Annotated in this window: 50 protein-coding genes and 5 tRNA genes (1 of these 55 running past the window's edge); 24 read left to right on the top strand and 31 right to left on the bottom strand. The window is 60.4% G+C overall.

The genetic code is table 11. The features are described 5' to 3' along the window. The 11 genes from folC to leuC form a co-directional block, all read right to left on the bottom strand. Positions 1 to 820, bottom strand: the 5' portion of a protein-coding gene (gene folC, locus AC1Q8Q_RS22845; protein ID WP_492615521.1) for a bifunctional tetrahydrofolate synthase/dihydrofolate synthase. Its footprint begins 488 nt before the window's first position; only the first 820 of its 1,308 coding nucleotides appear in the window; the start codon lies at positions 818 to 820; the stop codon falls past the left edge of the window. Continuing rightward, positions 817 to 1,737: an acetyl-CoA carboxylase, carboxyltransferase subunit beta gene (gene accD, locus AC1Q8Q_RS22840; RefSeq protein ID WP_020795483.1), complete on the bottom strand. Its 921-nt coding sequence runs from the start codon at positions 1,735 to 1,737 to the stop codon at positions 817 to 819. Before accD ends, folC begins: the two co-directional genes overlap by 4 nt. Before the next feature lie 185 nt (positions 1,738 to 1,922). After that, positions 1,923 to 2,549: a phosphoribosylanthranilate isomerase gene (locus tag AC1Q8Q_RS22835; protein WP_020795484.1), complete on the bottom strand. Its 627-nt coding sequence runs from the start codon at positions 2,547 to 2,549 to the stop codon at positions 1,923 to 1,925. A gap of 63 nt (positions 2,550 to 2,612) precedes the next feature. Next, positions 2,613 to 3,437 carry a tRNA pseudouridine(38-40) synthase TruA gene (truA, locus tag AC1Q8Q_RS22830; protein ID WP_033039317.1) on the bottom strand — a complete coding sequence of 275 codons (825 nt, stop codon included), beginning with the start codon at positions 3,435 to 3,437 and terminating at the stop codon, positions 2,613 to 2,615. A 285-nt stretch (positions 3,438 to 3,722) separates the two neighbouring features. Beyond that, entirely contained in the window at positions 3,723 to 6,410 is a 2,688-nt protein-coding gene (locus AC1Q8Q_RS22825) for a motility hub landmark protein FimV (protein ID WP_020795486.1), read from the bottom strand. Positions 6,411 to 6,587: 177 nt separating this feature from the next. Further along, entirely contained in the window at positions 6,588 to 7,598 is a 1,011-nt protein-coding gene (locus AC1Q8Q_RS22820) for an aspartate-semialdehyde dehydrogenase (RefSeq protein ID WP_020795487.1), read from the bottom strand. A 254-nt stretch (positions 7,599 to 7,852) separates the two neighbouring features. Beyond that, entirely contained in the window at positions 7,853 to 8,965 is a 1,113-nt protein-coding gene (asd, locus tag AC1Q8Q_RS22815) for an aspartate-semialdehyde dehydrogenase (protein ID WP_007975660.1), read from the bottom strand. A gap of 69 nt (positions 8,966 to 9,034) precedes the next feature. Beyond that, the gene (gene leuB, locus AC1Q8Q_RS22810) at positions 9,035 to 10,117 is read right to left on the bottom strand and encodes a 3-isopropylmalate dehydrogenase (RefSeq protein WP_020795488.1); all 1,083 of its coding nucleotides are present in this window, start codon (positions 10,115 to 10,117) and stop codon (positions 9,035 to 9,037) included. A 62-nt stretch (positions 10,118 to 10,179) separates the two neighbouring features. Beyond that, a complete protein-coding gene (locus tag AC1Q8Q_RS22805) occupies positions 10,180 to 10,947 on the bottom strand; it encodes a class I SAM-dependent methyltransferase (protein ID WP_020795489.1) in 768 nt (255 codons plus the stop codon). Positions 10,948 to 11,085: 138 nt separating this feature from the next. Next, on the bottom strand, positions 11,086 to 11,730 hold the full coding sequence (gene leuD, locus AC1Q8Q_RS22800) for a 3-isopropylmalate dehydratase small subunit (RefSeq protein WP_008056361.1): 645 nt from the start codon (positions 11,728 to 11,730) through the stop codon (positions 11,086 to 11,088). 11 nt (positions 11,731 to 11,741) lie between these two features. Beyond that, positions 11,742 to 13,160: a 3-isopropylmalate dehydratase large subunit gene (gene leuC / locus AC1Q8Q_RS22795; protein WP_020795490.1), complete on the bottom strand. Its 1,419-nt coding sequence runs from the start codon at positions 13,158 to 13,160 to the stop codon at positions 11,742 to 11,744. A 148-nt stretch (positions 13,161 to 13,308) separates the two neighbouring features. Here leuC and AC1Q8Q_RS22790 point away from each other — a divergent pair, with 148 nt between their 5' ends. The 10 genes from AC1Q8Q_RS22790 (at position 13,309) to AC1Q8Q_RS22745 (ending at position 25,765) form a co-directional block, all read left to right on the top strand. Continuing rightward, positions 13,309 to 14,199 (top strand): LysR family transcriptional regulator, encoded by an 891-nt coding sequence (locus AC1Q8Q_RS22790; RefSeq protein ID WP_020795491.1) that lies wholly within the window; start codon positions 13,309 to 13,311, stop codon positions 14,197 to 14,199. A 65-nt stretch (positions 14,200 to 14,264) separates the two neighbouring features. After that, positions 14,265 to 17,543, top strand: coding sequence for a PAS domain S-box protein (locus tag AC1Q8Q_RS22785; protein WP_492615520.1), 3,279 nt, complete (start codon positions 14,265 to 14,267; stop codon positions 17,541 to 17,543). 273 nt (positions 17,544 to 17,816) lie between these two features. After that, positions 17,817 to 19,295 carry a PAAR domain-containing protein gene (locus AC1Q8Q_RS22780; protein WP_492615519.1) on the top strand — a complete coding sequence of 493 codons (1,479 nt, stop codon included), beginning with the start codon at positions 17,817 to 17,819 and terminating at the stop codon, positions 19,293 to 19,295. Further along, positions 19,292 to 19,909 (top strand): hypothetical protein, encoded by a 618-nt coding sequence (locus AC1Q8Q_RS22775; protein ID WP_020795495.1) that lies wholly within the window; start codon positions 19,292 to 19,294, stop codon positions 19,907 to 19,909. Before AC1Q8Q_RS22780 ends, AC1Q8Q_RS22775 begins: the two co-directional genes overlap by 4 nt. Positions 19,910 to 20,024: 115 nt before the next feature. Then, positions 20,025 to 20,648, top strand: a complete 624-nt coding sequence (locus AC1Q8Q_RS22770; protein ID WP_492615518.1) for a CDP-alcohol phosphatidyltransferase family protein — start codon at positions 20,025 to 20,027, stop codon at positions 20,646 to 20,648. 10 nt (positions 20,649 to 20,658) lie between these two features. Continuing rightward, entirely contained in the window at positions 20,659 to 22,413 is a 1,755-nt protein-coding gene (locus AC1Q8Q_RS22765) for a bifunctional alpha/beta hydrolase/class I SAM-dependent methyltransferase (RefSeq protein WP_492615517.1), read from the top strand. Continuing rightward, positions 22,413 to 23,756 (top strand): phosphatase PAP2/dual specificity phosphatase family protein, encoded by a 1,344-nt coding sequence (locus AC1Q8Q_RS22760; RefSeq protein ID WP_020795498.1) that lies wholly within the window; start codon positions 22,413 to 22,415, stop codon positions 23,754 to 23,756. Before AC1Q8Q_RS22765 ends, AC1Q8Q_RS22760 begins: the two co-directional genes overlap by 1 nt. Continuing rightward, positions 23,746 to 24,201, top strand: a complete 456-nt coding sequence (locus tag AC1Q8Q_RS22755) for a hypothetical protein (RefSeq protein ID WP_033042383.1) — start codon at positions 23,746 to 23,748, stop codon at positions 24,199 to 24,201. The genes AC1Q8Q_RS22760 and AC1Q8Q_RS22755 overlap by 11 nt, the downstream gene beginning before the upstream one ends. Before the next feature lie 9 nt (positions 24,202 to 24,210). Next, positions 24,211 to 24,831 (top strand): lysophospholipid acyltransferase family protein, encoded by a 621-nt coding sequence (locus AC1Q8Q_RS22750; protein WP_020795500.1) that lies wholly within the window; start codon positions 24,211 to 24,213, stop codon positions 24,829 to 24,831. Between the two features lies 1 nt (position 24,832). Beyond that, a complete protein-coding gene (locus AC1Q8Q_RS22745) occupies positions 24,833 to 25,765 on the top strand; it encodes a phosphatidate cytidylyltransferase (protein ID WP_020795501.1) in 933 nt (310 codons plus the stop codon). A 97-nt stretch (positions 25,766 to 25,862) separates the two neighbouring features. Here the strand turns inward: AC1Q8Q_RS22745 and AC1Q8Q_RS22740 are convergent, their stop codons facing one another. From AC1Q8Q_RS22740 to gltX, 10 genes are all read right to left on the bottom strand, one after another. Beyond that, on the bottom strand, positions 25,863 to 26,312 hold the full coding sequence (locus tag AC1Q8Q_RS22740) for an Hsp20 family protein (protein ID WP_020795502.1): 450 nt from the start codon (positions 26,310 to 26,312) through the stop codon (positions 25,863 to 25,865). Between the two features lie 131 nt (positions 26,313 to 26,443). Continuing rightward, positions 26,444 to 27,403 (bottom strand): tRNA dihydrouridine synthase, encoded by a 960-nt coding sequence (locus AC1Q8Q_RS22735; RefSeq protein WP_033041345.1) that lies wholly within the window; start codon positions 27,401 to 27,403, stop codon positions 26,444 to 26,446. A 172-nt stretch (positions 27,404 to 27,575) separates the two neighbouring features. Beyond that, positions 27,576 to 28,013, bottom strand: a complete 438-nt coding sequence (locus tag AC1Q8Q_RS22730) for an acyl-CoA thioesterase (protein ID WP_168758626.1) — start codon at positions 28,011 to 28,013, stop codon at positions 27,576 to 27,578. 49 nt (positions 28,014 to 28,062) lie between these two features. Continuing rightward, positions 28,063 to 28,896: an alpha/beta fold hydrolase gene (locus tag AC1Q8Q_RS22725; RefSeq protein WP_020795505.1), complete on the bottom strand. Its 834-nt coding sequence runs from the start codon at positions 28,894 to 28,896 to the stop codon at positions 28,063 to 28,065. 29 nt (positions 28,897 to 28,925) lie between these two features. After that, positions 28,926 to 29,465 (bottom strand): TetR/AcrR family transcriptional regulator, encoded by a 540-nt coding sequence (locus AC1Q8Q_RS22720; protein ID WP_020795506.1) that lies wholly within the window; start codon positions 29,463 to 29,465, stop codon positions 28,926 to 28,928. 184 nt (positions 29,466 to 29,649) lie between these two features. Then, positions 29,650 to 29,730: transfer RNA gene (locus tag AC1Q8Q_RS22715), tRNA-Glu, on the bottom strand. A 79-nt stretch (positions 29,731 to 29,809) separates the two neighbouring features. Then, positions 29,810 to 29,885: transfer RNA gene (locus AC1Q8Q_RS22710), tRNA-Ala, on the bottom strand. A 53-nt stretch (positions 29,886 to 29,938) separates the two neighbouring features. Next, positions 29,939 to 30,014, bottom strand: a tRNA-Glu gene (locus tag AC1Q8Q_RS22705). Positions 30,015 to 30,093: 79 nt separating this feature from the next. Continuing rightward, positions 30,094 to 30,169, bottom strand: a tRNA-Ala gene (locus tag AC1Q8Q_RS22700). Positions 30,170 to 30,431: 262 nt separating this feature from the next. Next, the gene (gene gltX, locus AC1Q8Q_RS22695; protein ID WP_020795507.1) at positions 30,432 to 31,913 is read right to left on the bottom strand and encodes a glutamate--tRNA ligase; all 1,482 of its coding nucleotides are present in this window, start codon (positions 31,911 to 31,913) and stop codon (positions 30,432 to 30,434) included. A 220-nt stretch (positions 31,914 to 32,133) separates the two neighbouring features. On the opposite strand from gltX, the gene AC1Q8Q_RS22690 reads away from it, so the two are divergent. Continuing rightward, the gene (locus AC1Q8Q_RS22690; protein WP_020795508.1) at positions 32,134 to 33,222 is read left to right on the top strand and encodes an HlyD family secretion protein; all 1,089 of its coding nucleotides are present in this window, start codon (positions 32,134 to 32,136) and stop codon (positions 33,220 to 33,222) included. Then, positions 33,212 to 34,762 (top strand): MDR family MFS transporter, encoded by a 1,551-nt coding sequence (locus AC1Q8Q_RS22685; RefSeq protein WP_492615516.1) that lies wholly within the window; start codon positions 33,212 to 33,214, stop codon positions 34,760 to 34,762. The genes AC1Q8Q_RS22690 and AC1Q8Q_RS22685 overlap by 11 nt, the downstream gene beginning before the upstream one ends. Positions 34,763 to 34,867: 105 nt before the next feature. On the opposite strand, the gene uvrB is transcribed toward AC1Q8Q_RS22685, so the two are convergent. After that, positions 34,868 to 36,883, bottom strand: coding sequence for an excinuclease ABC subunit UvrB (gene uvrB / locus AC1Q8Q_RS22680; RefSeq protein ID WP_033042129.1), 2,016 nt, complete (start codon positions 36,881 to 36,883; stop codon positions 34,868 to 34,870). Between the two features lie 336 nt (positions 36,884 to 37,219). On the opposite strand from uvrB, the gene AC1Q8Q_RS22675 reads away from it, so the two are divergent. Next, a complete protein-coding gene (locus AC1Q8Q_RS22675; RefSeq protein ID WP_033042130.1) occupies positions 37,220 to 38,416 on the top strand; it encodes an amino acid aminotransferase in 1,197 nt (398 codons plus the stop codon). A 249-nt stretch (positions 38,417 to 38,665) separates the two neighbouring features. Beyond that, positions 38,666 to 38,869 (top strand): hypothetical protein, encoded by a 204-nt coding sequence (locus AC1Q8Q_RS22670; protein WP_020795512.1) that lies wholly within the window; start codon positions 38,666 to 38,668, stop codon positions 38,867 to 38,869. Here the strand turns inward: AC1Q8Q_RS22670 and AC1Q8Q_RS22665 are convergent. Then, positions 38,866 to 39,096, bottom strand: coding sequence for a hypothetical protein (locus tag AC1Q8Q_RS22665; protein ID WP_020795513.1), 231 nt, complete (start codon positions 39,094 to 39,096; stop codon positions 38,866 to 38,868). The two genes, AC1Q8Q_RS22670 and AC1Q8Q_RS22665, sit on opposite strands and share 4 nt — an antisense overlap. A 230-nt stretch (positions 39,097 to 39,326) precedes the next feature. Here AC1Q8Q_RS22665 and AC1Q8Q_RS22660 point away from each other — a divergent pair. After that, positions 39,327 to 39,402: transfer RNA gene (locus AC1Q8Q_RS22660), tRNA-Asn, on the top strand. A gap of 129 nt (positions 39,403 to 39,531) precedes the next feature. Here AC1Q8Q_RS22660 and AC1Q8Q_RS22655 read toward each other — a convergent pair. Further along, positions 39,532 to 41,049: a nucleobase:cation symporter-2 family protein gene (locus tag AC1Q8Q_RS22655; RefSeq protein WP_020795514.1), complete on the bottom strand. Its 1,518-nt coding sequence runs from the start codon at positions 41,047 to 41,049 to the stop codon at positions 39,532 to 39,534. Positions 41,050 to 41,304: 255 nt separating this feature from the next. Between AC1Q8Q_RS22655 and AC1Q8Q_RS22650 the strand changes: the two genes are divergently transcribed. Both AC1Q8Q_RS22650 and AC1Q8Q_RS22645 read left to right on the top strand, forming a co-directional pair. Beyond that, positions 41,305 to 41,586, top strand: coding sequence for a BrnT family toxin (locus tag AC1Q8Q_RS22650; protein WP_492615515.1), 282 nt, complete (start codon positions 41,305 to 41,307; stop codon positions 41,584 to 41,586). A 3-nt stretch (positions 41,587 to 41,589) separates the two neighbouring features. Continuing rightward, positions 41,590 to 41,913, top strand: coding sequence for a BrnA antitoxin family protein (locus AC1Q8Q_RS22645; protein WP_020795516.1), 324 nt, complete (start codon positions 41,590 to 41,592; stop codon positions 41,911 to 41,913). A 63-nt stretch (positions 41,914 to 41,976) separates the two neighbouring features. Here the strand turns inward: AC1Q8Q_RS22645 and AC1Q8Q_RS22640 are convergent, their stop codons facing one another. Continuing rightward, the gene (locus AC1Q8Q_RS22640) at positions 41,977 to 42,804 is read right to left on the bottom strand and encodes an arylamine N-acetyltransferase family protein (protein WP_083349504.1); all 828 of its coding nucleotides are present in this window, start codon (positions 42,802 to 42,804) and stop codon (positions 41,977 to 41,979) included. 96 nt (positions 42,805 to 42,900) lie between these two features. Continuing rightward, on the bottom strand, positions 42,901 to 43,695 hold the full coding sequence (locus tag AC1Q8Q_RS22635) for an exodeoxyribonuclease III (RefSeq protein WP_020795518.1): 795 nt from the start codon (positions 43,693 to 43,695) through the stop codon (positions 42,901 to 42,903). A 155-nt stretch (positions 43,696 to 43,850) separates the two neighbouring features. Between AC1Q8Q_RS22635 and AC1Q8Q_RS22630 the strand changes: the two genes are divergently transcribed. Further along, a complete protein-coding gene (locus tag AC1Q8Q_RS22630) occupies positions 43,851 to 44,159 on the top strand; it encodes a hypothetical protein (protein WP_492615514.1) in 309 nt (102 codons plus the stop codon). Between the two features lie 53 nt (positions 44,160 to 44,212). Here the strand turns inward: AC1Q8Q_RS22630 and AC1Q8Q_RS22625 are convergent, their stop codons facing one another. Both AC1Q8Q_RS22625 and AC1Q8Q_RS22620 read right to left on the bottom strand, forming a co-directional pair. Further along, on the bottom strand, positions 44,213 to 45,619 hold the full coding sequence (locus AC1Q8Q_RS22625; protein WP_492615513.1) for a DUF1254 domain-containing protein: 1,407 nt from the start codon (positions 45,617 to 45,619) through the stop codon (positions 44,213 to 44,215). A 123-nt stretch (positions 45,620 to 45,742) separates the two neighbouring features. Next, the gene (locus tag AC1Q8Q_RS22620) at positions 45,743 to 47,314 is read right to left on the bottom strand and encodes a sensor domain-containing diguanylate cyclase (protein ID WP_168758635.1); all 1,572 of its coding nucleotides are present in this window, start codon (positions 47,312 to 47,314) and stop codon (positions 45,743 to 45,745) included. Positions 47,315 to 47,522: 208 nt separating this feature from the next. Here AC1Q8Q_RS22620 and AC1Q8Q_RS22615 point away from each other — a divergent pair, with 208 nt between their 5' ends. Next, entirely contained in the window at positions 47,523 to 47,993 is a 471-nt protein-coding gene (locus tag AC1Q8Q_RS22615; RefSeq protein ID WP_168758636.1) for a hypothetical protein, read from the top strand. Between the two features lie 7 nt (positions 47,994 to 48,000). On the opposite strand, the gene AC1Q8Q_RS22610 is transcribed toward AC1Q8Q_RS22615, so the two are convergent. The 3 genes from AC1Q8Q_RS22610 to AC1Q8Q_RS22600 all read right to left on the bottom strand — a co-directional run bounded on the left by AC1Q8Q_RS22610 (position 48,001) and on the right by AC1Q8Q_RS22600 (position 51,458). Beyond that, a complete protein-coding gene (locus AC1Q8Q_RS22610) occupies positions 48,001 to 48,660 on the bottom strand; it encodes a ribonuclease T2 family protein (protein ID WP_020795523.1) in 660 nt (219 codons plus the stop codon). A 145-nt stretch (positions 48,661 to 48,805) separates the two neighbouring features. Continuing rightward, the gene (locus AC1Q8Q_RS22605; RefSeq protein WP_020795524.1) at positions 48,806 to 49,594 is read right to left on the bottom strand and encodes a WaaZ-like lipopolysaccharide core biosynthesis protein; all 789 of its coding nucleotides are present in this window, start codon (positions 49,592 to 49,594) and stop codon (positions 48,806 to 48,808) included. Between the two features lie 109 nt (positions 49,595 to 49,703). Next, complete coding sequence (locus AC1Q8Q_RS22600; RefSeq protein WP_020795525.1) at positions 49,704 to 51,458, bottom strand: L,D-transpeptidase family protein; 1,755 nt, start codon at positions 51,456 to 51,458, stop codon at positions 49,704 to 49,706. A gap of 82 nt (positions 51,459 to 51,540) precedes the next feature. Between AC1Q8Q_RS22600 and AC1Q8Q_RS22595 the strand changes: the two genes are divergently transcribed. The 5 genes from AC1Q8Q_RS22595 to codA all read left to right on the top strand — a co-directional run bounded on the left by AC1Q8Q_RS22595 (position 51,541) and on the right by codA (position 56,122). Next, positions 51,541 to 52,242: a murein L,D-transpeptidase catalytic domain family protein gene (locus tag AC1Q8Q_RS22595; protein WP_020795526.1), complete on the top strand. Its 702-nt coding sequence runs from the start codon at positions 51,541 to 51,543 to the stop codon at positions 52,240 to 52,242. A gap of 104 nt (positions 52,243 to 52,346) precedes the next feature. Beyond that, complete coding sequence (locus tag AC1Q8Q_RS22590) at positions 52,347 to 53,426, top strand: hypothetical protein (protein WP_020795527.1); 1,080 nt, start codon at positions 52,347 to 52,349, stop codon at positions 53,424 to 53,426. A gap of 75 nt (positions 53,427 to 53,501) precedes the next feature. Then, positions 53,502 to 53,858, top strand: a complete 357-nt coding sequence (queD, locus tag AC1Q8Q_RS22585) for a 6-carboxytetrahydropterin synthase QueD (protein ID WP_008056290.1) — start codon at positions 53,502 to 53,504, stop codon at positions 53,856 to 53,858. 83 nt (positions 53,859 to 53,941) lie between these two features. Beyond that, positions 53,942 to 54,772, top strand: coding sequence for an alpha/beta fold hydrolase (locus tag AC1Q8Q_RS22580; protein ID WP_033044160.1), 831 nt, complete (start codon positions 53,942 to 53,944; stop codon positions 54,770 to 54,772). Positions 54,773 to 54,874: 102 nt separating this feature from the next. After that, positions 54,875 to 56,122, top strand: a complete 1,248-nt coding sequence (gene codA, locus AC1Q8Q_RS22575) for a cytosine deaminase (RefSeq protein WP_020795529.1) — start codon at positions 54,875 to 54,877, stop codon at positions 56,120 to 56,122. Positions 56,123 to 56,270: the final 148 nt, after the last annotated feature.

Genomic DNA, 56,270 nt, shown 5'->3' with positions numbered 1-56,270 from the left:
GCGCGTTTACCCAAGGCAACCCGAGCAACAGATAGGCTTGCAGCGCCAGGGCGGCGTTTTCCATCGGCAGGTCGAGCAGCGGCAGGTCGTGCAATTCGACCACTTGCCCCCTGGCATCGACGCCGCGCCATTGCCAATGCTGATCGGTAACACCCAGGTCGAAATCGCGCCCACGCAGGAAAAACGGGCAATTGAGCTCGCGCGCCTTGTCCAGCAGGGGTTGCGGAGGATTCAAGTCGCCGCAGAGCGCAGGCGCGCCCTGACGGAAGATGCCAGCCTTCTCGAAGGCCACGGACTCGCGGGTATCACCCAGGTAATCCGCATGATCCACGCCAATGCTGGTGACCAACGCCATGTCGGCGTCTACCACATTGACGGTGTCCAGGCGCCCGCCCAGACCCACTTCCAGGACCACGGCGTCAAGCCCGGACTGTTGAAACAGCCAGAACGCCGCCAGGGTCCCCATCTCGAAATAGGTCAGGGAGGTATCGCCGCGACCGGCTTCGACCGCAGCAAAAGCCTGGCAAAGCTCGGCGTCAGTGGCTTCGACGCCATTGACCTGCACCCGCTCGTTGTAACGCAGCAGGTGCGGAGAGCTGTAGACACCGACGCGCAGGCCCTGCGCCCGCAGCAATGAAGCCACGAACGCACAGGTAGAGCCCTTGCCATTGGTGCCGGTGACCGTGATCACCCGAGGCGCCGGCTTGCCCAGTCCCATACGGGACGCTACCTGCTGCGAGCGCTCAAGCCCCATGTCGATGGCCGAAGGGTGCAACTGCTCAAGGTAGGCGAGCCACTCGCCAAGGGTACGTTCGGTCATAGGTTGGCAGGTACCGGTGGAACCACGACTGGCTCGATTGGCGCAGCGACGAACTTCGGCGTCGGCAGGCCCATCATTTGCGCCAGCAGGTTACCCAGGCGCGGACGCAGCTCCTGACGGTGAATGATCATGTCGATCGCGCCGTGCTCCAGCAGGAACTCGCTGCGCTGGAAGCCTTCGGGCAGTTTTTCGCGAACGGTTTGTTCGATCACGCGCGGACCGGCAAAGCCGATCAGGGCCTTGGGCTCGCCGACGATCACGTCGCCCAGCATCGCCAGGCTGGCGGAAACACCGCCGTAGACCGGATCGGTCAGCACGGAAATGAACGGAATGCCTTCTTCACGCAGACGCGCCAGCACCGCGGAGGTCTTGGCCATTTGCATCAGCGAGATCAGGGCTTCCTGCATCCGCGCGCCACCGGAGGCGGAGAAGCAGATCATCGGGCAGCGTTTTTCCAGCGCGTAGTTGGCCGCGCGCACGAAGCGCTCACCGACGATGGCGCCCATCGAGCCGCCCATGAACGAGAATTCGAACGCCGATACCACGACAGGCATGCCCAGCAGGGTGCCGCTCATCGAGATCAGCGCGTCTTTTTCGCCAGTCTGCTTCTGCGCCGCGGTCAGGCGATCCTTGTACTTCTTGCCGTCGCGGAACTTCAGGCGGTCAACCGGCTCCAGGTCAGCGCCCAGCTCGGTACGACCTTCGGCGTCGAGGAAAATGTCGATGCGCGCGCGCGCGCCGATGCGCATGTGATGATTGCACTTGGGGCAAACGTCCAGGGTTTTTTCCAGCTCCGGACGATACAGCACAGCCTCGCAAGACGGGCATTTGTGCCAAAGACCTTCAGGCACCGAGCTCTTCTTGACCTCGGAACGCATGATCGAAGGGATCAGTTTGTCTACTAACCAGTTGCTCATGCTTTCTTTCTCCAGTACCGGCGGCCCGAACGCTCTGGTTCGCAGCCCCGCGTATGCCCTTGAGCTAAATTCATGTGTGCGGCGATGTTCGATGGGTGCCGGGTCAGTGCAGCGTGACCTGCGTACAACCCATCAATCCTCAGCCGTTTTGTACAGTGCAGTGGACGGCGGCAGTCTGCCAGCCGTCACATCAAGCTGCCACGGACTGCCTTGATAAACGCCTGAATCTTTGCGTGATCCTTGATGCCCTTGCTCGACTCTACCCCGCCACTCACATCCACGGCATAAGGTCGAACCCGCGCCACCGCCTCGGCGACGTTTTCCGGAGTCAGGCCGCCCGCCAGGATAATCGGCTTGTTCAAGCCTTGCGGTATCAATGACCAGTCGAACGCCTGGCCGGTTCCACCGGGAACACCTTCGACATAGGCGTCGAGCAAAATACCGCTGGCACTCGGATAAGCAGCGCAAGCGGCCGCGATATCATCCCCCGCCTTGACCCGCAGCGCCTTGATGTAAGGACGATGCCAGCCCTCGCAATCCGCTGCACTTTCATCGCCATGGAACTGCAGCAGGTCCAGTGGCACGGCGTCGAGGATTTCTCCCAGCTCGCAGCGGCTGGCGTTGACGAACAAGCCCACGGTGGTGACGAACGGCGGCAACGCCTTGATGATCGCGCGCGCCTGCTGGAACGTCACGCCCCGCGGGCTCTTGGCGTAGAACACAAAGCCGATGGCATCGGCCCCGGCCTCGACCGCCGCCAACGCATCTTCTATGCGGGTAATCCCGCAAATCTTGCTGCGAACGGCTGGCATGTCGATAAATCCTCACGGTAAATCCGGGAAAGTCCCGGATGGTAACAAAAGCGTTCGAAGGCGTCAGCCGTCAAGTTCGCTGAAACCGGTAAGGAAATGTGGGCCGATGTAACGCTCGGGCAACTGGAACTCGTCGCGGTACTCGACCTGCACCAGATACAGGCCGAACGGATGCGCCGTCACCCCGCCGGAACGGCGAATCCGGCTCTCCAGCACTTCCTTCATCCACTCCACCGGACGCTCGCCAGCACCGATGGTCATCAGCACGCCGGCGATGTTGCGCACCATGTGGTGCAGGAAGGCGCTGGCGCGAATATCCAGCACGATCATCTTGCCGTGGCGCGTGACTCGCAGGTGATGCAGCTCTTTGATCGGCGACTTGGCCTGGCACTGGCCGGCTCGGAAAGCGCTGAAATCGTGCGTGCCCACCAGGTACCGGGCCGCTTCGGCCATGCGCTCGACGTCCAGTGGACGGTGGTTCCAGGTGATTTCCTCGTTCAGGTGCGCCGGACGGATCTGGTCGTTGTAGATCACATACCGATATCGCCGGGCAATGGCCTTGAACCGGGCATGAAAATGCGCCGGCATGACCTTGGCCCAACTGACGCTGACATCGTGCGGCAAATTGATATTGGCGCCCATGACCCAGGCTTTCATCGAACGCTCGACTTGCGTATCGAAGTGCACCACTTGGCCACACGCATGCACGCCGGCATCGGTACGCCCGGCGCACAGCAGCGAAACGGGAGAGTCGGCCACCTTCGACAAGGCGTTTTCGAGGGTTTCCTGCACCGTGAGCACGCCGGAGGCCTGGCGCTGCCAGCCACGATAACGCGAGCCCTTGTATTCAACGCCCAACGCGATCCGGAAAAAGCCGTCGGCCGCCATTTCGGCGGCCGGGTTATCTATGTTTGCCAAGGAGTGACAGCCTGCTGATGTACGCAAAGGGGGGCATTATAAGGCTGCCGAGCGGGGACGCCAGTACAACAGCAGGTACTGTGGCGAATCGGCTGTCGCCTTCGCGAGCAGGCTCGCTCCCACAGGGGGATTGGTGTCTGTGGGAGCGAGCCTGCTCGCGAAAGCGGCCTCGCAGACGCCATCGCATCACCGCGGCAAACAAAAACGGCAGCCTCAATGGGCTGCCGCTTTGCTTACAACCAACCGCTCAATCACTCAAGCCAGGCGCGCAAGCATCTCCTTCGCTTCGCTCTTCTGCCCGTCGTCGCCTTCGGTCACCACCTCGTTGAGGATGTCACGCGCGCCATCGTTATCGCCCATGTCGATGTAGGCCTGGGCCAGATCGAGCTTGGTGGCGACCTCGTCGGTACCGGACAGGAAATCGAATTCCGGCTCATCATCCACGGTTGCCAGGGCGTCATCCACCGTGAAGCTTGGCTCACTGATGCTCTGGGACAGGCTTTCCAATTCGGCGCTGACGTCATCCAGCTCAGTACCAAATGCCTGCTCAGGCGCCGGAACGTCCATCTCATCGGCCAGCGACAAATCGAAATCCGCCGGCAGGTCCAGATCGTCCAGGGTCACTTGTGGCACGTCCGGCGCTGGCGCCGCCGGCAGGTCCTTGACATCTTCATCCAGGCTCAGCAGGAAGTCGTCCTCGGCCAGGATCGCGGGCGTTGGCTCGCCACCGAGGTCCATATCCAGATCGAACTCCGACAGGTCATCGAGGTTTTCCTTGATTTCAGTCTGCTGCTGCAAGACCGACTCGAAGCTCAGGTCATCGTCCAGCGGGAAATCTTCCAGATCGGCCAGGGTTGTTTCCGGCTCAGGCTCAGGCTCAGGCGCTGGTACGGGTGCCGGCTCAACCGCGACCGGCGTTACCGGCGTGACATTTTCCAGGTCATCCAGACTCAAGTCGAACGCGCTGTCAAAATCGTCATCGAATGCAGCCGGCGCCTGAGGCTCGTCGAGCAACAGGTCCTTGACGTACTGTGCGTCCAGCTCGGCAGCAGCGGCGGCAGCGGCGATACCGCCCGCAGCGACCAGCGCCATGGCCGGGAAGCGGCTCTTGAGTTTTTCCACCTGGGCATAATTGTCGCCATTGGCGACCAACTGCCGCTCCTGGACCACGAACGCGTCGCGATCACCCTGCAAACCGTAGACTTCCATCAGCTTGAGGCGCAAATCGCTGCGTTGAGGCTCCTGCTTGACGCCCTCTTCAAGCAGCGCGGCAGCCTGGTTCAACCGACCGCCGTCGATGTGCGACTGCGCGCGACCCAACACATCGTCGGAATGCTCGGCGGCGGGCGATACCAGTGGCGCGGCAATCGGCGGCGTGACCACGACCGGAGCAATCACCGGAGCGGGGGCGGGGGCGGGAGCTGGCGCTGGAGTCGGTGCAGTGGCCAGTTTCGGGCTCGGTGGCGCATCCTCCAGGTCATCGAAGATGCCTTTTGACAGGTCAAGCTCGGAGGAAAACGCCTGCTCTTCGGCCAGGGCGCGGGCCATGCGCAGATGTTTCTCGGCTTCCTGCTGGGCTTTGCGGCGACGGGCCAGCAACAGCAGCAACAGCAACACCACCACTGCCCCGCCACCCGCCAGACCCAGCAGCCACGGATTGGTCAGCAACTCATTGAATTTCTGCTCATCGGAGGCTGCAGGTTTCGATTCGATCGGTGTTTCTGCCGGAGCCGCAGCAGGCGTCGCTTCAGCCGGAACAGGCGCGGGGGCCGTTGCTTCGGCCGGAACCGGAGCCGGCGCTTCGGCAGGCGTTGCCGCAGGATCAGCGGGCAGCTCAGCCGGGATCGCCGCAGCGGTCGCAGTTGTCGCAGGCGCTCCTGCCGCACCTTCGGCCTGCAATTTGGCCAGTTGGTTGTTCTTCAGCTCAATGAGGCGTTGCAGCTTGTCCATCTGGCTTTGCAGATCGGTCATGCGGCTTTTCAGCTCAGCACTGTCGCGGCGCTTGGTATCGAGACTTTCCTGGGTTACCGCCAACTGGTTGTTCAAGGCCTTGGCATCGCCTGCGACGCCCTTGCCCTTGGCTTTTCCGGATTCGGCGGAAACCAGGCTCAGCTTATCCTGGCCAGCTTGCGATGAAGTGGCTTCACCGCGACCCCGATTGGTGGCGTCAAGCTGCTGCTGGCCTGCTCCAGGCTTGGCGACATAACGACGCCCCTGACGCCAGGCGGTATTTTGTGCAGCCACTTCGGCGATGGCCTTCGATTGCGGCAAGCTCGTGCTTTGCGCCTGATCGGGCAGACGCAATACCTGGCCGGTTTTGAGCCGGTTGATGTTGCCATCGATGAAGGCATCCGGGTTCAGCGCCTGGATGGCCAGCATGGTTTGTTGAATCGAACCGCCATTACGCGCCTTCGCGGCGATTTCCCACAGGGTGTCGCGCCGCGTGGTGGTGTATTCGGACGGTTTGGTCGCGCCAGTGACGGGCGTGGTACCGGTTTGAACAGGTGCAGCTTGCGCAGCCGCGTCAGCGGTCTGCGGCGAGAATTTGGACGGATCGAGCAGCACGCTGTAATCGCGCAGCAGTCGACCGTTGGGCCACATCACCTGAACCAGGAATTTCACCATCGGTTCGGTCAGGGGTTTGCTGGAGGTGACGCGCAGGATGCTTTTGCCGCTGGCGTTGAGTACCGGAGTAAAGGTCAGGTCGTTGAGAAACGCCTGGCGGTCGACACCGGCCTTGGCGAAATCGTCAGGAGAAGCCAGGCTCGGCACCACTTCGGCAGCGGTGAGTTCCTTGACGTCGAGCAACTCGATTTCCGCCACCAGCGGCTGGTTCAGCGTCGACTTCAGGGTCAGTTCCCCGAGCCCGAGGGCATGCGCCATACCGGAGGACAGCGCCGAGGCGGCCGCTATTGCTAACACCAGTTTGCGAACTTGAACCATAGCTTATCCTTAGTTTTCACATTCCTCGGCCAGCGAGGCAGATAGCCGCTGCCGTAAGGCATTGCGCGCGGGCGAAGGTCGCCGCGCGCGATCGTTTCATGCATGCCCTGCAAAGCCCTTCAGGGCGGCTCGCCTTCGACATTACGGCCAAGCATGACGCTCGTTTGGAAGTATCTTTTACAGCAGGTCTTTTATCAACAACTCGGCGACCTGCACAGCATTGAGCGCCGCGCCTTTGCGTACGTTATCTGACGTCAGCCACACATTAAGTTCCGACGGTTCGTCGATCCCCAAGCGCACCCGACCAACGTAGACCACATCCTGCCCTACCGCATCGCCGACCGCCGTCGGGTAATCGCCGGCTTCCACCAACTCGATGCCGGGAGCGTCCTCGAGCGCGGCGTTGACCTTTGCCAGGTCGATATCGCTCGCACACTGCAAGGTCACGCTATAGCTATCGCCAAAAAACACCGGGGCTTGAATGCAAGTGACGGAAATCTTCAATGAAGGCAACGCCATGACTTGACGCAGTTCACGCACCAGGCGCTTTTCCAGCAGGGTATGGCCCTGTTCGTCCGGCTTGCCGACCTGGGCCAGCAGGTTAAAAGCCATCTGCCGGTCAAAGAAGGTTGGCTCCAGTGGGCGAACGTTCAGCAATTCGGCGGTTTGCCGGGCCAGCTCTGTCACGGCTTCGCGGCCCTGGGCCGATACTGCCAGGCAGGCGGTCAGGTTGATGCGTTGCAAATCGAGCAGCCCCAGCAGGGGTGCGAGCAGCACCGCCAGGGTGCTGGCCGCCGGGCTCGGGCTGCTGACCTGGAAGGGCTTTTTCAGGCCGGCCAGCACTGAAGCATTCGCTTCCGGGACCACCTGTGGCGCTTGCTCGGCCGGCAAGGCGCCAGACAGATCGATGATCGAGCAACCGGCCGCCGTGGCACGCGCGGTGTAACTCAATGTCACCGCTGGACCGGCGGCAAAAAATACTAACTGGACCTTGCCAAAATCGAACTCATCGACTTCACGCACCCGTACGTTCTTGCCGCGGTACGGCACCGAACTGCCGGCGGATTCACTGCTGGCCAGCAGATGCAGGCTGCCGATCGGAAAATCACGTTCTTCGAGGATCTGCACAAGCGTTTCGCCGACAGTACCGGTGGCGCCGATCACGGCAATATCAAGGGTCTGGCTCATGGTTTTACCTCTGGCGAAACGGGGGGAGCGGCACTTTACCGGGTGGGGGGCATGCAGGCAATTCTGCCGGATTTTTGCTGTGGCTGTACCGACCCCTTCGCGGGCAAGCCCGCTCCCACAGTTGATTGCGGTCTGATGTGGAAGCGAGCCTGCTCGCGAAGGGGTCGGTATAAACACCCCATCAACATCAGATTGCCGGAATAAAAAAACCCGCACCTCTTTCAAGGCGCGGGTTCTTTAATGGCTTCAATCGATCAACGCTCGAGCAAGATCCGCAGCATGCGACGCAGCGGCTCGGCCGCGCCCCACAACAGCTGGTCGCCGACGGTGAACGCGCCGACGAACTGCGAGCCCATGTTCAGCTTGCGCAGGCGGCCAACCGGGATGTTCAGGGTGCCGGTAACCTTGTTCGGGCTCAGTTCCTGAATGCTGGTCTCACGGCTGTTCGGCACCAGCTTGACCCAAGGGTTGTGCTGGCTGATCAGCCCTTCGATATCGGCGATCGGTACATCTTTGTTCAGCTTGATGGTCAGCGCCTGGCTGTGGCAGCGCATGGCGCCGATGCGCACGCAGATGCCATCCACCGGGATCGGGCTCTTGAAGCGACCGAGGATTTTGTTGGTCTCGGCCTGGGCCTTCCACTCTTCACGGCTTTGACCGTTCGGCAGTTCCTTGTCGATCCACGGGATCAGGCTGCCAGCCAGCGGTACGCCGAAGTTTTCGGTCGGGTACGCGTCGCTGCGCATGGCTTCCGCCACACGACGATCGATGTCGAGGATCGCACTGGCCGGATCGGCCAGTTGATCGGCAACAGCGGCATGGGTCGCACCCATTTGCTTGATCAGTTCACGCATGTTCTGCGCGCCGGCACCGGAGGCCGCCTGATAAGTCATGGCGCTCATCCACTCCACCAGGCCAGCCTCGAACAGGCCGCCCAGGCCCATCAGCATCAGGCTGACGGTGCAGTTGCCACCGATGTAGTTCTTGGTGCCCGCGTCCAGCTGCTGATCGATGACCTTGCGGTTCACCGGGTCCAGCACGATGACGGCGTCATCCTGCATGCGCAGGCTGGAGGCGGCATCGATCCAGTAACCCTGCCAGCCGGCTTCGCGCAGTTTCGGGAAGACTTCGCTGGTGTAGTCGCCACCCTGGCAGGTCAGGATCACGTCGAGGGTCTTCAGCTCTTCAATGCTGTAAGCGTCCTTGAGCGGAGCAATGTCCTTGCCCACGGACGGGCCTTGGCCACCGACATTGGAAGTGGTGAAAAACACCGGCTCGATAAGATCGAAATCCTGCTCTTCCAGCATCCGCTGCATGAGCACGGAACCGACCATACCGCGCCAACCGATCAGACCTACACGTTTCATCGCAACTACACCTTCTTGAAATGTGGGCCGCTGCTTTAGGGGGTGAAATCAGGCAGCGGGCCCGAGAGATTACAGATTCCGCAGCGCGGCGACTACTGCGTCGCCCATTTCCTGCGTACCGACTTTAGTGCAACCGTTCGACCAGATGTCACCGGTGCGCAAGCCCTGGTCCAATACCAGGCTTACCGCTTTTTCGATGGCATCGGCGGCGGCCTGCTGGTTGAAGCTGTAGCGCAACATCATCGACACCGACAAAATGGTCGCCAACGGGTTGGCGATGCCTTTACCTGCGATGTCCGGTGCCGAACCGTGGCACGGCTCGTACATGCCTTTGTTATTGGTGTCCAGGGATGCCGACGGCAGCATGCCGATGGAACCGGTGAGCATCGACGCCTGGTCGGACAGGATATCGCCGAACATGTTGTCGGTGACGATCACGTCGAACTGCTTCGGTGCCCGCACCAGTTGCATGGCAGCGTTGTCGACGTACATGTGGCTCAGCTCGACTTGTGGGTAATCCTTGGCCACTTCCTCGACGATTTCACGCCACAGCTGGCTGGAGGCCAGCACGTTGGCCTTGTCCACCGAGCAGAGCTTCTTGCCGCGGACCATGGCCATGTCGAAACCGACACGGGCGATGCGGCGGATTTCGCTTTCGCTGTATGGCAGGGTGTCGTAGGACTGACGCTCGCCGTTTTCCAGGGTCCGGGTGCCACGTGGCGCGCCGAAGTAGATACCGCCGGTCAGCTCGCGAACGATCAGGATGTCCAGGCCGGCAACGATTTCCGGTTTCAGGCTGGAAGCCTCGGCCAGTTGCGGGTACAGGATCGCCGGACGCAGGTTGCCGAACAAGCCCAGTTGCGCACGAATTTTCAGCAGGCCGCGTTCAGGACGGATATCACGCTCGATGGTGTCCCATTTCGGGCCGCCCACCGCGCCCAACAGTACGGCGTCCGCCGCGCGGGCACGCTCCAGGGTTTCATCGGCCAAAGGTACGCCGTGCTTGTCGATGGCCGCGCCACCGATCACGTCGTGACTCAGCTCGAAGCCCAGGGCGTACTTGTCGTTGGCCAGTTCCAGCACCTTGACCGCTTCGGCCATGATTTCCGGGCCAATACCGTCACCTGGGAGAATCAGAATCTGCTTGCTCATGCGTTCCTCATGTCATCAGTCGGTGCGCCCTCGGGCGCTCCCGGAAAAAGTCTGTTAGTCGCTTATCTTTCAGCCATCAGCACCAGCACATCGGTACTGAACGATCCATCGGCTTCAATCTCAAAATATTCGCGCACCTCGTTACCCATCGACTGCTGCAACTCGCGGATCGCCGCGCGCATCACCTCTGGCGTGCGCATGCGCTCGACCCAGGAGCTGTATTCCAGGCGCAGCCGCTGGCGGCTAGTGCTGCGGGTATGCAGCCCCGCCTCACTGACCTGGCGCAACCACTCACCGGCGCTATAGTCGCGCACATGGCTGGTGTCGCGCAGCACTTCGACGCTTTGCAGGTAAGTGTCGAACAATGGGCTGCCTGGTGACAACACGTCGATGAAAGCCGCTACGCCACCCGGTTTCAGCACCCGGCGCACTTCCCGCAAGGCCAGGCCGAGATCGCTCCAATGGTGCGCCGAATAGCGGCTGAAAACGAAATCGAACTCGCCATCGGCGAACGGCAGGCGCTCGGCGGCGCCGTTGATCGTGGAAATATTGCTCAGGCCCCGATCAATGGCTGCGGCGGCGACCACGTCGAGCATTTGCTGCGACAGGTCGTAGGCCACCACTTCCTTGACCAGCGAGGCCACCTGAAAACTCACGTGACCGGCGCCGCACCCCAGGTCCAGGACCCGCGCCTCGCCCTGTCCCGCCAGTTCGGCCTGTAGCAGCGCAAATTCGGTGCCTTGAGCGTGTACGGCGCTGCTCAGGTAGGCCGCGGCCTGTTCACCGAATTGCTTTTGGACTACCTGGCTGTGCTGGGCGGTGCTGGTCATGGGGGACTTCCTTTTTGGGGTTGAGTCTTGTGGTGTTTGTTCGGGCCTCTTCGCGAGCAGGCTCGCTCCCACAGTGGAATGCATTTCAAATGTGGGAGCGAGCCTGCTCGCGAAGGCGTCATCACGTCCTACGCAAAATCAAGCGTCGCGAAACAACCACGGCTGGCTCGCCCGGTGCTTGGCCTCGAACGCCGCGATCGCATCACCGTCTTGCAAGGTCAAACCGATATCGTCCAGGCCATTGAGCAGGCAGTGCTTGCGGAACGCGTCGATTTCAAAGCTCAGCACTTTGCCGTCCGGGCGGGTCACAGTCTGGGCCTGCAGGTCGATCTGCAGCTGGTAGCCCGGATTGGCCTCGACCTGCTGGAACAGCTCGTCGACTTCAGCGTCGCTCAAGATGATCGGCAGCAAGCCGTTCTTGAAGCTGTTGTTGAAGAAGATGTCGGCATAGCTCGGCGCGATGATGCTGCGGAAACCGTACTCTTCCAGCGCCCATGGCGCGTGCTCGCGGCTGGAGCCGCAGCCGAAGTTCTCGCGGGCCAGCAGCACGCTGGCGCCTTGGTAACGCTCGGCGTTGAGGACGAAGTCCTTGTTCAATGGGCGCTTGGAGTTGTCCTGATAGGGCTGACCCACGTCCAGGTAACGCCATTCGTCGAACAGGTTCGGACCGAAACCGGTGCGCTTGATCGACTTCAAGAATTGTTTCGGGATGATCTGGTCGGTGTCGACGTTGGCACGATCCAGAGGCGCGACAAGTCCAGTGTGCTGGGTAAAAGCTTTCATGCTGCGCTCCTTTAGATCAATTCACGGACGTCGACGAAACGACCGTTCACCGCGGCGGCGGCGGCCATGGCCGGGCTCACGAGGTGGGTACGACCACCGGCACCCTGGCGGCCTTCGAAGTTGCGGTTCGACGTGGATGCGCAATGCTCGCCAGACTCCAAGCGGTCCGGGTTCATCGCCAGGCACATCGAGCAACCCGGCTCGCGCCATTCGAAACCGGCTTCGAGGAAAATCTTGTCCAGGCCTTCCGATTCGGCCTGTGCTTTCACCAGGCCCGAACCCGGCACCACGATGGCCTGCTTGATGGTGGAGGCCACCTTGCGGCCCTTGGCGATCACCGCCGCAGCGCGCAGGTCTTCGATCCGCGAGTTGGTGCAGGAGCCGATGAACACACGGTCCAACTGAATGTCGGTGATCGCCTGATTGGCGGTCAAACCCATGTACTTCAGGGCGCGCTCGATGGAACCGCGCTTGACCAGGTCCATTTCCTTCGCAGGGTCCGGAACGTGCTGGTCGACCGCCAGGACCATCTCGGGCGAAGTGCCCCAGCTGACTTGCGGCTTGATCTGGGTCGCGTCGAGTTCGACAACCGTGTCGAACACCGCGTCGGCATCGGATACCAGGTCTTTCCAGGCTTCGACGGCCAAATCCCATTCCGCGCCTTTCGGGGCGAATGGACGGCCCTTCACGTAAGCCACGGTTTTTTCATCGGCGGCTACCAGGCCAACGCGAGCACCGGCCTCGATGGACATGTTGCAGATGGTCATGCGGCCTTCAACGGACAGGTCGCGAATCGCGCTGCCGGCGAATTCGATGGCGTGGCCGTTACCACCGGCGGTACCGATCTTGCCAATCACGGCGAGCACGATGTCCTTGGCAGTCACGCCAAACGGCAATTGGCCTTCGACGCGAACCAGCATGTTCTTCATTTTCTTGGCGACCAGGCACTGGGTGGCGAGCACGTGCTCGACCTCGGAAGTGCCGATACCATGGGCCAGGGCACCGAACGCGCCGTGGGTCGAGGTATGGGAGTCGCCGCAGACCACGGTCATGCCCGGCAAAGTAGCGCCCTGCTCCGGGCCGATGACGTGGACGATGCCTTGGCGGACGTCATTCATCTTGAATTCGACGATGCCGTATTCATCGCAGTTATCGTCGAGGGTCTGGACCTGCAAACGCGAGACCTGGTCGGCAATGGCTGCGATGCCGCCCTTGCGCTCCGGGGTGGTCGGTACGTTGTGGTCCGGGGTCGCGATGTTGGCATCGATGCGCCATGGCTTGCGCCCGGCCAGTCGCAGCCCTTCGAAAGCTTGCGGCGAAGTCACTTCGTGGATGATGTGACGATCGATATAGATCAGCGCCGAGCCATCGTCGCGCTGTTTGACCAAATGCGAATCCCAGAGCTTGTCGTAGAGCGTTTTGCCGGCCATCAGACGGTTTCCTCATCAGCTTGTTTCTATGCCCTGGGTCTTGAGTGGTTCAATAACCCTTTGGCTTGTGAGGCTGATCCTATGGGGTTAGATTAAATAACTCAAATTCATATTTTTTATGCTTTGGATAACCAACTGGAATACAGCAATGGACCTCGCCAATCTCAATGCCTTTATTGCCATCGCCGAGACCGGAAGCTTCTCCGGCGCCGGCGAGCGACTGCATCTGACCCAACCGGCGATCAGCAAGCGCATCGCTGGCCTGGAGCAGCAATTGAAGGTGCGCCTGTTCGATCGGCTGGGCCGCGAAGTCGGCCTGACCGAGGCCGGCCGCGCCCTGCTGCCCCGGGCCTATCAGATCCTGAATGTCCTTGATGATACGCGCCGCGCCCTGACCAACCTCACCGGGGAGGTGACCGGTCGTCTGACCTTGGCCACCAGTCACCATATCGGCCTGCACCGTTTGCCGCCTTTATTGAGAGAGTTCACTCGGCGTTATCCCGAGGTGGCGCTGGATATCCAGTTTCTCGATTCGGAAGTGGCCTACGAAGAAATCCTCCATGGTCGGGCTGAACTGGCGGTCATCACCCTGGCGCCGGAGCCCCATGCCCTGGTCAAGGCCACACCGGTGTGGGACGACCCGCTGGACTTTGTGGTCGCCCCGGAGCATTCGTTGCTCGGCAACGGCAAGGTCAGCCTCGCGGACATCGCCCGACACCCGGCGGTGTTCCCCGGCGGCAACACGTTCACCCATCACATTGTCCAACGCCTGTTCGAGGCCCAAGGCCTGACGCCGAACATCGCCATGAGTACCAATTACCTCGAAACCATCAAGATGATGGTGTCGATCGGCCTGGCCTGGAGTGTCTTGCCACGCACCATGCTCGACGACCAGGTTGCGCGAATACCTTTACCGGGCATACAACTGACTCGCCAGCTAGGCTATATCCTGCACACAGAAAGGACGCTATCGAATGCAGCGCGGGCCTTCATGGCCTTACTGGATGCCCAGATCGATCTGCCAGGGACTCAAGGCTAACTTGTGCTACTCCTATAGAGCCCGAATTTCTGTACCCGAGACCCAATTCAGCTCAAGGCTTGCCAATGCCGAAATCTGTTGACCGTATTCCGCCGATGCCGCGCATCCAGGCGCTTGACCCGAAAAGCTCCGAACAAAGCTGGGAAAGTGCCTCGCAATTGCTGGCCGCGCTCAATGGCGCGCGGCTGGGCGCGTGGTATTGGGATATCGAGCGTGGGCAGATCAGTTGGTCCCGGGGCACGCAGGCGCTGTTTGGCTTCGACCCCCGGCAACCGTTGCCGGCCGACCTGGAATACCTCGACTTGTTGCCTGCCGAAGATCGGGCAAAGACCCTTCGCGCCTTCCATGCCGTGATCGCAGGCGCACCGCTCGAGCAAGCGATGCACCACCGCGTTCGCTGGCCCGACGGCAGCCTGCATTGGCTGGAGATCAGCGGCAGCCTGCTGCCGGACAAGCTCGGCCGTCCCCGAATGATTGGCGTGATCCGCGAAATCACCCACCAGCGTCTGCGCGAACAGGCGCTGAGCAGTTCGGAAAAACGCTTCGCGACGCTGTTTCACTTGTGTCCGAACATGGTCCTGCTGACGCGCCAGGAAGACGGCCTGATCACCGAAGCCAACCAGTATTTCGAAAGCCTGTTCGGCTGGCCGGTGCAGGACGCGATCGGCCGCACCACGCTGGAACTGGGCCTCTGGGTGCACCCCGAGCAACGCGCGCAACTGGTCAAGGCGACCAAGGCCAAGGGCGAGCTGACCAATATGGAGGTGCAGTTTCGCGCCAGCAACGGGCAGGTCCACGATGGCATCCTCAGTGCGCAAAAGGTCGAACTCGAAGGCCAGCCCTACCTGCTGAGCACTTTCCTCGACACCACCGAACGCAAAGCGGCCGAACACGCCCTCAAAGACAGCCAGGAGCGCCTCGACCTGGCCCTGGACTCGGCACAACTGGGCACCTGGGACTGGCACATCCCCAGCGGCATGCTGTATGGCTCGGCGCGCGCCGCCCAGTTACACGGCATGGAGCCCATTCCATTCCATGAATCCTTCGACGACTTTTTCGAAGGCGTGCCCGGCGAAGAACGCGACACCATGCGCGATGCCTACCGCAGCCTGCGCGAAGGCCCCGCCGGCAACTATCAGCTGACCTATCGGGTGCAAATGCCGGATGGCAGCTCTCGCTACCTGGAGAGCCGCGCCCGCCTCTACCGCGATGAAAACGGTGTCCCCCTGCGCATGGCCGGCACCTTGCTCGACATCACCGACCAGGTCGAGCGCGAACAGCGCCTGATAGCGTCCGAAGAGAAATTCGCTACCCTGTTCCAGGTCAGCCCGGACCCGATCTGCGTGACGCGCCAGGAAACCGGCCAATTCATCGAGATCAACTCCAGCTTCACCCAGACCTTTGGCTGGAGCGCCGCCGACGTGATCGGCCGCAGTGCCGACGAAATCGGCCTGTGGGACGCTTCGGCAAAAAGCCTGCAGCGGATCGAACAAGTGATCCGCGAACAAGGCCTGAACAATGTGGCAATCCTTGTCCAGCACAAGGATGGGCAGTCGCTGACTTGCGTGATTTCCAGCCGTCAGATCAGCGTCAGCGAACAGCCCTGCATCGTCACCACCTTGCGCGACATCACCCAACAGCAACGCTCGGAAGCGGCGCTCAAGGCCAGCGAAGAGAAGTTCGCCAAGGCCTTCCACTCAAGCCCCGACGCCATCACCATCACCGAACGCGATACCGGACGCTATCTGGAGGTCAACGACGGCTTTTGCCGCCTGACCGGCTACCGTGCCGATGAAGTGATCGGCCGTACCGTGTATCAGGTAGGAATCTGGGCTGAAGAAAAACAACGCTCGGCGTTGCTGGCCGAACTGCAGATCAAGGGCCGGGTACATCACCAGGAAATGCTCGGGCGCAACAAGCGCGGCGAATTGCTGACGGTAGAAGTGTCGGTAGAGCCGATCACCCTCAACGAAACCGCGTGCCTACTATTGACCGCGCGGGACGTCAGCCTGCTGAAAAATGCCGAGGCGCAGATCCGCCACCTGGCCTACCACGACCCGCTGACCAACCTGCCCAACCGCGCACTGCTGATGGATCGCCTGAGCCAGCAGATCGCCCTGCTCAAGCGCCACAACCTGCGCGGCGCCTTGATGTTCCTCGACCTCGACCACTTCAAGCACATCAACGATTCCCTCGGTCATCCGGTGGGCGATACGGTGCTGAAAATCATCACCGCACGCCTGGAAGCCAGCGTGCGCATGGAAGACACCGTCGCGCGCCTGGGCGGCGATGAATTCGTGGTGCTGCTCAGCGGCCTCGAAGGCTCGCGCAACGAGGTCAGCGCTCAGGTCTGCGAACTGGCCGATACCATTCGTGAGCTGCTGTCTGAACCGATGTTCCTCGACGGTCAGCGCCTGCAGGTGACACCGAGTATCGGCATTGCGTTGATTCCCGACCATGGGTCCACGCCGACCGACCTGCTAAAGCGTGCCGATATCGCCCTGTATCGCGCCAAGGATTCAGGACGCAATACCGCGCAGATGTACCACAACACCATGCAGAAAGCGGCGAGCGAGCGCCTGCGCATGGAAACCGACCTGCGCCTGGCGCTTTCGCGCGGCGAGTTTCGCGTGCACTACCAACCCCAGGTGGACGCCCGGGATAACCGCATTGTCGGTGCCGAAGCGCTGGTGCGCTGGAACCATCCGGAGCTCGGCGCGCAGTCGCCCACCGAGTTCATCAAGGTGCTGGAAGACAGCGGGTTGATCCTGGAAGTTGGCACCTGGATCGTCGACGAAGCCTGCCAGGCCTTCAGGCAACTGATCGCCGATGGCCGGGTGGACCCGCTGAAATTCAGCCTATGCGTCAACATCAGCCCGCGCCAGTTCCGCCAGAATGACTTCGTCGAGCGCATCGAAAACAGCCTCGCCACCTACGGCCTGCCCAGTTCGCTGCTGAAACTGGAAATCACCGAAGGCATCGTCATCCAGAACCTGGAAGACACCATCAACAAGATGCTGCGCCTGAAAAAGCTCGGCGTGAGCTTTGCCATGGACGATTTCGGCACCGGTTATTCCTCGCTGACCTACCTCAAGCGCCTGCCGGTCGACACCCTGAAAATCGACCAGTCATTCATTCGCGACGCTACCACCGACCCCAACGACGCCGAGATCATCCGCGCCATCGTCGCCATGGCCCGCAGCCTCGGGCTGAAAATCATCGCCGAAGGGGTGGAGACCTCGGAACAGCTGGAATTCCTGCAGGGGCTGGGCTGCCATCTCTATCAGGGGTACCTGCATAGCCGGCCGCTGCCGGTGGAGGAACTGCAAAAGCTTCTGTTGTAGGAGCGAGCATGCTCCGGGCGGCGTTCCGACGATGGTCGTCAACGATGATGCGGGAAACCTGACACCCCGTGGCGCTCTCAGGTTCATCGCGAGCATGCTCGCTCCTACAAAAATCCCCACCTTCGATTCAATCCCCCTTTCCTACATACATTCCGGAAACGTCTGATTTACGCCTGACAGCTTCGTATAGAACCCTTGCTCTGCACTTTGCCCTGTCTCCAATCCTTCGGAGGCAGGCGCAATTTGATGGTCAACAGACAAGGAGTTGCAGCTATGGCTAAGGGATATTTCATTCGCAAGGGTGACAAGACCAGCTGTGGTGGCGAGGTGCTGGACGCCGATACCCGCGTCATGATGTTTGGCTTCGCCCATGCTCGCGCAGGGGACCCGGTGTCCTGTGGCAAAAATGATGAAACCTACGAAATCGAGGGTGGCATCGCGTTCTTTGGCAGTCACGGGGGCCTGGTGGCGGGCTCGCTGGACAGCCGCAGCGGCTGTCCCTGCAAGGCCGGGCTTATCCCCTCGTTTACCACCGCCACCTATGAATCCAGACAGGGTGCTGCGCCGCAAGCCTTGAGGAGCGCCCCTCAACAGGAAGCCGCGCCCGTTGCTCCCAACAACCCGGTCGCGCCGCGACAATCCACTTCCACTTCCACTTCAGCGCGGGCGCCCACACCGACGCTCAGCGAACGGCCAGGGACGATTTGTGAAAACCTGTGGCGCGGGTATCAGCAACGGGCCGAAAACGTTGTGGCGCCGGGCGGCAAGTTGATCGCCGACCCGAAGGCGCGCAACAAGGCGATCAATGCGGCCTACGCCCAGCTGTGGCGCCACGATCCGCGATTCCAGTGGGCCGGGTTGGCAGCCTTCGCCTCCAAGCAGGTGGGCTGTGGCTTGCTGCACGCGGCTGACACGATCGAGAAAATTCAGACGGAAGAGGAAACGATACAGCAACTGAGGGACAGTGCCAGACAAGGATTGAGAGGTTTGCTCAGCCCCAGTGAGCGGGAAAAGCGCGCGACCATTCGGGCGTTTGAGCAGCGTCAATGCGAGTACGAAGAGGCCAACCGGGACAACCCGGTGTGGGGCTTCACCCAATGGGGTGCCGACCTTCCCTTGTCATACTCGCAACGGATGTACCGGTTTGTGTACGAGATGCTGGCGATGGGTAATACCACGCTGTTCCTGGATGTGTATCCGTTGCATGTGTTCTACCAGGAGCGGGGATTGGAAGCGCTGAGGGATTGCCTGGAATCACGTAGCAACATTTATGGGAATGGCCAACATCCGGTGCTGTGGCCGGTCGGACAGGAAACGCTGGAATTCGGGATTGACCACAAGGAAATTCTCCTGGCCTTCGAGGCGATTGAGGCCGGTTATATCGCCGAAAGCGTTGAGCATCTAGCCTGGCACGAGCAACGGAATATTCTGCAACCGGCGATGTACAGCGACTGGCGGCTCAACTCACTGTTGCGCAGTAACCATTTTTCCTACGTCATCGGTATCCCGTCCGGCGCCGCCGAAGCCGTCGAAGCCGTCGAGCTGACCCTCGCCAGTCAGTGCCGCCGCGTGGACGACGGACGCACCATTGGTTTCAGCAACAACCTCAATGCCAACCTGGCCGATATCAATCAGCGTATGCCCTTCGTGCTGAGGGCCGCGAAGCAGTTTGACGATCTGCTGCACAGCGACCAGCGCAAGCTGCTTGAGCATTCGATTCGGGATATTGCCCTGGGTGGTGGCGTGCGATGAGCCTGCTGCAACGTATAGGCTGGCGACGCGGCGTGTTGGCGCTGGCCGTCGCGGCCCTCCTGACGCTTGCGTCGATTGAGGTCCTGTCGGAAGAGCCCGAAATCGCCCTATTGATTGGCGAGCCTTGGGAGGATATGCGCCGTCGATCCAGTGCAACCATTGATCCAGCTATTCCTGGCCATTTTTGGGGTCGTTTGCCTAAGTCGGATGCCCGCCTTCGTTTCATCGATCCTCAATATGGGTTCATAACTCCGCTGGCTCGCTACTTCACGGTTACGTTCAACCGTGACGAGTCAATCAACGGTGTCAATATGTCCCCGCAAATCGAACCCCTGCTACTCGACGATACCCTCAAGGTCGTGCTGGATCTGCAGGAGCAATGGCGCAATGCTGGCTGGACACCCATCCGGGTCAAGGACTTCCCCTCGTTCGCCGACACCCCGCAATGGCGTGCTCAACTGCGTGATGTAAACAAAGGTGGAAAATCCTACTGGCACGCGGGCACCCAGTACCAAGTGATGCTAGTGGTCAATCGCTTCAAGGATTACAGGCACCCCACCGAAGAGCGCTACCTCATCAAGCTGTCACTGGCCACGCCTTGGACGAATCCCTGATTGGCCTTTATCGCGACAAATCACGCTTTCAGCATTCCAGGCACTGTCGCCAAATCCATCCCCGGATGCCATCTACACTCAGTAACCAAACCGCCTCCCCCGAGACCTCACCAACGTGCCCAGCATCTACCAGATCAAACCCGCATTCCAAAACCTCCTGCGCCCCCTGGTCCGGCGCTTGTTCGCCAAGGGCACCACCGCCAACCAGATCACTTTGATCGCCGGCATCGGCTCAATCCTGGTGGGCGTGCTGATCGCCGGTTTCGTGCATCACCCCTGGATATTCGTGCTGGTGCCGATCTGGATGCTGGTGCGCATGGCGCTCAACGCCATCGACGGCATGCTGGCTCGAGAGTTCGACCAGCAGTCGCACTTGGGGGCCTATCTCAACGAGTTGTGCGATATCACCGCCGACTGCGCCTTGATCCTGCCCTTTGCCCTGCTGCCCGGCGTCAGCCTGTGGCTGGTGCTGCTGGTGACCTTGCTCGCCTTGTTCAGCGAGTACAGCGGCGTGCTGGGGCCGATGGTTGGTGCTTCGCGGCGCTATGACGGGCCCATGGGCAAAAGTGACCGGGCTTTCGTGCTGGGGGTCGTGGCCGCCGGCATCGTACCGGGCTGGATCAGCCCATTCTGGATCAACGCGGTGTTCGCGATCATCGCGATGCTGCTGGCTTTTACCTTGGTCAACCGGGTCCGCCAGGGCCTCAGGGAAGCACAAATCGACAGCTCTTCAGCCTAAGGAAATGGCAATGCGCGAAGCACAGGAACAGACCTTCACCACCCACGACGGTGTGCAATTGTTTTACCGCCACTGGCCCGGCACCCCAGAACCGGGAACCCCACGCAAGGCCGTACTGCTGTTTCACCGCGGCCACGAGCATTCCGGGCGTATTGCCCACCTGGTGGATGAGCTGGACCTGCCCGGCTTCGATTTTTTCGCCTGGGATGCCCGGGGCCATGGCCTTTCACCGGGCGCTCGGGGCGACAGCCCCAGCTTTGCCACCAGCGTGCGGGACGTGCAGACCTTCTGCGAGCACCTGAGCGCGTCCTACCAGATCCTTGAGGAAAACCTCGCGGTGATCGCCCAGAGCGTCGGCGCAGTGATCGTCGCCACTTGGGCCCACGATTACGCACCGCACATACGGGCGCTGGTGCTGGCGTCTCCGGCGTTCAAGGTCAAGCTCTATGTGCCCTTCGCTCGCCAGGGCTTGGCACTGATGCGCCGGTGGCGCGGTAACTTTTTCGTCAACAGCTACGTCAAGGCGCGCTTTCTCAGCCATGACCCGCAGCGCGTCGCCAGCTACGACAACGACCCGCTGATCACCAAGGCCATTTCAGTGAATGTCCTGCTCGGCCTGTACGAGGCCGCCGATCGCGTGGTGGCCGATGCCCAGGCCATAATGATACCCACTCAGTTGTTGATCTCCGGGGCCGACTTCGTCGTGCATCGCCAACCCCAGGAACAGTTTTTCGAGCGCCTGGGCACTCTGCACAAGGAAAAACATGTGCTGCCGGGGTTCTTCCACGACACCTTGGGTGAAAAGAACCGTGGACACGCCGTCGCCAGCGCACGACGCTTCATCCTGCAGAACTTCGCGCAACCCATTGAACGCCCTGGCTTGCTGGCCGCCGATCGACTGGGCCTGACTTGCGCCGAATCCGAATCATTGGCCGCGCCGCTGCCGCGCAACTCCCTGCGCGATCTGTATTGGCGCATGACCCGCGCCAGCATGCGCCTGGGCAGCCAATTGTCGTCCGGGATCAAGCTAGGCTTCGACACCGGTTTCGACTCCGGCAGCACACTGGACTACGTCTATCGCAACACCCCCACGGGCACGTCGGCTGTCGGCCGCATGATCGACCGCAACTACCTCGACTCCATCGGCTGGCGCGGCATTCGCCAACGCAAGCTGCACGTCGAAGAACTGCTGCGCCTGGCGATGCAGCAATTACGCGACCAGGGCCGCGAAGTGCGCATCGTCGACATCGCCGCCGGACACGGACGCTACATTCTCGAAGCCTTGCAGGGCGTCAGCCCGCTTCCCGAATCGGTCCTGTTGCGCGACTACAGCGACATCAACGTGCGTGACGGAAGCGCGTTGATCCGCGAAAAAGGCCTGGAAGGGATCGCTCGGTTCGTCAAGGGCGACGCCTTCGACCGTGCCGACCTGGCCGCGCTGGATCCCAAACCTACCCTGGCGGTGGTCTCCGGACTGTACGAGCTGTTCGCCGACAATCAGATGGTCAGTGCTTCCCTGGCGGGCTTGGGGGACGCGGTGGAACCTGGCGGATACCTGGTCTACACCGGCCAACCCTGGCACCCGCAACTGGAACTGATCGCCCGAGCCTTGACCAGCCACCGTGAAGGCCAGGCCTGGGTCATGCGCCGACGCACCCAGGCGGAAATGGACCAACTGGTGGAGGTGGCCGGCTTTCGCAAGGTCGGCATGCGCGTCGACGAATGGGGTATTTTCAGCGTGGCTCTCGCGCAACGGGTGTCTTGATGCTGCGCAGTGCAACGACGGCACGCGAGCCTGGTCTGCTCAAACCTGCGGTGCTCTGGCTGCTGCTCCTGGCGCCGTTGTTCTTCGGCACCTACGGTTTCGCCACCTGGTTCACCACCCAGCGCGACGATGTTGGCAGCCTGGTGTTCGGCTGGGAAAACCACATGCCGTTCTGGGCCTGGAGCATCGTCCCGTACTGGTCTATCGACTTGCTGTACGGGTTGTCCCTGTTGTTGCCCAACAGTCGCGAAGAACTCAAGCGGCACGCCTTGCGCCTGTTGACCGCGCAACTCATTGCGGTCAGTTGCTTTCTGATCTGGCCGTTGCGCTTCACCTTCGCCCGACCGGAACTGGACGGTGTATTTGGTTGGCTGTTCGACGTACTGGCCGGTTTCGACAAGCCGTTCAATCAGGCGCCATCGCTGCACATTGCGCTGTTGGTCATCCTGTGGACCTGCTATCACAAGCACTTGCAGGGCCTATGGCGCGGATTGATGCATGTCTGGTTTACCCTGATCGGGCTCTCGGTGCTGACCACTTACCAGCACCACTTCATTGATCTGCCAAGCGGAGCGCTGCTGGGCTGGCTGTGTGTCTGGCTATGGCCGCTGGAGGGACCAGGGCCTCTGCACGGTGCCCGGCTGGCGGCCGTAAAAAAACGCTGGAGACTGGCGTTGTATTACCTGTCGGGAGCTGCCGTGTTCGCCGCCCCGGCCTTCTACTTAGGGGGAGCCTGGCTGTGGCTGGCTTGGCCGGCGATGGCCTTGCTGTTGGTATCGCTCAATTACGCCGTACTCGACGCAGGAGGTTTTCAAAAGCGTGCCGATGGACGCCTGTCCCCCGCCGCGCGCTGGTTGCTGACGCCCTACGTGGCTGCCGCCTGGCTCAACTCGCGCCTGTGGACCCGCAACAATCCGCAGCCCGACCAAGTGCTCGATGACGTCTGGCTCGGGCGCATACCGACCCGTCGGGAACTCAAGGGCAGCACCTTTACCGCAGTGTTCGATCTGTGCGCCGAGCTGTCGCTTGATCCGGGGACTGTCGCCTACCGCACACTGCCTGTCCTGGATTTGACCGCCCCCACCACCGCGCAATGCCGGGAAGCCGCACTGGCCATCGAAAGCCTGCGCCAGCACGGACCGCTCCTGGTCTGTTGCGCCTTGGGCTATTCGCGCAGCGCCACGGCCGTAGCCGCCTGGCTGTTGCACACCGGGAGGGCCAGTAGTGTCGCCGAAGCCTTTTTGTTGATCCAGCGCGCGCGCCCGGGAATTGTCCTGGGGTCCTTTCACCGAGAGGCGCTAGAGCCGCTGGCGACCCACATGGAGGCACGCGGTGTCCATTGATATGCAATTACAGGTGACAGCCAGTCTGTTGCGTCGTGGCGACATGCTGGATCGACTGTCCAACGGGCTTACCTTGTTGGGCGCCTTGTTCGGCCTGAGCCAGTCCCTCCTGGACGGCCAGGGGTTCTGGAGCGCGACCTGCAGCGGTGGGCTGCTGTTGCTCGGCCTGGGGCAAAAATACTGGGCGCTGCGGGTGGCATTCGATGCCGATCTGTTCCAACGCCTTGCCGAGCGAGCTGAAAACCTTCCGGAGCACACCCTGTCCCTGGATCAAGCCCTGACAACGCTGAATCTGCAGCCCGCCGAGCATGGCGGGCGCCCCTGGAGCGAACGTATCACCGGCGCCCTGAAGCTGTTGCGCAACCAGGCGCTGCTGGTGGCGGCACAGGTGCTGTTGACCCTGTTTTTCATTCTGGCCGACCCTTGGCTGAACTTTGCCGGATAAGGAGTTCCCATGCTCGAACCCGTGGTTGCCACCCTCATCACCTCGGCCGCGCGCATACTGACCGGCGCGCGCAGCCTGTGGCTCGGCTGCGCACCGGAACCTGTACAGCGTATCTACTTTGCCAACCACAGCAGCCATGGCGATTTCGTCCTGCTGTGGGCCTCGCTGCCGCCGACCCTGCGCACCATCACCCGGCCCGTGGCAGGCTCGGACTACTGGCTGAAAAGCCCGTTGCGGCGCTACATCATCAACCAGGTGTTCAACGGCGTACTGGTTGACCGTGAACGCAAGGAACCCGCCGACAATCCCTTGCAACCGATGCTCGATGCCCTGGAAAACGGCGACTCGCTGATCATTTTTCCCGAAGGCACGCGTAACCCCGATGAGGGTTTATTGCCGTTCAAGAGCGGGCTTTACCACCTGGCAAGGCAATATCCCCAGGCGCAGTTGATCCCGGTGTGGATCGCCAACCTCAACCGCGTCATGCCCAAGGGGCGGGTCCTGCCGCTGCCGCTTTTATGCACCATCAGCTTTGGCGCCGCGTTGACCCTGGACGAAGATGAAAGCAAGACGCACTTTCTCGAACGCAGTCGCGAAGCGCTACTGAGCCTGGCCGGAGAGCATGCCTGACATGGATAGACAGACCTTGATGTTGTTTGGCGCGATTGGCGCGTTTCTATTGCTGGCCTCGGCAATTGGTTTCGTGCTCAAGCGCCGCAGCCACGGCAGCCCCAACCCGGTGATCGACAACCTCAACGCACGGATCAACGCCTGGTGGGTGATGGTACTGGTCATCGGGATCGCCTTTTGGCTCGGCACCACCGCCGTGATCGTGCTGTTCTACACGGTGTCCTTCTACGCCCTGCGCGAATTCATGACGCTCACGCCCACTCGCCGCAGCGACTATCCGGCTTTGGTCGCGGCCTTCTACCTGGCCCTGCCGCTGCAGTACCTGCTGATTTACTACGACTGGTACGGGCTGTTCTCGATCTTCATTCCAGTCTACGTATTCCTGCTGCTGCCGATCCTGGCGTCCCTGGGCGGCGACAGTACGCACTTCCTCGAGCGAGCCTCGAAAGTCCAGTGGGGCCTGATGATTGCGGTGTTCTGCGTATCCCATGTACCCGCCCTGCTGACCCTGGACATCGCCGGTTATGAGGGGCGAAACCTGCTGTTGATCGCCTATCTGGTGATCGTGGTGCAGATGTCGGATGTGCTGCAGTACGTGTGCGGCAAATTGTTCGGCAAACGCAAGATTGCGCCGAACCTGTCGCCGTCCAAGACCGTGGAAGGTTTTGTCGGCGGCATCCTGCTGGCCTCACTGATCGGCTGCGCCTTGTGGTGGATCACGCCGTTCACTGCCTGGCAGTCGCTGCTCATCGCCCTGCTGATCAACCTGCTGGGATTCGCCGGCGGCATCGTGATGTCGGCGATCAAGCGCGACCGTGGCGTGAAGGACTGGGGGCATATGATCGAAGGTCATGGTGGCATGCTCGATCGCCTGGATTCGGTGTGTTTTGCCGCGCCGATTTTCTTTCATCTGGTCCGGTATGGGTGGACCTGATCGCAGGAACCGGCCCCGAAAAAAAAAGACCCCGACAAGTCGGGGTCTTTTGCTTCAGCCGGTCAAGTCGTCCTCAGACAACCCTGCCCGGTCCGACTCAATGCTGCAGAGCCGGTTTTTGTGTCCCGTTGATCGGGATGCGCTTGGCTTTGTCTTCTTCGGGAATCACCCGCAACAGGTCGATACTCAACAAACCGTTGCTCAGGTCGGCGGCCTTGATCTGGATATGGTCCGCCAGGCGGAAGGACAGTTTGAAGGCCCGCTGTGCGATACCCTGGTACAGGTAAGTGACGCCCTCGTTCACTTCACGTTTGCCGCCCCCACTGATGGTCAGCACACCTTTTTCCACTTGCAGCTCCAGGTCTTCTTCCTGGAAGCCGGCGGCCGCTACGACGATGCGGTATTGGTCGTCGCCGTGCTTTTCCACGTTATAAGGTGGGTAGGTGCTGCCTGGCTCGTTGCGCAGGGCGGTTTCGAACAGGTCATTGAAACGGTCGAAGCCAACCGAGGAACGGAACAGTGGTGCCATGGAAAATGCAGTACTCATGATTCAAATCTCCTGAAAACAGATCAGCAAGTTTTTTTGTCTCCGCGACCCGAATTCGGCATCGCGTAATCCTTAGATAGGGACCGCTGTTTGCTTTTCAAGAGATTTTTTTCAGATTTTTTTAACTTTTTTCAGGCCGCTTCAGCCACCTGCAACCCCAACAAACGCGAGACTTGGTCCAGCTCGGTTTCACGGCGCAGGACGCTGAACAACTCGACCGCCTCGGGATAATTGCGGGTCAACATCGCCAGCCACTGCTTCAAGCGGCCCGGCGATTGACGCGCAGTCATCTGCGCCTTGGCTTGCAGCCAGAAATCCTGGATCAACGGCAGCAACTCGGCCCAGGTCATCTCAACGACCTCTTCACCGGCCTTCGCCGCCGCGATTTGCCGGGCCAGATCGGGGCGCGAAACCAGGCCGCGACCGAGCATGATGTCTTCCACGCCGCTGATTTCGCGGCAACGACGCCAGTCTTCGACGCTCCAGATATCACCGTTGGCGAACACCGGCACCTTGACCACGTCCTGTACCCGCGGGATCCACTCCCAGTGGGCAGGTGGCTTGTAGCCGTCAGTCTTGGTCCGGGCGTGGACCACGATATGCTCGGCACCGCCTTCAGCCAGGGCCGTGGCGCACACCAGCGCACCGTCCGGACTATCGAAGCCCAGGCGCATCTTGGCCGTTACCGGAATGTGCGCTGGAACGGCGCGACGGACATGCTCGACGATCTGATTGAGCAGCTCAGGCTCCTTGAGCAGCACAGCGCCGCCCCGGGACTTGTTGACCGTCTTGGCCGGGCAGCCGAAGTTGAGGTCGATCACCTCGGAACCCAGCTCGCACGCCAGCGCGGCGTTTTCCGCCAGGCACACAGGGTCCGAACCCAGCAACTGCACGCGCAGCGGCACGCCAGAAGCAGTCCGGGCGCCGTTCAGCAGTTCCGGGCCGAATTTATGGAAATAAGCAGGCGTGAGCAGTTGATCGTTGACCCGAATGAACTCGGTCACGCACCAATCGATACCGCCCACTCGGGTCAGCACGTCGCGCAGGATATCGTCGACCAACCCCTCCATGGGCGCCAAGGCAATTTGCATGAAAAACACACTCAACGAAGAACGTGCGGCAGTTTACTGGATATCGCGAGAAATCGCAGAACCCTGTAGGAGCGAGCCTGCTCGCGATGAACCTGAGAGCGCTGCGGGGTGTCAGGTTCCCAGCGTAATCGTTGACGACCATCGCGAGCATGCTCGCTCCTACAGGGGGGGGTCAGACGGGGGCTTGCAGCGCCGGGCCGTAGCCTTCGATGAACTCGGCAGGCATGCGCTTGGGCTTGCCGGTGGACAGCTCGATGCAAACGAACGTGGTTTGCGCGCGCAGCAAGGTCGAATTATCGCTGGGGCGTTTCAATTGGAAATGCCGGGTCATTTTCAGGCGCTGGTCCCAATCGACGATCCAGGTCGCCAGTTGCAGCTCATCGCCTTCATAGGCGGCCGCCAGGTAATCGATTTCGTGGCGCACCACCGCCATCGCCCGGTCCAGCCGACGGTATTCGACCAGATCCAGGCCGAGGCGCTGGGAGTGGCGCCAGGCACAACGTTCGAGCCAGGTCACGTACACCGCGTTATTGGCGTGCCCCAGCCCGTCGATGTCTTCGGCGCCCACTTGCAGATCAATGATAAACGGCGTTGCCCGATCCCAGCCCATGCCCCACTCCCCGGTCAGATTGATTCGACCGGGGCAGTGTAACGGATGCTCAAGCCGATTGGCGCGATTGCAGGCTGCGACCGGCCAGCAGTGATAACACGCCATCAATCACCCGCGGGTCAGCCAGCACCCGCTGATGACCGCCTTCCTGCAAACGCAGCAGACGACTGTCGAACCAGGCTTCGTGGATCAGTTGTGATTCCTTGACCGGGACATGGGTGTCGTCCTCGGCGTGCACGATCAGGCCAGGCATGTCGAGCTGGTAGTGCGCGACATCCAGCATCGCCGCGCGCATGCCGACGTCAGACTCGACCTGGCGGATGAACGCCGAGCGGGCTTTCGGGGGCAACCCCACATAGCGGGCGAAACCGCGCAATACCCCGAGAATCCGCGCCGGGGCGGCAATGCTGACCAGGGTTTCGGTGCGCAGGCCCATTTGCACGGCAAGCATGGCACTGGCGCCGCCCATGGAGTGGCCGATAACTGCTTGCAGCGGCGGCAATTCGGCGGCCGCTTCCAGCAGGGCTCGGGCGAACAGCACGACATTCGCCTCGCGCCCGGGCGAGCGACCGTGCGCCGGGCCGTCCAAAGCGACAACCGAATACCCGGCATCGACCAGCGCCGTGATCAGGCTGGCAAACTGTGTGGGCCGACCTTCCCAGCCGTGCATCAAAAGCACTGCCGGGCCTTGCCCCCAGCGCAACGCTGAAAGGCCGAAACGCAAAGTGATTCGTTCGGATTTGGCCAGCAGCGGCAATTCCCAATCACGCGGTGGAAAATCGCGCGGCGTCATGAATGCCAATCGCATTTTGCTCGCCACCAGCTTCGGGGCGAACCAACCCAAGGTGCCATTAACGCCACGAACCCACTTCAACGTGCTCATCGCATTCTCCCCAGGCCGCAGCCTTCAGGTCAACGCACCGCCGACTTGGCCGCGCGCAGCAAACGATCGGATAAATCACCGGGTCCCAGCGCCCGTGCCAGCGCCAGGCCGCCCACCATCAAGGCCAGATCAGCCAGGGCTTTGTCGGTGTCTTCAGGACTGGCCGCCAATTGCGCGACCATCAGCTCCATGTGTTCATTCAGTGCAATTCGAAACGCCTCGGGCAGGCGTCCGAGCTCACCGATCGAGGCCGGGATCGGGCACGCAGACTCGCTGGAATCGCGGTGTTTGCGTGACAGATAAAACGCTGCAACCAACGCGCGACGCTCTTCACCGGTCAACTCGGCATCCATGTCGGCAATCAGGTCACGGCGGTGACCCAGCAACTGCTTGAACGCTTCCAGCATCATCGCGTCCTTGCTTTCGAAGTGCGCATAAAAGCCGCCGACGGTCAGGCCGGCCGCGCCCATCACTTCGCCAACGCTTGGCTCGGCCGGACCACGCTGGATCAGCGCGGCGCTGGCTGCCTTGAGAATGCGTTCGCGGGTTTGAGCTTTTTTATCGTTCATCGTTGCCTCCGAATATTACGACTAGAATATTATTCTCATAATAATTTTCTGCAAGTCGTGGATGTGACCGCTGGTCTGAAGAACAGTTTGGGAGAAAGAGGGAGATTTGGCCAAACGCCAGACAAACAAAAGGGCCATTCAATAATTGAATGACCCTTATAAAATCCCGCAGAGCGGGTAATCGTGGCGTCCCCTAGGGGACTGGACTCGAACCCCTGTTACCGCCGTGAAAGGGCGGTGTCCTAGGCCACTAGACGAAGGGGACGCAAACCCTTCTATACAATGATCAGCGCTGAGAACTGATCGATTCAAGGCCGGTGTGGCCAGACCTTGAACTGTAAAATTGGTGGAGCTAAGCGGGATCGAACCGCTGACCTCCTGCATGCCATGCAGGCGCTCTCCCAGCTGAGCTATAGCCCCGGATTTTTCGCCTCGCGGCGGAGCGACATCTTGCAACATCGCTTCTGTAAAACTGGCGTCCCCTAGGGGACTCGAACCCCTGTTACCGCCGTGAAAGGGCGGTGTCCTAGGCCACTAGACGAAGGGGACGCAAACCCTTCTATACAACTGATCAACGCTGAGTGTTGATCGCTTCGAGGCCGGTGTGGCCAGACCTCGAAGTGTAAATTGGTGGAGCTAGACGGGATCGAACCGTCGACCTCTTGCATGCCATGCAAGCGCTCTCCCAGCTGAGCTATAGCCCCTCATCGTTGATGTTGCCGTTGGCTTCATCGCTGAGGACGGGGCGAATCTTAAGGGCGTATCGAAAGCCTGTCAAACTTATTTTGCAAAAAAAATAAAATTTTTTGCCGACATAACAATCACTTACCGCCCTCCCCCCGAAACAACGGGCTGTTTGCGAGGAACGCAGACCCGTAGGAGCTGCCGAAGGCTGCGATCTTTTGACGTTGGCTTTTAGAAGCAAGATCAAAAGATCGCAGCCTGCGGCAGCTCCTACAGTGGGAATCAGGCGATAGCGCCCAACAGCTTTTCCCACTCCTTGTTTTCTTTCTTCGACACGCCACCCAGCAGATCGATCGCCTGGCGCAGGCGGAATCGGGTCAGGTCCGGCCCGAGGATTTCCATCGCATCGAGCACCGACACCGAGCTGGCCTGGCCGGTGATCGCGGCGAACATCAGCGGCATGGCATCACGCAGCTTCAACTCCAGGGATTCGACCACTGCCTGAATGGTCGCGGTGATGCTGTCCTTCTCCCACTGGCGCAGGCTTTCGAGCTTCCACAGGATCAACTGCATCAACTGGCGAACCTGATCGCCCGAGAGCTTCTTCGATTCGAACAGCCTGGCGTCCGGATTCACGCCACCGGCAAAGAAGAATCCGGCCAGCGGTGCAACCTGGCTGAATGTCTCGACGCGGCCCTGCACGTGCGGCGCGATCTTCATCATGTATTCGGCATTGAATGCCCACTTCTGCACGCGCGCAGCGAACTCTTCCACCGGCAGGTCACGCAGCCACTGGCCGTTGAGCCAGGACAGTTTCTCGATGTCGAAAATCGGCCCGCCAAGGGAGACGCGCTTGAGGTCGAAGTTATCGACCATTTCCTGCAGCGAGAACTTCTCGCGCTCGTCCGGCATCGACCAGCCCATCCGGCCCAGGTAATTGAGCATCGCTTCGGGCATAAAGCCCATGCGCTCGTAGAACGTCACCGAAGTCGGGTTCTTGCGCTTGGACAGCTTGCTCTTGTCCGGGTTACGCAGCAGCGGCATGTAGCACAGCTCCGGTTGTTCCCAGCCGAAGTATTCGTACAAGAGGATCAGTTTCGGCGCTGACGGCAGCCACTCTTCGCCACGCAGCACGTGGGTGATGCCCATCAGGTGGTCATCGACCACGTTGGCCAGGAAGTACGTCGGCAGGCCGTCGGTCTTCATCAGGACTTGCATGTCCATGCGGTCCCACGGGATTTCAACGTCGCCACGCAGCATGTCCGGCACTACGCACACGCCTTCGCTCGGGACCTTCATGCGGATCACGTGCGGTTCACCAGCGGCCAGGCGGCGCGCCACTTCTTCCTTGGACAGCAACAGCGCTCGGCCGTCGTATCGTGGGGTTTCGCCACGGGCCATTTGTTCGGCGCGCATCTGGTCCAGCTCTTCGGCGGTGCAGAAGCACGGGAAGGCATGGCCCATGTCAACGAGCTGCTGGCAGTACTTCTGATAGATCTCGCCGCGCTCGCTTTGACGATATGGACCGTGGGGGCCGCCGACGTCCGGGCCTTCGCTCCAGTCGATACCCAACCAGCGCAGGGCGTCGAAAATCTGCTGCTCGGACTCGCGGGTCGAACGCAACTGGTCGGTGTCTTCGATCCGCAGGATGAACTCACCGCCGTGCTGCTTGGCAAAGCAGTAGTTGAACAATGCGATGTAAGCGGTACCTACGTGGGGGTCCCCGGTAGGCGATGGCGCGATGCGCGTGCGGACGGTGGTCATGGCAAGTCTCGAAAAGAAGATCAAACAAAGGGCGAATGGTAACAGGCGACACCCGCCCCGCTCCAGTGAACAGGGCATTTAAGCCAAGTTTGCGTCTACAACGCCTGTATGCCGTGGTGAATGGCCGAATATCAGCCCATGGCATTTACCGTTTATCGGCTGTGTGCCAGATTCACCAGCTGATAACTTTCCTTACATATTCTCGACTACAGTTTGCCCCATGCCTGCCCAACTCAAGCGTCGCCTGTCCCTCTTCCTGTTGCTTGTCCTGCTGATCGCCGGGGGCTTTTTCGCCCATTGGTTTTTCAACGGGCGGTTTTATGAAAGCACCGATAACGCCTATGTCCAGGGCGAAATCACCCGCGTGTCGAGCCAGTTGGGGGCGCGCATCGATGAGGTGTTGGTGCAGGACAACCAGCACGTCGAGAAAGGCCAGTTGCTGATAAGGCTCGAAGGCGATGATTTCCGCCTCGCCGTCGACCGCGCCAATGCGACGCTCGCCACCCGCCAGGCCGAACGCCTGCAAGCCCAGAGCAAACTGACCCAGCAGGCCAGCCTGATTGCCGCCAGCGACGCGCAAGTCGCGTCCAGCCAGGCGAGCCTGGGCCGTTCACAGATAGACCTGACCCGCGCCGAAACCTTGCGCAAGCCCGGTTATGTCTCGGAAGAACGCGTGACCACGCTCTCGGCCGACAACCACATTGCCCGCTCACAGCTGCTCAAGGCCCAGGCGGACGCCCAGGGCCAGCGCCAGCAAATCAACGCGTTGAGTGCCGAGATCAAACGCCTCGACGCGCAGATCGCCAATGCCAGGGCCGACCTGGCCCAGGCCGAGCTGAACCTCTCCCGCAGTGAAATCCATGCGCCGATCAGCGGCCTGATCGGCCAGCGTGCCGCGCGCAATGGCCAATTCGTGCAGGCCGGCGCCTATCTGCTGTCGGTGGTGCCCGATGAAGACATCTGGATTCAGGCCAACTTCAAGGAAACCCAGATTGGCCACATGCAGCCCGGACAGATAGCCGAGCTGACCTTCGACGCCTACGGCGACACGCCGATCGAAGCCCGGGTCGACAGCCTGTTCGCCGCCTCGGGCGCGCAGTTCAGCCTGTTGCCGCCAGACAATGCCACGGGCAACTTCACCAAAGTCGTGCAACGGATCCCCGTGAAGCTGACCTTCGCCGCCGATAACCCGTTGCGCGGCAAGATCCGGCCAGGCATGTCGGTGACCGCCAAGGTGAATATCAAGGACGCCCCGGAAGATCTCACCACCAAAGTGAGCAGCAAAGACACACTTGACGATGGCCGCTGATCAACTGATCCGCCCGGTCGGGGAACCGACCCGGCGGGACTGGATCGCGGTGATGAGCGTGATGCTCGGCGCCTTCATGGCGGTGCTCGACATTCAGATCACCAATTCATCGCTCAAGGATATTCAGGGGGCGCTGTCGGCCACCCTGGAAGAAGGCTCGTGGATTTCCACCTCGTACCTGGTGGCGGAAATCATCATGATCCCGCTGACCGCATGGCTGGTTCAGCTGTTATCAGCGCGACGCCTCGCGGTGTGGGTTTCCCTGGGTTTTCTCGTTGCCTCGCTGCTGTGCTCCATGGCCTGGAGCCTGGAAAGCATGATCGTCTTTCGTGCACTGCAGGGCTTCACGGGCGGCGCGCTGATTCCGCTGGCCTTCACCCTGACCCTGATCAAACTTCCCGAACATCACCGCGCCAAAGGCATGGCCATGTTTGCGATGACGGCAACCTTCGCGCCATCGATCGGCCCGACGCTCGGTGGCTGGCTGACGGAAAACTGGGGCTGGGAATACATTTTCTACATCAACATACCGCCTGGCCTGCTCATGATCGCCGGGCTGATGTACGGCCTGGAAAAGAAAGCGGCCCACTGGGAATTGCTTAAAAGCACCGACTACGCCGGCATCGTTACCTTGGGCGTCGGCCTTGGCTGTTTGCAGGTATTCCTGGAGGAAGGGCATCGCAAGGACTGGCTCGAATCCGATCTGATCGTGGCACTGGGCAGCATCGCGTTGATCAGCCTGATTACCTTCGTGATCGTGCAGTTTTCCAAACCCAATCCGCTGATCAACCTCGGCATCCTGGGCAACCGCAACTTCGGTCTATCGAGCATTTCCAGCATCGGGATGGGGGTTGGCCTGTACGGGTCGATCTACCTGTTGCCGCTGTATCTGGCGCAGATCCAGAACTACAACGCCCTGCAGATCGGCGAAGTGATCATGTGGATGGGCGTGCCGCAGCTGTTCCTGATCCCGCTGGTGCCCAAGCTGATGAAGGTTGTCTCGCCGAAATGGCTGTGCACGATTGGCTTCGGCCTGTTCGGCCTGGCGAGTTTTTCCTCCGGTGTGCTCAATCCGGATTTCGCCGGGCCGCAGTTCAACCAGATCCAGATCATTCGCGCATTGGGCCAGCCGCTGATCATGGTCACCATTTCGCTGATCGCCACAGCGTACATCCTGCCCCAGGATGCGGGGTCGGCTTCGAGCCTGTTCAACATCCTGCGTAACCTCGGCGGCGCCATTGGCATCGCCCTCCTCGCCACCCTGCTGGATGCGCGGACCAAGACCTATTTTGATTATTTGCGCGAGTCCATCGTGCCAAGCAATCCACAGGTGGCGGAACGCCTGGCTTCATTGACCAACACGCTGGGCAACGAAACAGCGGCTTTGGGCAAACTCAGTGAGATCGCCCACCAGCAGGCGTCGATCATGGCCTACAACGATGCGTTTCATTTTGTCGGGATTGCGCTGGGGATCAGCATGTTGGCGGTGTTGCTGACGAGGACATTGCCGGCGGGGTTGAAGGCTGGGGAAGCACATTGAGACCGAGTCGCGGCCTTCGCGAGCAGGCTCGCTCCCACAGGAATTACGCTAAACCTTGTGGGAGCGAGCCTGCTCGCGAAGAGGCCCGCGCACGCAACGCAAATCTCAGACTGTAATCAAGCGCTCGCGCAACTTGGCAATCTCGTCACGCATCTGCGCCGCCGCTTCGAATTCCAGGTCACGCGCCAACTGGTACATCTTCTCCTCCAACGCCTTGATACGCTTGGCGATCTCACCCGGCGAGCGCAACTCGGCTTCGTACCGGGCGTTTTCCTCGGCGGCCTTGGCCATGCCCTTGCGCTTCTTGCTGCGCGAACCCGGCACGGTGGCGCCTTCCATGATATCGGCAACGTCCTTGAACACGCCCTTGGGCGTGATGCCGTTGGCCAGGTTGAAGGCGATCTGCTTGTCGCGGCGACGCTCGGTTTCGCCGATCGCCCGTTCCATGGAGCCAGTGATCCGGTCGGCATACAGAATCGCCCGGCCATTGAGGTTACGCGCCGCCCGACCGATGGTCTGGATCAGCGAACGCTCGGAACGCAGGAAGCCTTCCTTGTCGGCATCGAGGATCGCCACCAGCGACACTTCCGGCATGTCCAGGCCCTCGCGCAGCAGGTTGATCCCCACCAGCACATCGAAGGTGCCAAGGCGCAAGTCGCGGATGATCTCCACCCGCTCCACGGTGTCGATGTCCGAGTGCAGATAGCGTACGCGCACGCCGTGATCGGCCAGGTAGTCAGTCAAGTCCTCGGCCATGCGCTTGGTCAGCGTCGTGACCAGCACTCGCTCTTCCAGGGCGACGCGCTTGGTGATTTCCGACAGCAAATCGTCGACCTGGGTCAGTGCCGGGCGGATCTCGATCTGCGGGTCCACCAGACCGGTCGGACGCACCACCATGTCAATGACGCGCCCAGCGTGTTCAGCCTCATAATTGCCTGGCGTCGCCGAGACAAAAATCGTCTGCGGGCTGATGCTTTCCCACTCATCGAAACGCATCGGCCGATTGTCCAGCGCCGATGGCAGGCGGAAGCCATATTCCACCAACGTCTCTTTACGCGAGCGGTCGCCTTTGTACATGGCGCCTACTTGCGGCACGCTGACGTGGGATTCGTCGATCACCAGCAAAGCGTCGGCTGGCAGGTAATCGTACAGGGTCGGCGGCGGCGCCCCGGCTTCGCGACCGGACAGGTAGCGCGAGTAGTTCTCGATGCCATTGCAATAACCCAGCTCAAGAATCATCTCCAGGTCAAACCGGGTGCGCTGCTCCAGGCGCTGCGCCTCCACCAGCTTGTTGTTGGAACGCAGGTAGTCCAGGCGCTCCTGCAACTCGACCTTGATCCCTTCGACGGCATCCAGCAAGGTTTCCCGAGGTGTCACGTAGTGGCTTTTCGGGTAGAAGGTGAAGCGCGGCAGCTTGCGAATGACTTCACCGGTCAACGGATCGAAGGCCGACAGGCTCTCCACTTCGTCATCGAAGAGCTCGATGCGGATCGCTTCGAAATCTGATTCCGCCGGGTGGATATCGATCACATCGCCGCGCACCCGGAACGTCGCACGGGCAAATTCCATGTCGTTGCGGGTGTATTGCAGGTCAGCCAGGCGGCGCAGCAATTCACGCTGGTCAAGCTTGTCGCCACGATCCACGTGCAAAACCATCTTCAGATAGGTTTCCGGGCTGCCCAGACCGTAGATGCACGACACCGTGGTGACGATGATCGCGTCCTTGCGCTCCAGCAAAGCCTTGGTCGCGGACAGCCGCATCTGCTCGATATGGTCGTTGATCGAAGCGTCTTTCTCGATGAAGGTGTCCGAAGACGGCACGTACGCTTCAGGCTGGTAGTAGTCGTAGTAGGAAACGAAGTATTCGACGGCATTGTTCGGGAAGAACGCCTTGAATTCACCGTACAACTGCGCCGCCAGGGTCTTGTTCGGCGCCAGTACCAGGGTCGGGCGCTGTACCTGGGCGATCACGTTGGCGATGCTGAAGGTCTTGCCGGAACCTGTCACACCGAGCAAAGTCTGGTGCGCCAGCCCGGCCTCAATGCCCTCGACCATCAGGCGGATGGCCTCTGGTTGATCGCCGGCAGGCTCGAAGCGGGTGACTAGCTGGAATTCAGACATGTAAAACCTCTGGGATCACTCTTGCCAGTAAAACCGGCACGAACGAGAAAGACCGCAAACGACCGATGTCGCCCGAGGAAAAAACTGGATTGCGCTCAATGTGGAGCCGATTGCCGGCGCTTTCAAGGTAAACGTCCTACAACGCGTAAAGCCTTTGACGGCGCTAATCGACTAATGGTCGAAAAATAATAGAAAAAACTTACCTTAAAAGCCGATTCGTCTGTCGCCATCTCTCGCGGATGGCCTCTATACTAGCTCCCCGTTTGTGCACCGCTCTAGTGCATTCGGCTGGAGCGCGACACGTCCCTCCATTCTCCATTCAGAGCCGCCGCAAAAATGAGCCTGTTCTCCGCTGTCGAAATGGCACCACGCGATCCAATCCTGGGCCTCAACGAAGCATTCAACGCCGATACCCGTACCAACAAGGTCAACCTGGGAGTCGGTGTTTATTGCAACGAGGAGGGGAAAATCCCACTCCTGCGCGCCGTTGTCGAAGCCGAAACCATTCGCGTCGCTCAACACGCTTCCCGTGGCTACCTGCCAATCGACGGCATCGCCGCCTACGACCAGGCCGTGCAAAAATTGCTGTTTGGCAATGATTCGCCACTGATCGCCGCTGGCCGAGTCATCACCACCCAGGCCGTTGGCGGTACTGGCGCACTGAAAATCGGTGCCGACTTCCTCAAGCAACTGCTGCCGAACGCCGTCGTGGCGATCAGCGACCCAAGCTGGGAAAACCACCGCGCGCTGTTTGAAACCGCCGGCTTCCCGGTGCAGAACTATCGCTACTACGATGCCGCCACCCATGACGTGAACCGTGCTGGTTTGCTGGAAGACCTGAACGCCCTGCCGTCCGGCTCGATCATTGTGTTGCACGCTTGCTGCCACAACCCGACCGGTGTGGACCTGAGCCCAGCGGACTGGAACAACGTCCTGGAAGTGGTAAAAGCCAAGGGTCACGTGCCGTTCCTCGACATGGCATATCAAGGTTTCGGCGACGGCATCGATGAAGACGCCGCTGCCGTGCGCCTGTTCGCCGAATCGGGCCTGACCTTCTTTGTTTCCAGCTCGTTCTCCAAATCGTTCTCGCTGTACGGCGAGCGCGTTGGCGCCCTGTCGATCGTCAGCGAATCGAAAGAAGAAAGCGCGCGCGTACTGTCGCAAGTCAAGCGCGTGATCCGCACCAACTACTCCAACCCGCCAACCCACGGTGCAAGCATCGTCGCTGCCGTACTCAACAGCCCGGAGCTGCGCGCCCAGTGGGAAGCGGAGCTTGCCGAGATGCGCCTGCGCATTCGTGGCATGCGCACGCAAATGGTCGAGACCCTGGCGAAAAACGCGCCGCAGCGTGACTTCAGCTTCGTCGGTCGCCAGCGCGGCATGTTCTCGTACTCTGGCCTGAGCGTTGAACAAGTGCATCGCCTGCGCAATGAGTTCGGCATCTACGCCCTGGACACCGGCCGTATCTGCGTGGCTGCCCTGAACCAGAGCAACATCAAGGTTGTGACGGATGCGATCGTTCAGGTGATCTGATTGGTCTGCTGATACGAAAAACGGGAAGCCACTGGCTTCCCGTTTTTTGTTTGGCGCAGATAATTTTCAGCAACCAGAGCGAGCCCTCTAAACTGCACACATCCATCCACTGCAGGAGCGAGCATGCTCGCGATGGTCGTTAGCGATGACTCGGGAAACCTGACGCCCCGCGGTGCCCTCAGGTTCCTCGCGAGCATGCTCGCTCCTACAAGGTGTGGTGTACACCCGAGATTTCTTACGAGAGCCGATATGAAAAACGATGACCTACGCGCTGATCGCGATGACCTGGACGACTTCATCCCCCGCACCCCGGCCAGACAACGCGGCAACAACCTGGTGATGCAAGTCGCTGCCGGCGTGTTTCTCGGCGGCCTGGCCCTGTGGCTGGTGCAACTGGGTGCAACGGCGCTCTACGCCAAACTGATGCTTGGCACCATTACCTTCGGCGGCTAGGCCAGTTCGGTCGCGCGCTGGCTGGCGGCATCGTCATAGGCGACATATAGCGATTCCGCGACCTGGCTCTTGATCGCCTTGGTGCTTTCCAGGCCCAGGACAAAACCCTCGGCCTTGCCCCCTGCACGGTTCAACTCATCGGCGCTGCTGGCCTGGGTGATTGCATCGAATAGTTTTTCGGCGTGCGGGCCGACCCCCTTGGGCAGGCTGATTTGCGCGATGCTCATGGGAATACCCCATTGTGTCGAAGCTTTGTGACGGTCAAGCAAGTCATGGCACGTACCTTATCGGCGAATGGCCGGCAGCGCGTGGAACCACTTCCGGGTTGCCATGTTAGCCCTCGCCAGCGATTCCGGTAACCGCCAATCAGCGATAAATCACCGTCCGTCCCGATGAAACCCCGATTTTACTATCAGGTGCTTGACTTCTCTTTTTGAATCAGTAACATAGGCGCCATTCCGCGATAGCTCAGTTGGTAGAGCAAGTGACTGTTAATCACTGGGTCCCTGGTTCGAGTCCAGGTCGTGGAGCCAGACAGCAATATCGAAAAGCCCCTGAATCGAAAGATTCAGGGGCTTTTTTGTGGTCGTTGTTTTTTATTTCAAAAGAAAAAAGCCGACCTGTCTATTCAACAGATCGGCCCTTTTCAGTAACGCCTTGCGTCAGACATGCTCACTGCTCTTGGCCAGCACCGGTCGCGGGTCCACCGCCCCATGTGCCGATTCCACCACTGGAATCTCCTTGCCATCGCAGTCGTGCAACTTGCCGTCGCTGAAGTAATCCCCTTCGCGCAACGCCGCCAGGTCCTGGTAGCGCAACACCCGCTCGGTGCCCGCCGCAAACACCGACTGCTGGTCGGAGTTACCGGCGGTCAGGTGGTTGAAGGCCAGGTTGAGCACGATGGCCATGATTGCCGAAGAGCTGATGCCCGAATGGAAGATCGTGGCGAACCAGCTTGGGAAGTGATCGTAGAAGTTCGGCGCGGCGATCGGGATCATGCCGAAACCGATGGAGGTCGCGACGATGATCAGGTTGACGTTATTGCGGTAGTCGACCTTGGACAGCGTGCGAATGCCGCTGGCCGCAACGGTGCCGAACAGCACGATACCGGCACCGCCGAGGACGGAGGTCGGCACGGCGGCAATCACACGCCCCATGAACGGTAGCAGGCCGAGGATCACCAGGAACAGGCCGCCGGTGGCCACCACATAACGGCTCTTGATGCCGGTCACCGCCACCAGCCCGACGTTCTGGGCGAAGGCGCTTTGGGTGAAGGAGCCGAAGATCGGGGCGATCATGCTCGACAGCATGTCCGCGCGCAAACCGTTGCCCAGGCGCTTGGAATCGACCTTGGTGTCGATGATTTCACCCACGGCCAGGATATCCGCCGAAGTCTCCACCAGGGTCACCATGACCACGATGCACATCGACAGGATTGCCGCGAAGTGGAAGGTCGGCATACCAAAGTGAAAAGGTGTCGGGAAACCGAACATTGGCCCCTGGCCGACGGACGAGAAATCCGCCATGCCAAGGAACACCGCAATGACCGTACCGATGACCATCGCCAGCAGGATCGATAACCTTGAGATGGTGGCGCTGCCGATCTTGCTCAGCAACAGCACCAGCACCAGCGTCACCGCTGCCAACCCGATGTTGGCCATGCTGCCAAAGTCAGGGGCGTGACTGTTGCCACCCATGGCCCAGCGTGCCGCCACCGGCATCAGCGTTAGACCGATGGTGGTGATCACGATGCCCGTGACCAGCGGCGGGAAGAACTTGGTAATTCGCGAGAACACCGGCGTGATCAGCAATCCGATCAGGGAAGCGGCTATGACCGCCCCCAGGATCGACTGAAACCCGCCCTCGCCGCCACTGCTGACAATCGCCACCATGGTCGCGACGCCGGAAAACGACACGCCCTGCACCAGCGGCAACTGACAACCGAAAAACGGTAGACCCAGGGTTTGCAGCAACGTGGCCAGCCCCCCCGCAAACAATGAAGCAGCAATCAACAAACCGATGTCCGCCGGCGACAGCCCGGCCGCCTGCCCAATGATCAAGGGCACCGCGACGATGCCACCGTACATGGTCAGAACATGTTGCAGGCCGTAAGCCATATTCGCGCCGATCCCGAGATTTTCATCTTCAGGCCGTTGGTGTGAAACATGGGGCGTTTTCATGTTAGGGGGTTCCCTGGTTTTTGTTATGCGCACACTGTATTCAAGATCCAGGACAAATGTCTATAGAGTTGTATACAACTTGCCAGTCAAATTATGAACGGTCGTTCATGCAGGCTGTGTGCCATCGCGCATCACATCGTAAAAAACCTTGAAATACATCCGCGCGCCCCATTCTCCCGCGCCCACTAGTCTTTTGAATTCCTGGTGACCATCGGTAGTGATCGCCCCCTTTCATATACATATAAAGTATGCATAATGAAGTCATTCGAAATTCAGTATTACAGGGCGAAGAACGCAGCCAATAAACTCAAGCACCTGGGTATCAGCCTCGCAGAGACGGAGCCAGTGTTCCATGATGAACGGGCGCTGACCCTTGAGGACAATCATCATGATGAACAGCGCTGGATCATCATGGGGCTGGACGGCAAAGGTCGTTTGCTGGTCGTGGCGTACACCCACCGTGACCCGAATTTCGTTCGAATCATTTCCGCGCGCCTCGCCAGCAAAAACGAGCGCCGCCAGTATCTGGAGGCTTGACCCATGAAAGACGAGTACGACTTCAGCCATGCCAGGCGTGGGGCAGTTGCCTCCAGCAAAGGCAAGACCCGTATCACCATCATGCTCGATGACGTCGTCATCGAAGCGGCACGCGCGCTCGCGGAGAGCGAGGGTTATGGCTACCAGACCGCGATCAACAACACGCTGCGCAGGGCGTTGCTGACCGGGCATGACAAAACAGAAGGCAGCACTGGCAGGCACCTGAAAAAGGGGATCACCGCCTCTGAGTTGAAAAACCTGGAAAAAAAGCTCGCGCAAGCCCTCAGCGAAATTCAGCGGGTGATGGAGCCTGATGCCCGGCCTTAGAAAAGCACGGAAAAGGTGCAAATTGATCCAATCCGCACTTTTTTTGTGTGCACGATGCGTCGACTATTGCGGCGCTATCAATCGCTCAAGTGTGCGCATCAACGACGCATGCGTGGGCACCCGAATCTCGAACTCTCTTTCCAGCACGCCAATCAACTCCTGTAGGTTGGTCACTTCCCGGCGTTCACTGTCCTGCCCTGTACGATGGATTGCAAAGCTGCCGTTATTGAGGGTCCGTCGCCACCCTTCCCCGGTTCGAGCCACCATCAGTTGCCTGGTGAACGATGATTCGGGGTGGGTCGAGACATACCAGTTGCCAACGGCGTAATCGATGTCCTCCTGGCGCTGCAGGTCGAAGATGTACATGGGCCGCCATTCATTCGCGACCTTGGCGCGAAGGGTGTAGCCGTCAACGTGCTGCTCAATGCGATACGGCTCGTGGGGAGTCCATTGTTCACCGCGGCTGTCGAGCAACAGCGGTGCCGTGGGCACCATGCCGCCGAAGCCGACGTCAGTGATGTAGCGCACGCCATCGAGCGTCACCAGGCTCAAGCGGTGCGTACGCGCAGTCCAGGCGCCCTCCGGCTGGCCCATGACCACGCGCCCGCTGATACCCCGCGCGTCGAAGCCGAGCGCCTGGAGCAAGACCAGAAACAGATAGTTGAGTTCGTAGCAGTAACCGCCGCGCCCATCCTGCAGGACCTTATGCTCGATCGACGCCAAGTCGATGCGCACCGGCTCGCCCGCCAGCGTGGTGAGGTTTTCAAACGCGAAGGCGCCGGTGTGACGCAATTGAAGCAGGCGCAGGGTTTCAAGCGTAGGTGCCGGGGGAGCGTCGAATCCCAGGCGCTTTAGATAGGAAACAGTGTTTGCCAGACTTGGCTCGCTCATCGCTTGATCCTTATGCACGCAAGCTGTGGACGCTATGTATAAGGGATGAAGGGGTACGGCCGACAATTGATTTAGCCAATCGGCCGGCAAGAACACTCAACGGCGCTTACGCGAGCTCAACTGAATCCAGGTGGGCGCATGGTCGCTGGCATGGGGTTCGTTGCGCACCCAGGCATCGACACCCGCGTCCTCCAGGTATGGACTCAAGGCCGGGTTGAGCAACAGGTGATCGATGCGTAACCCTGAGTTCTTCTGCCAGTGCTGGCGAAAATAATCCCAGAAGGTGTAGACCCGCTCGTTCGGATACAGGTGTCGCAGAGCATCGGTCCAACCCTGGTCCAGCAGACGCTGATAACACTCGCGGCTCTCGGGTTGCAGCAAGGCATCCTTGAGCCAGGAACGTGGGTTATAGATGTCGAGGTCGGTGGGAACCACATTGTAGTCACCCGCCAGTACCACCGGATGCTCACTGCCCTGCAGCGCCTTTGCGTAACGTATCAGGCGCTCGAACCAGGCCAGTTTGTAATCGAACTTCGGCCCTGGTTGCGGGTTGCCGTTGGGCAAGTACAGACAACCCACCACAATCCCGTGTACGGCAGCTTCCAGGTATCGACTGTGATTATCCTCGTCATCGCCCGGCAGACCTCGACGGCTTTCCAGTGGCTGCGCATCGCGTGCCAGAATCGCCACCCCGTTCCACGACGCCTGCCCCTGCCAGATCGCTCCGTAGCCGATGGCCTCTAGCTGCGCGGCGGGAAACGCACTGTCGGCCGACTTGAGTTCCTGGAGGCAGGCGATATCCGGTTGTTCGCGCTCAAGCCAGGCCAACAGATTTGGCAGGCGAGCGCGCATGCCGTTGACGTTGAATGTCGCAATTCGCAGCTTTTTCATGACCACCGTCCCGTTTGGCTGGGTCTCATGGGTGTGACCGCACGGCCTGCCAGGTGTTCGGTCCACCATAGCCTGCCACTCGTCATGCAACCGGCACCAACCGCCCCGGCCTTCACACCAACTTCAGGTAACGACTCATCTTTTGGAGACGGACCATGAAAAACACCAGAATCACTTCGCTTTTTCTCGCTGGATTGCTTGGCGCGGCCTCCCTGGCCACCTTCGCAGCCGGCGATGGTGCTGAGGCGGCGGGTACTAAATCCGGAGCAACCAGCGGGCCGGTCATGCCACCGGACAACACGCCGAGCTCGCCCTCGGGCGGCAACGCCGGTGACGGTGGTGCAACCGGCTCATCAAGTGGAAGCGCGGGCAGCAACAGCGGTTCGGGTGCCGGAGGGGGCACCGGAGCGGCTGGCGGAGGGACCGGCGGGGCTGGCGGGGCTGGCGGCGGGACGGGCAGCTGAACGCGTAAAGGCAGCCGATGACGGATCATCGTCGGCTGCCTCGATTGCCCGCACTACATCTGCTTGACCGCTGGCGGATTCCACTTGCCGTTCAAGGCCTCGGACTTCGGACCGTACAAGCGCATGGTCAGGTTGAACGGCCCCTTGGGCGCCGGCAGCCAATTGGCTTCCAGGTCCTTGCCAGGGTTTTCATTCTGGAAATAGATATCGAGCGAGCCGTCAGCGTTGTTCTTGAACGGCATCCAGCTGCTGACCGCGAATCGGTTGAGCTCGTTCCCTACCTGGAAACCTTCAGGGTCGTACAGCGTGATCGACCAGAAGGCATTCACTGGAGGCACTTCATCCTTGGCGAAATGCAGCACGTATTTGTGCGCGCCGTCGAGGGCATTGCCATTTGTATCACCGATATTCAACGGATAGATCGCGTCTTCCGGCAGATTCGCGCCGAGCCCCACCTGCGCCACGATCGCGCGCTTGAGGTAGTAGTTGCCGTAGACACCCATGGTGTCGGTGTTCATCGACCAGCCGTTGACCACCCGTGCGAGGGTAGGCACCTTCCACGCCATCAGTGCTTGCGCGTCCTTGGGCGCAGTCTCCAAGGCAGCTTTTATCTCAGGGTCCAGGGCATCCATGCTGAACGACTTGCCAGGTTCGATGCCGATGCGCTTGATTTGCGCCAGTAGCGGCTGATCGGTGCCGTGGGCCGGATGCACCTTGAGCAGTTCGGCGGCGTAGGCGAAGTAGTCGGCCGCCGACATTGTGTCGACCTGGACTTTCGGCGGGGTCTTCATGTCCACGGCCGGGTCGATCTTGACGCTGACCGGTTCAGCACCTTTGCCCAGCCGAGACAACGGCGTCACGGTGTAGCCGGCCTGGATCTTGTGCACCGCCGCGTAGTCCGCCGCGCCATCGGTCTTGGTTCGCCCGATCACCCAGACAAAGGGCGTCGGCGCCGGCAGATGGTTCAGTCCCGCAGGCACTGTGCCGGTCCATCCCGGAGGGGTCACCAGGAACTGCGCAGCGTCGGTTCCGGTGGTGCGCCAGCCTGGCGAAGCGAATACGTCACTCCACATGTCGAGCATCGGCAGCAAATAGAAGCGTCCGGCTGTGTCTGGCGCAGCGATGACCAGCGGTTCTTTGGTCAGGTCGAGCCATGCGATGGAATACAACGTGTCGAAATTCGACCGCACCACCCCTTTGAAATCTGCAGGCGGGTACTCCGGCACACTCACAAACATGTTCATCGGGCCTTTGCCAAACTCCTTGCCCGGTTCAATGTTGGTGAATTGCTTGCGGGTGATGTCCATGGTCAACAGCGGATAAAAGTAAACGTAGGCATCCACGCCAATGGCATGCGCTTCTTCGGCGGTGATTTTCGATTGCGCCTGACTGACCAGCGGAAAGACCGCGCTGGACGCAACAATAAGGGCTATGGAGGACAAAGCTTGGGTTATCGACATAGTGGCGATCGTCCTTGCGATGGGGAGATCTGCCGGGAGTGGCAGAGCTATCGGAACTCTAGACGATCAATTGCACAAGTTCTGACAGGCAGACAATCGGCTACCGGTAGTCGCGCAGCCACGTCAGCGGTCTGATCGCACGAGTGCCTGCGCCCCGCCCTCCACCGACAACGTCGCCGAACGGTTCCTGCCCGAATGCTTGGCCTGATACAGCGCAGCGTCGGCGCGCTGGATGAACACTTCCACGCTATCGCGCCCCGTTGGCACGAACGAATAGCAACCGAGGCTGACGGTCACGTATCCGCAGGGCGATCCCGAATGGCTGATGTTCTTGTCCATTACGCCGCGGCGAATCTGTTCGGCAAGGTTCATGGCGCCCTGGATATCGGTGTCAGGCAGCAACACCGCAAACTCTTCGCCACCGTATCGCACCGCCAGATCGGCTTTGCGATGGCAGCAACTTTTCACGGCACGTGCCACTTCGGCCAGACAGTGATCGCCCACCACATGACCGTAGGTATCGTTGTACCGCTTGAAAAAATCGATATCGAGCATGATCAGGCTCAGCGGGCTTTGTTGGCGGGCACCGCGCCCGAATTCGATATCGAGGGCCCGCTCGAACAACCGGCGATTGGCCAGGCCGGTCAGGCTGTCGTGAGTGGCAATCAGCTCAAGTGCTTGCTGAGCTTGTCGCAAGTCCGCCTCGACCTGCTCACCCACACGCACCTGGCGTATGAACACCCAGCCGATCAGTCCGATGCCCAGCATGACCAGCACGACGATGGCGCTGGAGCGAAATGCCGTGTCATACCAGTCCGCGAGAATCGAGTCCCGCGACGATGCCGCCGAGACCACCAGCGGGTAGGCCTCCAGCTGCCGATAACCATGCAGGCGGACAATCGAATCCATCTCTGAGGCGAACATCGCGTTGCCGGAAGTCGCGCGGGGCAGCAGGTTCTGAAAGATTTCACCCTTGGCCAATGACGTACCGATCTGCGCTTGCACATAGGGTCGACGGGCGAGCAACGTGCCATCGGTCAATGCCAGGAACATCGCGCCGTTGTCGTCGATACTGAAGCCTTTGAAGAACTGCTCGAAGTACGACATCTTGATCCCGGCCAGCAGCACCCCCTGGAACTGACCCTTCCTGTCATTGACCCGCTTGGAGATCGGAATGATCCATTCGCCATTTTCCCGACTACGGATGGCCGGGCCGATGTGCGCCACGGAAGAAATGTTCTGCTGGTGAAACCTGAAGTATTCGCGATCTGCCACGCCGTTGCCGCGAGGCAGTGCTTCAAACGAGGTCACGACCCACTGGCCCTTTTGGTCGAACAACAGGATGCCGTGCAATTGATCCAGCGCCTGCACCCGCCGGACAAAGGTCTTCTGCAAACGCGGACGCTGGGCTGGACCGAATCCGTCGGCCTGAATCCAGTCCACCAGGCTGGTCAGCACCAGATCGGCTTGCATGAAGGTGTCTTCGGCCTGCTGCGCCATGGCCCGCGTCAGGTTGGACGAAGCGACCTGGGCCTGGCTCAGGTCATGGCGCCGGGACTGTTCCAGTTGCAAATAAAGCAAGGCGCACAGGCACAGGCACACCGCGCCGATAAACAACACTGCGGCGTTGCGCAGCGGTATGCGTTTCAAGGCGATGCCTTGGGCGTGATACAACTCATCAAGGCGTGTTGGCAAAAAGCGCTCCCTGAAAGGACAAGGCACGAGCGACACCCCCATGCCTCTGGTTTTGGGCGCCAAGTCTACGATGTTACCCGCGAGAAAAGCGCAGCAGATACCAAATGTTTAACCACCCCCTGGAAACCGTCAGCGACATGACGCAGGACAACTGCCACATCACCATCAAGGAGCTACGATGAGTGTTACACCACGACAGGGAAATGAAATGAGCAAGGCAGACGAGCTGGCCGTAAAACTGAAACAGACCCGCCCCTCCGGCATCGATCAGGCGATCGACAGTTGGCCGGGCCAGGTCTACGAGCTGTATCACCGGATCGAGGCCTGGTTACAGCCATTGACCGAGGCCGGCCTGGTCTTGCGGCGCAACCCCACTCACGTGTTCGAGAGCCACCCGCAGGGCGACACCTTCGACTATGCCATCGACCAGTTGGTGATCACCGGCAATCACCACAGCATCACGCTCGATCCCGTTGCGCGCTTCACGGCGGATGGCGAGGGGCGGGTCGAAATTCACTGCAAAGGCAACGAACTGGCCCTGTTGCGCACCGTGGACGAACACGGCGCAACACATTGGTGGCTACAAGTAATCGAACACGCCGTAGCGCAACCGGATGCGGTCGCACTGACCGAAAACAATCTGCTGTCGGTGGTCCAGGCAGGACTGGAGCTCGGGTGAAGCACCATCACCGCAAAGGTGGAACCCGGATATCCCCGGCGCGGCATCGTGTCTTCACTCCTGTGCCACAAGACGCGAACGCCAGGTCCTTGTCCATGCAGACCCGAACCTCCGACAACTGCGGCCCGTTGCAGATCACCGCAATGCCATCCCCCGGCAACCCCGGATTGCTCTGGCGAAACATCTGCTCAATGTCCCGGGCTGAAAAATAAAGCGTGTTATTCAAGGGTTGCAGTTGCTCGGGAATCCTGACCGCGCCCAAGGCCTTGTCGGAGGCCTCCAGGTAACCGATGGCGCCGAGGCCGCTGCATGTGCCGTGCTTGGCCCATTCGTGCTCGAGCAGCTTGTTGGTCGGGAACAGCATCAAGCCCTTCGCCCGCTCCTCTGGCGAGAGCTTCACCCTCGGCGCGCAGGACTTCGGCCAACCACCCCGGGCGTATTGCGGCCAGAGGCCGTGAAGTACAAAGCCATAGCCTTTGCCGGAACATTGCGCGTCGTCACGATGGGTCAGGCAGTAGGTAGGTGACCAGGACAGCACCAACAGATAGTAGTCGAACACCCCCGCCACGGATTGCGGCCTGGCGCCCCCTGAATCCCGGGCGCTGCTCGGGCCCACGCTGGCGAACGTCAACACGATCAGCGCGACCGCGGCGTAAAGTCTTTTCATCGGCACGTTCCTTCGGGGTGACTTCAGTGCAAATAACACCGACCGACATTGGGCCGGTCAAAAGCCGATACTTTGGCACAGCCACGAACGCGTTCCACCACGAGAGTCATTCGAAATGTTTGATGTCGTGCAGACGAACAATCCGTCAGAGCAACCTGTCGAGCTCTTCCAGGGTCATCCGAGGAATCAATCGCGATGGAATTTTCGAGACGTCGGACAAGTTGTAGACCTGAAAATCCTCGTTGATGACTTGCTTCGACAAGATCTCGAACGACGGCAGGATTCTCGTCTGAAAATGGTCGTCGAGCACGCAGGGAGAAACGAATTTGCCTGGGACTTCATAGAAGCGCCCCGCTGTCGGGTCCAGGTCGACTCCCACCAGGAACACCCGGTTGAATCCCAGGTGATAGGCAAGCTGCAGCGCCAGGTAGGCGACGGTACGCGCGTCAAAAAAACCGCGCTTGAGGTTCTTGCTGAAACCCAGGGTTTTACTCCGCCCCCTGCCTAGCTTGCGGACCCTGACGAGGTCTTTGTCAGCCCTGAAAAAATCACTCCACACCAATCTGGGTGCCCGGCTCAGCAAGTACAGCTTGCCTTGGGGCTTAAGCGAGGTGTGCCAGACATGTTTTTCCCACAGCGCAACCCGCTCGCTGATGCGCATGGCCTCGGTGAACAATTCCGGCTGCTGCTCGGAAAAACCCTGGTCGGTACACACATAAAAGTACGGCTTGATACCTGTACCCGTGAATTTCGAAATGGCACCGTTCATGCTGATCATTGGAACGCCAGCATACTTGTGCAACGGGAAATCCTTGGCCGATTTACCCGACGCCACGATGAACACGGGCCCCTTTTGAATGTTGCGACACTCATCCAGGTCGTGCACCCGAAGCGCCCGGGAAATGAGTGTCGTTTTTTTGTCGGCAACATCCATCGTCAATATCCCTATCCCTATCCCTATTTACTGATCAACTGTGACCCATTTTCATGTCCATGGTTCTCAATGGGTCCCCCCGGCCTGGCTTCTCGACAAGGCGCCAGGGCTACAGCGTGTCTTGACCCGTAACGACCAGTGACGGCTCTGCTCGTTGCAACTCCAGGGCAGGCAACTTGGAAGGCTGGTTCAAGAGTCGAAGCACTGGCGAATCGTAACCGTAAACGTCCGGTTTGAACGTCACCCGTCCGTCGCTATTCAGATCCACTGTCCAATAGGCCAGCAGCACGGGCACCTTGACGGGAAGCTTGATGTTTTGAGTCTTGCCGTTGGCCAGTTGCCTTTGAATACCCGCCGCGTTCCAGCGCACAGGGTCGTTGAACAGCAGTTCAACCAGCTGCAATGGATTCTCCACCCGGATGCAACCGGAGCTGGTGGCACGCATGGATTTGGAGAACAGCTCGCGGTGCGGGGTATCGTGGAGGTAGATCGCATAGTCGTTGGGGAACCGGATCACCACCTGCCCGAGCGAGTTATCCGGGCCGGCGTCCTGGCGCAGGGTGATGCCGCGCGCATTGGACCAGTCGACGGTCGACGGGTCGAGCGTATTGCCTTGCCGATCCAGGGCGCGAATCCGGTTGGCCGCCAGGTAACCCGGATTCTGCTGGATCTTGGGCAACATATCCTTGACGAGAATCGTTGGCGGAACGGTCCAGGTGGGGTTGAAGGTGACGTAGGTGATTTCGGACTGGAACACCGGCGTGCTGCGAAACGGTTTGCCGACCTGCACCCGGGAACGCCAGATCGGCTGACCGTCGCGGTACAGGGCGACCTTGTAGCCAGCGATATCGACGATGACAAAAGTGCCTTGCAGCTTATAGAGCAACCAGCGCGCCCGCTCCATGTTCACCCGCACCTGGTCGATTCGCGCCTCGACCGGTACATTCAGCGCCGCCAGGGTTCCCGCGCCCGCCACGCCATCTGCGCCAAGGTATTGTTCAAGCTGATATTTCTTCACCGCGGCAATGACACTGTCGTCGTAATCGGTACGCTTGGACTTTTGCGGGTCCAGGTACCCGGCGGCCACCAGGCGCGCGCGCAACTGCTTGACAGCAGCATTGTCCATGCCGGGCTTGAGCGACTGCCCTTCGGCGACTTTCGGCCAACCACCGGCATCGCGGACCTTGCGCAATTGCGCAAGGCTCTCGCGCAGGCTGCGATAAACGGCTTCCTGGGGTGGCGCTTGGGCGAAAGCGCGAGCCACGTCGTGAGCATCCAGGGCGGTGAAGAAGGTGTTCATGTCTTCGCGAGGATCGATGCCCTCGGGTTCGAAGTTCCAATGAAAATCCAGGCGTGCCGGGTCAACCTTGCCCCGGCGCAACTGCAGCAACGCCGTGACGTACGTGCGGGTCGCCGCAATATCGAAAGCCGCCCATTGCGCCGGGGTTGGCGCCGTGGCCTGCAACGCCAGTTGCGCCTGGGCCAGCTCGCCGGCCCGATAATCGGCAGGAACCAAGCCATCGGCCTGGGTATCATCCAGGCCCTTGAGCAACTGGCTGACATCTCGCCCGTTCATCCACGCGGCGCGGAAATTGCGGTGCGAATAAAAATCCAGCACCACCCGGGCCACATCCACCCGTTGATGTTTGCGTGAGGTCAGTAGCGGAGGAAATGCCGATTGTAAGGGTTCGAGCTGCGCCTGGATCGCCTGGCCGATTTCGTCATCGGGTGCCGCACCGAGCACACTCACTGACGCCGGAGATACCGGCACGATCGGCGAAGTTTCACCCACAGCAGTGCCGCTGATCAGAAAGACCATAAAAAATACGCGGCTTATGACGAATAACCTTGTTAATTGACCCATGGATAATCCTTAATCGCCTGTAATCAAAGGGCTAGCGTTCAACTCGCTGCTAGACTCGACATATTCCTGATGAGACATTTTTATGGCGCTACATCGCTTTGGCTTCCTGACAGCCCTGTTGCTGACGTCGGCTATCCTTCCATCAGCCTACGCCGATTCGCTCGAAGTCGCGCTGGCCAAAGCTGCTCCAAACGCCAATGCCAAGGTCATTGCCCTGGCGGTTCGCGCAACACAGTGTACCCGTGCCCAAGGTGCAGCACCGGCACAGAGACTAGCAGTGATCGATTATTCCCTGCCTTCTACCGAACAGCGGCTATGGGTGTTCGACCTGAAAAAACGCAAGCTGCTGTTCCACGAACTGGTTGCCCATGGCCGTAACAGCGGCGAAAACATGGCGACCCAGTTCTCCAACCAGAACGAAAGTTTCGCCACCAGCCTGGGCCTGTACCGTACCCAACAGAGTTATGTCGGCCAGAACGGTTATTCGTTGCGCATGGAAGGCCTGGAGCCTGGCTTCAACGATAACGCCTTCGACCGGGCAATCGTCATTCACGGCGCGCCCTATGTCAGCCCGGTACTGGCCCGCGCCAACGGCCGGATCGGCAGGAGCCTCGGCTGCCCGGCGGTCAGGCCGGCCATCGCTCACCGCCTGATCGACTCGATGAAAGATGGGCAGCTGTTGTTTTCCTACTACCCGGACCAGCGCTGGCTGAAATCCTCTTCTTACATCAATTGCGGCAGCGGCACGGTGGCCTCGTCGGACAAGGTCACGTCACGCCAGTAAACCGACTGCTGAAGCGGGTATCTACTAAAGGCGGACATTGCATCACGGAAATTGCGTCACCTACACGCTTATAATCCGCTCGTTCGCCCGCATTCGAGACCGGTATGACCGCTATCCATATCAAGTTCCCCTCCCTGACCCTCAAGGCCGGCGCCAGGGCGCTGGCGCGCATTCGCGAGCGTGGCTTGAGCGCTGCGGATGTTGGCACGCTACCCGGCGCGGCTGGCGGGCCCAAAGCCCTGGGGATTCAGGGGCTGGACCTGGCATTGTTCGGCGAATGGCTGCCGGCGGCACCGCGCGAGCGCTCGTTGATCGGCGCATCGGTGGGCTCGTGGCGCTTTGCCAGCGCCTGCCTGCCGGATGCTGCCGAAGGCTTGCGGCGCCTTGGCCACCTCTATACCGAACAAAACTTCGCCAAAGGCGTAACCATGGCGCAGATCAGCCAAAGCTCGCGGCGCATGCTCGATGATCTGCTCGATGGTCGTGACGCGACCCTGCTCGACAACCCCTACTATCGCTTGAACATCATGGTAGTCAAAAGTCACGGCTTGCTCGCGGATGACCACCGTGGCCGCCTGGGATTGGGCTTGTCGTCGGTGATTGCCGATAACCTGCGCGGTCGTGCGCGGCTGGCCCGGCACTTCGAACGGCTGATCATCCACGACCCGCGCCTGGCACCACCGGTTAACGCGCTGAACGACTTCCCGTCGCGCTTCGTCGCACTGGACACCTCCAATCTACGCCAGGCCCTGCTGGCCTCGGGTTCGATCCCGATGGTGATGGAAGGCGTTCGCCACCTGCCAGGCGCTGGTGCGGGCACGTTCCGCGATGGCGGCCTGCTGGACTATCACCTGGACCTGCCCTACAGCGGCAATGACATCGTGCTGTATCCGCACTTCACCGACCGGGTGATTCCCGGTTGGTTCGACAAGACCTTGCCGTGGCGCCGCGCCTGCCCTGCGCGCTTGCAGGATGTGGTGTTGCTGGCACCATCGAAGGAATACCTGGCGCGCCTGCCTTATGGCAAATTGCCGGATCGTAATGACTTCAAGCGCTTCATGGGCGACGCCCCGAGCCGCCAGAAATACTGGCGCACGACGATGGAGGAAAGCCGCCGCCTGGGCGACGAGTTTCTCGAACTGACGGCCAACGGTCATCTCGCCGAACGCTTGCTGACCCTTTAGTCAGGACAAGCTGTTAAACTCGCCATCTGCCCACATCGCCGCGGCGATCGCCACCTGAACAGAGCTGAAACCACTGTGGAAATCTTCAAAGAATTTACCTTCGAATCCGCCCACCGCCTGCCTCACGTCCCGGACGGCCACAAGTGCGGCCGCCTGCACGGTCACTCGTTCAAAGTGGCGATTCACCTCAGTGGCGACCTCGACCCGCATACTGGCTGGATTCGTGATTTCTCGGAAATCAAGGCGATCTTCAAGCCGTTGTACGAGCGTCTGGACCACAACTACCTGAACGATATTCCTGGCCTGGAGAATCCGACCAGTGAAGTGCTGGCCAAATTCATCTGGGCTGAACTCAAGCCGCTGCTGCCGGAATTGAGCGCCATCCGGATTCACGAGACCTGCACCAGTGGGTGCATCTATCGCGGCGAGTGAGCCATTCGATCAAAAAAACCACCGAGACCGGTGGTTTTTTTATGCCTATGCTTTGCCCTTGCATCCGCCAAGAGGACACGCAAATGACTGACTGGCCGCTGGCTCAAAGCTATCGCTTCAATGGGCATAACGTTCGCTACGCCGTGCGCGGCGATGGACCGCCGCTGGTGTTCGTGCACGGCACGCCCTTCTCTTCGTTTGTCTGGCACCGGATTGCGCCGCACTTCATCGCCACCCACCGGGTGTACTACTTCGACTTGCTGGGCTACGGGCAATCGGAAAAGGTCGATGGCGATGTTTCCCTGGGAGTACAAAACCAACTGTTGGCCCAATTGCTGGAACACTGGGGCCTGGACCGCCCGGATGTGGTGGCCCACGACTTTGGCGGGGCAACCGCCCTGCGCAGCCATTTGCTCAACGGCAAGGATTACCGCAGCCTGACATTGATCGATCCGGTGGCGCTAACGCCCTGGGGGTCGCCGTTCGTGCAGCATGTCCGTCAGTACGAAGCCGCTTTCAGTGGTGTGCCGGACTATATCCAGCGAGCCATCGTGGCGGCTTATATTCGCGGGGCAATCAAGCGAGACATCCCGGATGACGAACTCGCACCCTACGTGCAACCGTGGTTGGGTGATCCTGGGCAAGCGGGATTCTATCGGCAGATCGCGCAAATGGACGAACGCTACACCCGCGAGGCCGAGGGGCTGTACCCGACGATTCGCTGCCCAGTGCAGATTCTCTGGGGAAAGGACGACCAATGGATTCCCATCGATCGCGGGCGTGCCTTGCAGCAGATGATACCTGGAGCGCAGTTTCATGCGGTGGCCAACGCCGGGCATCTGGTGCAGGAGGATGCGCCTGAAGCCGTTGTCGCTGCGCTGATGCGTTTTTTGCCGCTGGATATGACGGCCTGACAGTAGAGAGTGTACATCCGCGAAAAGACCACTGGCGGCATTCGCCGCTGCCGAGCTAACGTAGAGCTATTGTCCAAACGGTTCTCTGAAAGGATCTGCCCGATGCACATCATCAACGCCCGGCTGCGCAACCAGGAAGGCCTGCATGAGCTGCACCTGGAAAACGGCCTGATCAGCAACATCGCCCGGCAGACCGAAGCGCCGACCCTGGGCCCCGACGATCTGGACGCCGGTGGCAACCTGGTGGTGCCGCCCTTCGTCGAGCCGCACATCCACCTCGACGCCACCCTGACCGCTGGCGAGCCGCGCTGGAACATGAGCGGCACGCTGTTCGAAGGCATTGAGTGCTGGGGTGAGCGCAAGGTCACCATCACCGAAGAAGACACCAGGGTCCGCGCCAGGAAAACCCTCCAGGCTCTTGCCGCCCATGGTATCCAGCACGTGCGCACCCACGTCGACGTCACCGACCCGCAGCTCACGGCGCTCAAGGCCATGCTCGAGGTGCGCGAAGAAAGCCGGCATCTGGTCGACATGCAGATCGTCGCATTCCCCCAGGAAGGTATCGAGTCATACCGCAATGGCCGCGAGCTGATGGAAGAAGCCATCCGCATGGGTGCCGACGTGGTAGGCGGCATTCCGCACTTCGAGTACACCCGCGACCAGGGCGTCAGCTCGGTGAAGTTCCTCATGGACCTGGCCGAGCGCACGGGCTGCCTGGTGGACGTGCATTGCGATGAAACCGACGACCCGCAGTCACGCTTCCTTGAAGTGCTGGCCGAAGAAGCCCGCAGCCGCGACATGGGCTCGCGGGTCACCGCCAGCCATACCACGGCCATGGGCTCGTACGACAACGCCTACTGCGCCAAGCTGTTTCGCCTGCTTGGGCACGCAGGGATCAGCTTTGTCTCCTGCCCTACCGAAAGCATTCACCTGCAAGGACGTTTCGACAATTTCCCGAAACGCCGGGGCGTGACCCGGGTCAACGAACTGCTGGAAGCCGGCATGAACGTATGTTTCGGCCAGGACTCGATCGTCGACCCCTGGTACCCGCTGGGCAACGGTAACATCCTGCGGGTGCTCGAAGCCGGCCTGCATATCTGCCACATGCTCGGGTATCGCAACCTGCAAAACGCCCTGGACCTGGTCACCGTCAACAGCGCCAAGGCCATGGCCCTGGGTGAGCGCTACGGGCTCGAACCCGGACGGCCGGCGAACCTGCTGATCCTCTCGGCGGAAAGCGATTACGAGGTGATCCGCAGCCAGGGCTTGCCGCTGTATTCGGTACGCGGCGGCAAGGTATTGATGAAGCGCACGATGCCGGTGGTGGAGTTCTCCAGCGAGCAGATCTGAAGGTTGCTGTGATTGGACTGACCCCTTCGCGAGCAGGCTCGCTCCCACAGTTTTGTGAACGACAAAAAACTACTGTGGGAGATTCTATGGTTGAGGGGAAGCCCTCAACTGGTTTTCGGTTGGTATTCACTCTGCCCCTTCAGCAGGG

The sequence above is a fragment of the Pseudomonas sp. GW823-FHT06B06 genome, from assembly GCF_058795195.1.
Note: the sequence above shows the minus strand (reverse complement) of the source record. Positions and strands in the feature narration are given on the sequence as shown.

What these genes read in the sequence shown, in the direction of transcription:
- AC1Q8Q_RS22780 (WP_492615519.1), top strand. Translation starts at nt 17,817, where the DNA reads ATGGCTAAGGGATATTTCATTCGCAAGGGTGACAAGACCAGCTGTGGT.
- AC1Q8Q_RS22595 (WP_020795526.1), top strand. Translation starts at nt 51,541, where the DNA reads ATGGCGCTACATCGCTTTGGCTTCCTGACAGCCCTGTTGCTGACGTCG.
- leuB (WP_020795488.1), bottom strand. Translation starts at nt 10,117, where the DNA reads ATGAGCAAGCAGATTCTGATTCTCCCAGGTGACGGTATTGGCCCGGAA.
- AC1Q8Q_RS22635 (WP_020795518.1), bottom strand. Translation starts at nt 43,695, where the DNA reads ATGAAAAAGCTGCGAATTGCGACATTCAACGTCAACGGCATGCGCGCT.
- AC1Q8Q_RS22735 (WP_033041345.1), bottom strand. Translation starts at nt 27,403, where the DNA reads ATGCAAATTGCCTTGGCGCCCATGGAGGGGTTGGTCGACGATATCCTG.
- leuD (WP_008056361.1), bottom strand. Translation starts at nt 11,730, where the DNA reads ATGAAAGCTTTTACCCAGCACACTGGACTTGTCGCGCCTCTGGATCGT.
- AC1Q8Q_RS22775 (WP_020795495.1), top strand. Translation starts at nt 19,292, where the DNA reads ATGAGCCTGCTGCAACGTATAGGCTGGCGACGCGGCGTGTTGGCGCTG.
- AC1Q8Q_RS22740 (WP_020795502.1), bottom strand. Translation starts at nt 26,312, where the DNA reads ATGAGTACTGCATTTTCCATGGCACCACTGTTCCGTTCCTCGGTTGGC.
- AC1Q8Q_RS22835 (WP_020795484.1), bottom strand. Translation starts at nt 2,549, where the DNA reads ATGCCAGCCGTTCGCAGCAAGATTTGCGGGATTACCCGCATAGAAGAT.
- AC1Q8Q_RS22805 (WP_020795489.1), bottom strand. Translation starts at nt 10,947, where the DNA reads ATGACCAGCACCGCCCAGCACAGCCAGGTAGTCCAAAAGCAATTCGGT.
- AC1Q8Q_RS22665 (WP_020795513.1), bottom strand. Translation starts at nt 39,096, where the DNA reads ATGAGCATCGCGCAAATCAGCCTGCCCAAGGGGGTCGGCCCGCACGCC.
- AC1Q8Q_RS22675 (WP_033042130.1), top strand. Translation starts at nt 37,220, where the DNA reads ATGAGCCTGTTCTCCGCTGTCGAAATGGCACCACGCGATCCAATCCTG.
- AC1Q8Q_RS22630 (WP_492615514.1), top strand. Translation starts at nt 43,851, where the DNA reads ATGAAAAACACCAGAATCACTTCGCTTTTTCTCGCTGGATTGCTTGGC.
- AC1Q8Q_RS22760 (WP_020795498.1), top strand. Translation starts at nt 22,413, where the DNA reads ATGCTGCGCAGTGCAACGACGGCACGCGAGCCTGGTCTGCTCAAACCT.
- uvrB (WP_033042129.1), bottom strand. Translation starts at nt 36,883, where the DNA reads ATGTCTGAATTCCAGCTAGTCACCCGCTTCGAGCCTGCCGGCGATCAA.
- AC1Q8Q_RS22765 (WP_492615517.1), top strand. Translation starts at nt 20,659, where the DNA reads ATGCGCGAAGCACAGGAACAGACCTTCACCACCCACGACGGTGTGCAA.
- AC1Q8Q_RS22820 (WP_020795487.1), bottom strand. Translation starts at nt 7,598, where the DNA reads ATGAGCCAGACCCTTGATATTGCCGTGATCGGCGCCACCGGTACTGTC.
- AC1Q8Q_RS22785 (WP_492615520.1), top strand. Translation starts at nt 14,265, where the DNA reads ATGCCGAAATCTGTTGACCGTATTCCGCCGATGCCGCGCATCCAGGCG.
- codA (WP_020795529.1), top strand. Translation starts at nt 54,875, where the DNA reads ATGCACATCATCAACGCCCGGCTGCGCAACCAGGAAGGCCTGCATGAG.
- AC1Q8Q_RS22590 (WP_020795527.1), top strand. Translation starts at nt 52,347, where the DNA reads ATGACCGCTATCCATATCAAGTTCCCCTCCCTGACCCTCAAGGCCGGC.
- AC1Q8Q_RS22685 (WP_492615516.1), top strand. Translation starts at nt 33,212, where the DNA reads ATGGCCGCTGATCAACTGATCCGCCCGGTCGGGGAACCGACCCGGCGG.
- AC1Q8Q_RS22650 (WP_492615515.1), top strand. Translation starts at nt 41,305, where the DNA reads ATGAAGTCATTCGAAATTCAGTATTACAGGGCGAAGAACGCAGCCAAT.
- AC1Q8Q_RS22745 (WP_020795501.1), top strand. Translation starts at nt 24,833, where the DNA reads ATGGATAGACAGACCTTGATGTTGTTTGGCGCGATTGGCGCGTTTCTA.
- AC1Q8Q_RS22655 (WP_020795514.1), bottom strand. Translation starts at nt 41,049, where the DNA reads ATGAAAACGCCCCATGTTTCACACCAACGGCCTGAAGATGAAAATCTC.
- gltX (WP_020795507.1), bottom strand. Translation starts at nt 31,913, where the DNA reads ATGACCACCGTCCGCACGCGCATCGCGCCATCGCCTACCGGGGACCCC.
- AC1Q8Q_RS22825 (WP_020795486.1), bottom strand. Translation starts at nt 6,410, where the DNA reads ATGGTTCAAGTTCGCAAACTGGTGTTAGCAATAGCGGCCGCCTCGGCG.
- accD (WP_020795483.1), bottom strand. Translation starts at nt 1,737, where the DNA reads ATGAGCAACTGGTTAGTAGACAAACTGATCCCTTCGATCATGCGTTCC.
- AC1Q8Q_RS22625 (WP_492615513.1), bottom strand. Translation starts at nt 45,619, where the DNA reads ATGTCGATAACCCAAGCTTTGTCCTCCATAGCCCTTATTGTTGCGTCC.
- leuC (WP_020795490.1), bottom strand. Translation starts at nt 13,160, where the DNA reads ATGGCCGGCAAAACGCTCTACGACAAGCTCTGGGATTCGCATTTGGTC.
- AC1Q8Q_RS22640 (WP_083349504.1), bottom strand. Translation starts at nt 42,804, where the DNA reads ATGAGCGAGCCAAGTCTGGCAAACACTGTTTCCTATCTAAAGCGCCTG.
- AC1Q8Q_RS22720 (WP_020795506.1), bottom strand. Translation starts at nt 29,465, where the DNA reads ATGAACGATAAAAAAGCTCAAACCCGCGAACGCATTCTCAAGGCAGCC.
- AC1Q8Q_RS22615 (WP_168758636.1), top strand. Translation starts at nt 47,523, where the DNA reads ATGAGCAAGGCAGACGAGCTGGCCGTAAAACTGAAACAGACCCGCCCC.
- AC1Q8Q_RS22725 (WP_020795505.1), bottom strand. Translation starts at nt 28,896, where the DNA reads ATGAGCACGTTGAAGTGGGTTCGTGGCGTTAATGGCACCTTGGGTTGG.
- AC1Q8Q_RS22645 (WP_020795516.1), top strand. Translation starts at nt 41,590, where the DNA reads ATGAAAGACGAGTACGACTTCAGCCATGCCAGGCGTGGGGCAGTTGCC.
- truA (WP_033039317.1), bottom strand. Translation starts at nt 3,437, where the DNA reads ATGGCGGCCGACGGCTTTTTCCGGATCGCGTTGGGCGTTGAATACAAG.
- AC1Q8Q_RS22600 (WP_020795525.1), bottom strand. Translation starts at nt 51,458, where the DNA reads ATGGGTCAATTAACAAGGTTATTCGTCATAAGCCGCGTATTTTTTATG.
- AC1Q8Q_RS22730 (WP_168758626.1), bottom strand. Translation starts at nt 28,013, where the DNA reads ATGGGCTGGGATCGGGCAACGCCGTTTATCATTGATCTGCAAGTGGGC.
- AC1Q8Q_RS22750 (WP_020795500.1), top strand. Translation starts at nt 24,211, where the DNA reads ATGCTCGAACCCGTGGTTGCCACCCTCATCACCTCGGCCGCGCGCATA.
- asd (WP_007975660.1), bottom strand. Translation starts at nt 8,965, where the DNA reads ATGAAACGTGTAGGTCTGATCGGTTGGCGCGGTATGGTCGGTTCCGTG.
- AC1Q8Q_RS22670 (WP_020795512.1), top strand. Translation starts at nt 38,666, where the DNA reads ATGAAAAACGATGACCTACGCGCTGATCGCGATGACCTGGACGACTTC.
- AC1Q8Q_RS22605 (WP_020795524.1), bottom strand. Translation starts at nt 49,594, where the DNA reads ATGGATGTTGCCGACAAAAAAACGACACTCATTTCCCGGGCGCTTCGG.
- AC1Q8Q_RS22580 (WP_033044160.1), top strand. Translation starts at nt 53,942, where the DNA reads ATGACTGACTGGCCGCTGGCTCAAAGCTATCGCTTCAATGGGCATAAC.
- AC1Q8Q_RS22790 (WP_020795491.1), top strand. Translation starts at nt 13,309, where the DNA reads ATGGACCTCGCCAATCTCAATGCCTTTATTGCCATCGCCGAGACCGGA.
- AC1Q8Q_RS22690 (WP_020795508.1), top strand. Translation starts at nt 32,134, where the DNA reads ATGCCTGCCCAACTCAAGCGTCGCCTGTCCCTCTTCCTGTTGCTTGTC.
- AC1Q8Q_RS22610 (WP_020795523.1), bottom strand. Translation starts at nt 48,660, where the DNA reads ATGAAAAGACTTTACGCCGCGGTCGCGCTGATCGTGTTGACGTTCGCC.